We start from the raw sequence: 57671 nt of genomic DNA on the forward strand, positions 1-57671 counted from the left end.
CTGGCGCCGGTTACAAGGATTGTCTTATTCATTCGGTGCAGTTGGCTTCAAGGTTTTTCGAGCATGAGACCTGCCCGACTCAAAGGCTCCAGCATAACTGAAGTTGTGCCGGGAGTGCGGGCAAGCTCTTGAAACCGCTGTTTTACATCAATTGCCGCCAACCGATTTACCTGCCGCTTCAGGCTCGCAAGGCAACTTGTTCAACCAGTCGGCCAGCAGGTGTGTGGACAGCGGAATGAACCAGTAGACCATCAGCGGCGTGAGAATCAGGGTGCTGATCATGATGCGCGGGGCCAGTTCAAGATGACCGAGCAGCGGCCCCAGCAGGAAATTGAAGATCAACGAGACAGGAAAGAACGCCAGCCAGATGGCCACCGCCTGTTTCCAGCGGGGTGGACGTTGATTGGCGGCTCCAAACCAGCCATCGATGCCGCTGACCCGGCGCTCCTGTGGCTGGGCAAAAAGTCCGCTGCCGCGCACCAACCATGAGCGTCGAGAGGCCGAATGCTCCCAGGCGTGCATGGTTTCAGAATCGGCGAAGCGAAAAATGATCTGGAATTCATCGTCTCCCGGCGGAGGCGCCAGGACACCGGAGCCCAGATATCCGGGAAAATCGGTAGCAAGTTGTTCGCCTTCGTGCAGCCAGGTCATGAGTTCCTGGTAACGCCCATGGGCAACGCGGCGTGCAACCATCAAGGTGACGGGTGGGGTAGACATTGTGTATCTCCGATAGACGAGTGAGATTCCCGGATAGGGAAGTCACATGACACGGCTCCGGGGTGGTGGGGCTGTGTCAGCTTCGATTTGAAACAAGCAAGGATTGTTCCTGAAAACGCGGCGAGAAGCTATCGGTGCAGTGGGAGGTATTAACGGTGCATGGTGGGGTGCAGGCGTTGATGCTGTTTGTGCAGGTAGCGCAGCAAGCGTTCGGAGTCTTCCTTGTTGTCCTGATTCAATCGATAAGCGCCAAAGCCATTGGTGGTCATACGAACCAGAGTTCCCATCAGGGGAATCGGGGCGTCGCCAGACGGGCTGAACCAGGCGCTGAACTGCCTGGGCGGCTTTTTCGGTTTGCGGTATTCGAGTAGGACACCCTTGGACGAAATCTCATGAACCCAGAGTGAGGTCAGTGCGCCTTTTTCGGTCTCCAGGGCAATGGGCTCAGGCAGGGTCAGGCGCCAGGGTCGAACCTGCGGGCCTTCTTCAAAAATGGTCGGCGTGCCCAGCTCCAGATGCAGGGCATGGAATTCATCCTCGACCAGATGCAGAGGGAAATTCATCTGCTGATCTTCGAACTGGGCGTGGAGCGTCACTTGTTCATGGGCTGCCAGGCGAGTCAGCAGGTTCTGTATCTGCACGCCACCATTCACAATCAGACTGCGCGTGCTGTCACGCACGTTGAGCCTGGGGTTGTGCTGCATGCTCTGGATGAAATCCAGTTCAGCCTGGGTGAGGATGGAGTCGGGTTGCATGGCGAACTCGAACGGAACAGTGGACGATAAGGAAAAAGACCGTAAATTCCTTTTTCTGTTCTGACCATTCGTCAGTCTTTTCAAAATCTTTTCCCGAAAATTTTGCAGGAGGTCTGGGGATAGACTACCGCTGCAAAATGCAAAGTCAGTCGCAGGACCGATAAGGCATAATGTCCGACTCTTTTACTCTGCCACAGGATTTGTCATGAGAGTCGCTATCATTTCCGGCTCGGTCTATGGATCGGCCGAAGAGGTTGCCCGTCATGCAGGCGCGATTCTGCGCAATGCGGGCCACGAACCCTTGTATAACTCGCGCATCACACTGGCCGAGTTGCAGGCTTTCGAGCCTCAGGCCCTGCTGGCCGTGACCTCGACCACAGGAATGGGCGAACTGCCTGACAACATCCTGCCTCTTTATTCACAACTGCGCGATGTCCTGCCGGCCTTTCTGAGAGGTTTGCCTGCCGGTGTGATTGCCCTGGGCGATGCCAGTTATGGCGATACTTTCTGTGGTGGCGGTGAGCAGATCCGCGAGTTGTTCGCCGAACTGGGTGCCGTCGAAGTACAGGAAATGCTGCGTCTGGATGCGAGCGAAAGCGTCACGCCGGAAAGCGATGCCGAGCCTTGGCTGGCGGAATTCATCAAGCATCTGGGTTAAAGGATGAGGCACTGCAATATTCATGTATTCCAGTGCCTTTTCTTTTTGAGCTGTAAGGCATTTGTATTCAATAAGTAGGACGCGGCTGGATTTTTATCCCGCTATTCATTGATTCCCACCAGCTCCGATATTCAAAGAGTGTCCACTCAATGAATAAGGAGTTTCAAATGCCAAGGCCTGTCGTTGGTAACTTGCCCCAACTGGTTGTAAAAACACCTCCCATTCAAAACACCGCCAAGAGCCAAAAGCACGAAATCAGCAAGATCCTGAACGAGGTCACCGGCACGAATCTTGGTGCTATCAGTCTGCTGACGATGGAAAAGAGAAAGATGAAGCCGCTGTTCAAGGGCTTCAATCCCGAGCAGATCACGCCCAGGGAACTGAGCAAAGCGGGCATGCGGCTGTTTAACGGTGGCCTCATCGATAATCACACGGCAGAACTCTTGAGCCGGGCAGGAGACGAGTTCGACAAGAAGGGCGAAGTTGTAAACCCGGACAAGGAAATCAATGCGCTGGAGTTCTTCGCCGAGCGAATTGCCGAGATGAAAAGCAAGGCCTTGATGGGCGATCCTTATTCACAGATTCTGCTGCCCGATTACGTCAAGGCTATCCATGTCCTCCAGAACCTCTACACCTTCGCAAGTACCGGAGAGAGCATGGAAATGCGGAAACTCCGGGAGGCAGAGAAAGACAGCAGACCGCCCTTGATTCGTGAGTGACACATCAGGCTCCGATCAATGAAACGCGCTGCTGGGTGGTAACTGATTCAGCCTTTCCACTACTTTGAGGCGTTGCACAGGATCGTTACTCAGCAGCAGTGCATGCTCCAGATCGAAGCGTTCGGCCTGCGGACATTCCAGTGCCTGATACAGGCCGGCGCGGGCCAGATGATCGTGGCTGGTGGCCTGGCCCAGTTCGACGATCCGGTCGGCATCCTTGAGCGATGCCATGAAGTCGTCATTGACCAGATGCAGATGCCGCAGGTTGCGTGACATACGCTGCAACATACCCAGCGGCGTGGCCTGTGCCATGTGTTCGACCCGCAATTGCATGTCCGGCCCGAACTGACGCGTCAGCAGTTCGCGGCAATCCTTGGGGTATAGCCGGCGTCCACTGCAAGGGTCCAGCAGATGATCGGCGCCCGGTACGCGCAGCAGGAAATGTCCGGGGAAATTGATGCCTTCAAGGGTGATGCCCAGGCGTCTGGCCAGCTCCATGGCGATCAATGCAATGCCCAGCGGCTGACCCTGGCGACGTTGCAGGATCCTGTGCAGCAAGGCCGATTCCGGTTTGGGAGGGTTCCAGTCGTCCTGTTGGAAACCCAGGCTGTTGAGTTGACGCAGCAATGGCTGAGCCAGCTCATTGGCAGGCAAGACCGGCAGCGCAGCATTGAGTTGGCGCTGCAACTGATCGACCTCTTCTGCCACCAGATGAGGCTGAAACTGCGATTCATGTTCGGCCGAAATCCATAACGCGGCCTCGAACACCGAGGGCGGTGTACGCTGCAGGCACGCCAGGCAGTTCTGTCGTGGAGTCATTGGCCACTCCGTGTGGGCTCGTTCGTCTGAAACACTCACAACCATGCTTCTTTTAAACCTGGCCGCAGGTTTCGTCCAGCGTCGCTTGCATATGCCTGAATGGTCGGTCGCTTTCCTGGCCAGCGCCTATACTCGCTTTACAAACAAGAACCGGGGAGCACCATTAAAATGTTTGCTCTCATGCAGCGGTCGCGTACCGAAGCACTTCATCTGGTCAGTGACCCGCAAACAGGTCTCAAGGCCGTCATCGCGATTCATAACAGCCGTATGGGGCCGGCTCTGGGAGGTTGTCGTTATCTGACCTATCCAGATGAAGAGAGCGCCATTGAAGATGCTATTCAATTGGCAAGGAGCATGAGCTACAAGGCGGTTCTTGCCGGTTTGCCGCTGGGTGGTGGCAAGGCGGTGATCATGCGGCCTTCGCAAATTTACAGCCGCGCAGCCATCTTTGAATCCTTTGGCCGTTTCATTGAAACCCTGGACGGTCGTTACATCACGGCTGTGGACAGCGGCACTTCCAGCGAAGACATGGATTGCGTGGCCATGCACACCCGGCATGTCACCAGCACCAGCGAATCGGGAGATCCGTCACCTTATACCGCCATGGGCGTTTTCGCCGGTATCCGGGCCACAGCCATGGCGCGTCTGGGCAGCGACAATCTCGAAGGCCTGCGCGTGGCGATCCAGGGCCTGGGCCACGTGGGCTACGCGCTGGCTGAAATGCTGCATGCGGCAGGTGCCGATCTGCTGGTCAGTGATATGGACAGCGGCAAGGTGCAACTGGCGATGGAACAGTTCGGTGCCCATCCCATTGCGTGCGAAGCCTTGATGAGCACACCTTGCGACATCCTGGCGCCCTGCGCCCTGGGCAACGCCCTCAATTGCCAGAGTGTGCCGCAACTGCGCTGCGCGGCAGTGGCCGGTGCTGCCAACAACCAATTGAGCAGCCTGCAGGTCGCCGAGCAACTGGAAGCTCGCGGCATTCTTTATGCGCCGGACTATGTCATCAACTCCGGCGGCCTCATTTATGTGGCCCTTAAACATAAAGGAGAAAATCAGAACGCTATCACCGCGCATCTTTTACGAATCGGACTACGATTGACGGAGGTGTATGCCCATTCACAGGCCGAAAAACGCTCACCCGCGTGTATCGCCGATGCGTTGGCAGAACGCCTGCTGAATGTCGAATGATGGCCCACCATCCCGGAGCCGTTCGACCTGATCTTCGCCGCCAAAAGCAGCGATTCATGATCACCACGCATACCCCGCGTGACTGGAGTAGCGAATGTCTAACAAGATCAAGCTTGCGTATACCCGTTACCTGGCCCCCGACGGTCGCTTGACCGGAGAGCTTCCTCCTTGGGCCGATGACTTCAATCTGCTGACACGCCTTTATCGGCAAATGGTCCTCACCCGGCTGTTCGACCAGAAAGCCGTCGCCCTGCAGCGCACCGGCCGTATCGGCACCTATGCGCCGACCCTTGGCCAGGAAGCCATCGGTGTCGCCATCGGCAGCCTGATGCATCCCGAAGACGTACTGGTTCCCTATTACCGCGACACCGCCGTGCAATTGATGCGGGGCGTGCGCATGGAAGAAATCCTTCTTTACTGGGGCGGAGACGAGCGAGGCAGTGCCTATGCCGAACCTGCCGTGGCCCAGGACTTTCCCCTGTGCGTGCCGATTGCGACCCAGGCCCTGCATGCCTGCGGTGTGGCCAGTGCGTTCAAGATCAGGGGCGAGCATCGCGTGGCCGTCACCACCTGTGGCGATGGCGCGACCAGCAAGGGCGACTTTCTCGAAGCCCTCAATGTGGCGGGCGCCTGGCAATTGCCGGTGGTCTTCGTCGTCAACAACAACCAATGGGCGATTTCCGTTCCCCGGCGCATCCAGTGCGGCGCGCCGACCCTGGCTCAGAAAGCCATCGGAGCGGGCTTCCATGGCGAACAGGTCGACGGAAACGACATCGTCGCTGTCTACGACCGCATGCAGATTGCCCTCGAACGGGCACGCAAAGGCAAAGGGCCGGTGTTGCTCGAATGCCTGAGTTACCGACTGGGCGACCACACCACCGCCGACGACGCGACCCGCTATCGCTCCGGCGAAGAGGTCAAGCAGGCCTGGCTGGAAGAGCCGGTCAAACGCCTGCAGTCCTACATGGTCAGCCAGGGCGTGTGGGATGAAGGACGCGAGCAGACCCTGATCAGCGAGTGTCAGGGCCTGGTGCAAATCGCGGTGGACGTGTTTGAAAGCACCGGCACCCAGTCTCCCGAGTCCGTCATGCAACACGTCTACGCCAAATGGCCGGACGCGCTGGCGGAACAGCATGAGTGGTTCATGGAACGTGCTGCACGGCGTGTCGGAGGTGATCATCATGGCCAATGAAAAAGTCAGCCTGCTGGAAGCCGTGAACCTGGCGATGCACCGGGCCATGGCCGAAGACGAAAACGTCGTGGTGCTGGGTGAAGACGTCGGCGTCAATGGCGGTGTATTCCGCGCTACTCAAGGTTTGCGTGACAGCTTCGGCTTCAAGCGAGTGATCGATTCGCCCCTGGCGGAAACCATGCTCGGCGGCCTGGTGGTCGGCATGGCGGCGCAGGGTTTGAAACCGGTGGTTGAAATCCAGTTCATGGGTTTCATCTATGCCGCCATGGAACACCTGGTTTCCCACGCCAGCCGCATCCGCAATCGCACCCGCGGGCGTCTTTCCTGCCCGATGGTGCTGCGTACGCCCATGGGCGCGGGGATTCGTGCTCCCGAACATCACAGCGAAAGCACCGAGGCCATGTTCGCGCATGTGCCAGGCCTGCGAGTCGTCATTCCGTCGTCACCTGCCCGCGCCTACGGATTGTTGCTGGCGGCCATCGACGATCCCGATCCGGTAATCTTCCTGGAGCCGACCCGGCTCTATCGCATGAACCCGCAACCCCTTGTCGATGACGGCAAGCGCCTGCCGCTGGACAGCTGTTTCACCTTGCGTGAAGGCAGCGACATCACCCTGATCAGTTGGGGCGCCAGCGTTCATGAAACCTTGCAGGCGGCCAGTGCGCTGGCCGAGCGAGGCGTCTCGGCAGAAGTCATCGATGTGGCCTGCGTCAAACCTCTGGACCTCGACACCCTTGAAGCCTCGGTGCGCAAGACCGGTCGCTGCGTGATCATCCACGAAGCGCCGCGTTCATGTGCCGTCGGTTCTGAAATCGCCGCCAGCCTTTATGAGCGGGCCTTCATGGATCTGCAGGCACCCATCCAGCGTGTCACTGCCCCGGATATTCCACCGCCGTTGTACCGGCTGGAACAGCTCTATATCCCGGCAGTGGAAGACATTCTGCATGCCTGCGACACCGTGCTCGATTTCGCCTGACGCCCAAGGAGGCTTGCGATGAAATATTTCAAACTGCCCGATCTGGGCGAAGGTCTGCAAGAAGCGGAAGTGGTCCAGTGGCACATCAAGGAAGGTGACACCGTGCGTGCCGATCAACTGGTGGTTTCGGTGGAAACCGCCAAGGCCATCGTCGATATTCCCGCGCCTTATGACGGCGTGGTCGCCAAACTGTTTGGCGGTGATGGCGATGTCCTGCATGTGGGTGAACCCCTGATGGCCTTTGAAGGCGAGGGCGATGCCGGCACTGTCGTCGGGCGTCTTGAAGGCGGCGGCAGCCAGGACGATCAGTTCTGTGTCGGCGCTGCGCCTTCGACCCGTGAACACCTGTCTGTAAAAGCCACGCCTGCCGTTCGCCAACTGGCCCGGCAACTGGGTATCGAACTCAATGCTCTGACGGGCTCAGGCAATAACGGCCTGATCACCCGCGCCGATGTCGAGCGTGCAGCACAGGTCGAACGCGATCGTTTTGGTGGTCAGCGTCTGCGCGGTGTGCGGCGCAGTATGGCGCTGAACATGGCCAAGTCCCATGCCGAAGTGGTGCCGGTGACGATCTTTGGTGACGCTGACCTGCATCGCTGGGCGCAGGCCCGTGACCCATTGATCCGCCTGGGCAAGGCCATGGCCGAAGCCTGCAAGGTGGAGCCGGTGCTCAATAGCTGGTTCGACGGCAAATCCCTGTCGATCAAACAGCATGAAACCCTCAACCTGGGCATCGCCGTCGACACACCCGATGGCTTGTTCGTACCGGTGCTTCGCGATGTCGGCAACCGCAGTGCGGCTGACCTGAAAGAGGGCATGAGTCGCTTGCGCGCCGATGTGAAAGCCCGCTCAATCCCGCCACAGGAAATGATGGGCGCAACCATCACCCTGTCCAACTTCGGCACCCTGTTCGGGCGCTACGCCAACCCGATCGTCGTACCGCCGCAAGTGGCAATCATTGGTGCAGGAGGGATTCGTGAAGAGCCGGTGGCCATGAACGGGGAGGTTGTAATCCACCCGATCCTGCCGCTGTCACTGACCTTCGATCATCGGGCCGTGACGGGAGGTGAAGCCGCACGGTTCTTTAAAGCGCTGGTGGATGAACTGGAGAAACCGGAATGATGGAGGTGTAGTTTTTCGCGAATGAATTGGCTCCCACTAAAAACCTGTGGAAGCGAATTCATTCGCGAACCCCCGATTTCACTCGGTTTCAGCTTCGGTTTCGCTCAGCAATTCATTCAGCGCATCCGGCTGGCTCTTGAAGGCGCGGGCGAAGATATCGCGGTTTTTCGCCATGTAGATCCCGGCCTCTTCAACCTGGGCTTCCGTCAGCGACGGCACGGCCTTGTTCAACACTGTTGCCAGCAACTCGGCGAGTTCAAGCATCTTGTCATGACGATCAGCTTCGGCTTTATCCATGAACAAGCGCTCCAGATCTCGGCTGCTGCGGTATACCACTTCGACGGCCATTAACCACCTCACATGCCTTTGCGATAAATTTAGCGATTACTGTATTTTTGTACAGTATTTAGCATAAGCCAATCCGCTTCCCTTGAATAGTGGTCTTAAAACACATTTTTGTTGGCCCGGTGTGCCTTGCGACAACCCGTCGCGCTCTCAACGATAGCCTATGGCCCTGTTCATGCTTTAAAAAGCATCGGCGCAGAGTGTCATCTGCATGCAGCATCATCCGGTTGGTAAAAATTCAGGTTCAGAGGTAGAGCGTCATGGGAAACAAATGGGCAGAAAAGATGCGGCAAAAAGTGCATTCGCAGGCCGAATCGCTGGGGAATCTCTGTGTGGAGAGCTTCCACTTCCTGGCACTGTTCGCCATCGGCGCCATCACTGCCTGGGCATCGGTCGTCGCCTTTCTGGGGATGGTCGAAAAAGGCAACATCACGGTCGATGACATCCTGCTGCTGTTCATCTACCTCGAGCTGGGTGCGATGACGGGGATTTACTTCAAGACCAACCACATGCCCGTCCGCTTCCTGATCTATGTCGCCATCACGGCACTGACCCGGTTGCTGATCTCGGACGTCTCCCACCACAACCCGCCAAGTATCGGCATCATCTACCTGTGCGGCGGTATTCTGCTGCTGGCGATCTCGATTCTGGTGGTGCGTTATGCGTCGTACAAATACCCGTCGGCGAAGATTCCGGATCCGTTCAGTAATGTGAAAGGGGCAGTGACGGAGGAGAAGGGCGAGGTTTGATTTAAACGGCATTTGGTAGGAGCGAATTCATTCGCGAGAGGCCCGTACATTCGAAGAAGATTTATCGCCTTCAATGACGTCATCGCGGATGAATTCCCACAAATGACAGGTACTCCTACGTACTAATGTCGATCAGTTAAGGCACAAACAACACTTGTGGGAGGCAGCTTGCTGGCGAAAAAGGCCTGAAACTGGCAGATATTTGCGTCGAACGCTGAAGTCGCCAGCAAGCTGCCTCCCACAAAGTGATTCATTGACCTTAACTGATCGGCATTACTACTGCGTAGAGGTTTACCGCACCTCCACCCGCTCCAACGACCGATCCAGCTCACTCCTGGCCATCCCGATCAGATGAACAACAGAAAAAGCCAAATCACGTTTCGGGCCATTGAGGCTGTCGCCGGATTCGTAGGCGGTGGCCGCTGCGCATCGCAGCAGTTCGGAGATGTGCAGCAGGGATTCTTCGAGCGATGGGGCAGGTGGATCGGGTGTTAAATTTTTCATAACCAGTTTCCTTATGGGGCCACCGTACAATCGCTGCTAAACGATTGAGGGTGGCGACTTTGACGCGGGTTAGCAGACCGGGAAACTAGCCAAAACCGGCGCACCCGAAGGTGCCCCACGCAAAGCCGCCATAAGGGCATGTTTTGCGTGGCTAGTCATCGTCGGGCTGCTAAACCCGATCACTGATGAGCAGTGACCGGCACAGCCTAGAGAGCCAAAAAGGGCCACGCAAGGGGATAGGATTTTCTAGGAAACTTCGCGCAGATGATAGAGACAGGTCCGTAAGAAACGGCCTGCAAACGAGGCATTTCGTTAGCTTAAGTTACATCGCACCCCTCATCTTGCGTAGACAGGGACTACCTGTCGCTCTCAGAAGTTGGTCGCGGGCAAGCGCTCATTAACCCTAATATTTGAAGCGAATTCATTCGCGAGAGGCCCGTACATTCGAAGAAAACCTATCGTCTTCAATGACGTATCGCGGATGAATCCGCTCCCACAAGTGGCAGGCCTAGCGTGCTTCCACACGCTCCAGCGAGCGATCAAGCTCGGTTTGGGCCATGCCGATCAGGTGTACAACCGAGAAGGCCAGGTCGCGTTTCGGTCCGTTGAGGCAGTCGCCGGATTCGTAGGCGGTGGCCGCTGCGCATCGCAGCAGTTCGGAGATATGTTGCAGGGATTCTTCGAGAGAAGGTATGGAGGGGTCAGGTGTTATTTTTTTCATAACCAGTTTCCTCATGGTGCCACCGTACAATCGCTGCGAAACGATTGAAGGTGGCGACTTTGACGCGGGTTAGCAAACCGGCAAACCAGTCAAAACCGGTGCACCCGAAGGCACCCCACGCAGTCGCCATCAGGGCATGTTTGCGTGGCTGGTCATCCTCGGGCTACTGAACTAGATCACTGATAAGCTGTGATCCAGCTTAGTTCAGAGAGCCAAAAAGGGCACACAAGGGGATATGACTTTCCATGAAGCCACACGCAGATGAAAAGAGAGGTCCGCAATAAATGCCCTGCATTCAGGGCATTTTCGTCAGGTTAAGTAATACCGACGCTCGCTTCAGAGGCCCGCCGTCTGCTCATGTCGGTCTGGCCGCCAGTGACCTCCTGTAAGAATCGGCAACTGGCTGAGTGTGACGCCATCGGTCATGGCGGTGAGGATTTTCAGTGCGCTGTCGCCACGCTCGATAGCGATGCCGAATTGCACGCTTTCTATGAGGCGACGCAGGCGCTCGGGGTCGTTGCGCTGGGCGGCGCTGATCAGGCGCTTGGCGACGATGCCCTTTTCGTTCGACAGTGTCAGCATGATGCTGCCATCCAGTCCCTGGATGCTCAGATTCACCCGGTAATCGGGATGAAAGGTATCGGTGATCATCTGAAAAGGATTATCCATATCTTCTACCTGTCTATGTGAACTGCATAAATTGACCGGGTATTAGTCCCTTTAGTTCTCAGTTGCTGACCATCGGCAAGATTTTCTGGTGCTTGCTGATGGCAGGTTTTGCTGTCATCTTTCGCGTTAATGATAATTTTTCGTGTTTGAGAAGCATTGACGCATGCGCGACTTTTCCGCAGCTGATGACGACCTTGTCCGTGATCGTCGGCAGCAAATGACCGAGCTCTACAGCGACCACCATCTGTGGCTGCAAAACTGGCTGCGAAAAAAGATTGGGTGCTCGCAACGTGCTGCGGATCTGGCCCAGGATGCTTTCGTGCGTATCCTGATGCTGGCTGAACCGCTCAATCTCAAGGAGCCTCGGGCGTTTCTCGCCACCACTGCGACGCGCTTGCTGATTGATGGTGCACGGCGTCGCAAGATCGAGCGCGCCTACCTGGAGGCGCTGGCTCTGCATGCCGATGAAGTTTGCACGCCGGATCCCGAAGCCATCCATGTCGCGTTGCAGATGCTGGAGCGAATCGCACAGATGCTTGACGGCTTGCCTCCCAGGCCGCGTCAGGCATTTTTGCTTCACCGCCTTGAGGGGATGACTTACAGCGAAATAGCCATTCAATTGGGTGTGTCCTCCAGCATGGTCAAACAATACATGGCCAGCGTGATGGTGCATTGCTACAAGACACTGCATGGTTCGGGCCAGCTCTCATGAGCGATGCACAAGAACCCTGCGAGCGGATGATCAGCGAAGCGGCTTCCTGGCTTGCATTGATGAATGACGATGCGGTGAGCGCAACTGATCGCGAGGCCTTTGACAGGTGGCGCGAGGCGGACCCGCGACACGCTCTGGCGCTGTCACGCATGCAGTCCTTGTGGGGCAGTTTTGATGAATTACCGGGCAAGCCGGCTCGGGTTGCATTGCGTCAGACATTCCCGCATTCGGGGGTAAAACCCTCTTATCGAGGGTTGCAGGTTCTCTCGCTGTTGGGCGTTTTGATCGGCGGCTGGATGAGCGTCGAGAACCTGCCGATCTGGATGGCCGATCAGCACACGGCCATCGGTGAGCGTCGCGAATTTCTGCTTTCCGATGGTAGCGAAGTTCAGCTCAACAGCAATTCGGCGCTGGATATAAAATTCGACGGACGGCAACGCGAGGTGGAATTGTTGCGCGGCGAATTGTGGGTTCAGGTTGCAAAGGATGCACAGCGCCCATTTGTGGTGCGCACCGATCAGGGCACCATCACTGCATTGGGGACGCGCTTTGTGGTGCGCCGTGGTCCGCAAGGGACAACGGTCAGCGTGCTGGAGTCAGCCATTGCGGCCAGGGCCGATAGCGCGGATGTGGTGAAAGTCTCCACCGGCCAGCAGGCCTTGCTCAAGGACGGCAGGGTACAGGCGCCGCGCTCCATAGGCAGTGGCGACCCGTCAGCGTGGACCCGTGGCGTGCTGAAGGTTGATGATCGGCCTCTGGGCGAAGTGCTGCAAACACTGGCCGAATATCGACATGGCTTGTTGCGTTTCGATGCCAGGGCTCTGGATGGGATACGGGTTTCTGGGCTGTTCCGCCTTGATGATACCGATGCTGCGCTTGCAGCCCTGAGCGATAACCTGCCCATCCGCATCGAGCGCTTTACTGACCTGCTGATCGTGGTCAAACCGCTGCCCTGAAAACAGAAAGGGCGGCTCTTTTCAGGGCCGCCCTCGGTTACGCGATCAATGTGTCAGAGAGTGGAAATCAGCCCAGTCGAGCGACTTCCTTTTCCAGTTCTTTCTCAAGAAATTCTTCCTCCAGCAGGGCGTCCGGACTGACCGAATCTTCATCCTGATCCTGGGGCAGTGGTGCGCCGCCACGTTTGCTGCGCAGTTTGCCCAACAGGTGCTCAAGGGCGTGATCGAGTTTTGCGGCTGCACCATCAACGGCCTGATCGATGGTATCGGCCTTCTGGGTAACGGAAATCGGTTGGTGGCCTTTTGGACGGGCCTCTATCTGGCAGCGGATGTCATGTGGACCTGGCTTTTCGCCGTTTTCATCGCTGATGTGAACTTCGACTCGGGTTATATATTCGTCGTAGCGTTCGAGCGTGCTTTCAATGGTGGTACGAACCCACTCCTCCAGTCGGATACTGCTTTCGATGTGATTATCGCTATTGACCTGGATTTGCATAGTTAATCCTTATTAGGGCTTGCTCGTGTGAGGCTCATTGATCGATTTCTTGCGGAGCTCGATTTCGTTTGCGCTCAAGCACAGTGTTGGCGCCAATGAGCCAACAATTCAACCCCCAAATGGAAGAAATATTTCGCAGCAAAAATATTGTCATATTCAGGTTTGAATGAAAGCATTTCTCATCCACCTGGTTTCATCTGTGCATGCTGTCGCGGCCAAGGCCCCTCCCACTTTCAATCGTGGGAGGGGCCTTGGCCGCGACAATTCTTAAAACGCGACGGACGTCTGCAGGTACACGGTGCGCGGTTCACCCACGTACTTGCCGCGGTTGTTGTCATCGAACGAGCGGGTGAAGTATTCGCGGTTGAAGATGTTCTTCACGCCTACCGCCACGTTCAGGTCAGACATTTTCGGGCCGAAGTCATAGGCGGCGCGGGTGCTGAACAGCATGTAGCCGGGAATCCTGCCGGTGCTGCCGCTGGCGTTTTCTGCCTCGGTATTGGCGTTGTCGGCGAACTGATCGCTCTGGAACGAACTGTCCAGATTCAGCTTCCATGGGCCTTCGGTGTACCTCACGCCCAGGGTGCCTTTGTGTCTGGACGAGAAGGGCACGCGATTGCCTTTGTTCGGGCCGTCTTCGCGGATGGTTGCGTCCACATACGCATAGCTGGCGTAGACCTCATAGGCATCCAGCGCCGGGCTCAGGTCGCTCAAGGCGTAGTTGATGCTGCTCTCGATACCCTGATGACGGGTTTCGCCGCGAGCGATGATGCGGTTGTCGGTCTGGTTGGTGTCGTACTGGTTGTCGAAGTTGATCAGGAAGGCGCCGATCTCTGCGCGCAGTACGCCGTTGTCATAGCGGGTGCCCAGTTCCCAGGTGCGCGCCTTTTCCGGTTGGACTTCGCCGCCGTTGACGCGATTGGGCATCTGGCTGTACTGCACGCTGCCGAACGAGCCTTCGGTGTTGGCGTACAGGTTCCAGGTGTCCGTGAGGTGATAGAGCACGTTCAAGGCCGGCAGGGCCGTGTTGTAGTCGCCCTGGTATTTGACGTTGGTCTGGTTGTTGGATTGCGCCGTGTCGATCATCTCGTAGCGAATGCCCGGCGTGATGGTCCACTTGCCGATATCGATGCGGTCATCGATGTAGAACGCTTTGGCATCGGTGTAGCCACGGGTATCGCGGTCTTGCGTGCTCGACGTGCTGGGCATGATTTGCGAAGCGGTGGTTTCGTTGTAGCGCACTTCGTGGCCGGATTCGTTGATGTAGCGATAGCCGATGCCCACTTCATGCCAGCTCTCGCCCAGTGCGAAACCTTGGGAGAAGCGGGTTTCAAAACCGCGTACCCAGTATTCGCGCGGTGACAGGGTGACGATATTGCCCTGTTCCAGATAACCGCTGCGCAGGGTCTTGGTGAAGAAGGTGTTGGCGGTGAAAACCCGGGCGTCCTGCTCGTAGCGATAGCCGAAGTTGGCCAGGGTGCGACGGCCCCAGAACTTGTCTTTCAGGCGCGTCGATTGATACGGATCGGCATCGTAATCCGCAACACTCAGGCCGCCGGGCATCTCGGCTTCGCCTTCGTAATACTGCGCCATGGCGTTGAGGCTATTGGCATCGTCGATCTGGTATTTGCCCTTGAGAATCAGGTCGTCGATCTGGGTATCACTGTGTTCGCGCCAGTCGCTGCCGCGCACGCCGGAATACAGAATCGCGCCGCCCAGGCCATTTTCCGCCGTGCCGCCCAGCAGCAGGTTGCCGGTTTTCTTGAAGCCATCTTGGGTGGAAGACGGGCTGATCTCGGTCTGCACGGAGCCCTTCATGGTGGGCTCGTCCGGGATGGCGCGGGTCACGAAGTTGACGATCCCGCCGACGTTCTGCGGGCCGTAACGCACGGCACCGCCGCCACGCACCACGTCCACGGCATCCATGTTGCCCAGGCTGATCGGCGCAAGAGACAACTGAGGCTGGCCATAAGGTGCGAATGGCACCGGAATGCCATCCATCAGGACCGTGGAGCGCGAAGCCAGGCGCGGGTTGAGGCCGCGAATGCCGAAGTTCAGCGCCATGTCGTGGCTGCCGGTGCCGTTGTTTTCCGGTGCGTTGACGCCCGGGATACGGTTGAGCACTTCGCGGGCATTGGTGGAGCCGTTACGCTCGAACTCTTCACGACGAATCACGTCACGGGCACCGGGATGTTCGAAGACGTTGGTCTGCTGAGCTTCACCCAGCCAGTCACCGACAATGGTCGATGCGCCGAGCTCCACAGGGCCGCTACCTGCCGCACTCACCGGTTGCAGGGAGAAGCCTTGATTGCCGTCGGCCACAGCCTGCAGCCCTGTGCCTTCCAGCAAGGCGGCCAAGCCTTGCTCTGGCGTGTATTGACCTTCCAGCCCGCGGCTTTTCAGGCCGCTGGTGACTTGCGAGCCATAGGAAATCATCACGCCCGCTTCCCGGCCAAACTGGTTCAGCGCGGTTTCGAGTTCGCTTGGGGCAATGTGATAGGCCTTGGCATCGGCAGCATGCGCCAGCGAAAGACCGCCCAACGACAGGCTCGCGCCGAAAATGATATGCCGCAGGGTGCGAACCAGAGGTGACAATTGGGGCGATCGGGTCGACATGCAGGAGTCCTTTGATCTGGAGGATTAAGAGGTGCTTTCCCTGTCTGTCACGCGAGCGCTTGAAAACGGCTCACCGGATTTGAAAAAAGTTTTGTGATAACTCACTTTGTGGGAGGCAGCTTGCTGGCGACTTCACGTACAGACGCAGAATATCTGTCGGCTTCGAGCCTTTTTCGCCAGCAAGCTGCCTCCCACAAGTGTTGTTCACACCCGAGCCTGAACACTCACCCAATACCGGGTAAAGCGCTGCACCCGGACGGGCAGGGTGACTTCCAGCATGTCGAGGATGCGTTCGCTGTCGGCCAGCGGGTAACTGCCGGAAATCAGCAGGTTGGCGACCTTGGCATCGCAGTTGAGTCGCCCGCGACGGTAGCGGCCCAGTTCGGCCAGGAAATCCGTCAGCTTCATGTGCGAGGCGACCAGCATGCCTTCGGCCCAGGCTCCGGTGCTGGCGTCTGTCGGGCGTACCGGGTCCCAGGCGTCGCGGCTGAAGGTCACTTGCTGTCTGGCCTGCAACCGCAATGACGGACCGACATGGGCGTCGGGGCTGATTTCGAGTGAGCCGTCCAGCACGGCCAGTTGCGTGCGGCCGTCCAGTTGCCGCAGGTTGAAACGACTGGCCGCGGTCGAGGCGTGTACGGTGCCTTGGGCGGTCAGCAGGTTCAGTGGGCGTGAGTCGGCAACTGCCGTCATCAGGATTTCGCCTTGCAGCAACTTGATAAACCGCTGCCCGGCATCGAAGCGCACATCCAGGGCGCTGGCGGTATTGAGTTGCACCTGTGTGCCGTCGCTCAGTGTTTCCTTGCGTTGTTCGCCCACGCCGCTGCGCAGGTCGGCCAGCAAGGGTTGCAAGGCGATCTGATCACGTAATCCCCAGCCTGCCGCTGAACCCGCGCCCAGCAGAAGCAAAAGCTTCAGGGCCTGGCGGCGACCGCTGGAGGACGGAGCATTGAGCGCCGCATGGGCCAGGGGCGAAGACAATCCGCTCAAGCGTTGGTTGACCCGCTGGATGTGCGCCCAGGCACGCTGGTGTTCGCTATTGCCATTGAGCCACTGCTGCCAGGCATGCTGGCGACGGGAATCCAGACCGCCTTCCTGCATTTCGATCATCCAGCTCACTGCCTGCCTGGCCACGGCGGGGGAAATGTCTGACTTGTTCAGGGATTCGGCATTCAGGTTCATAGGGCGAAGTAGCAGCGCAGCGCGGCCTTGTTCAGATGACGCTTGACCGTCGCGATGGAGATGCCCAGTTGCGAGGCGATTTCGCCATGGCTCAGGCCATCGACCTGAGAAAGCAGGAAGGCACGTTTGACCGCAGTCGGCAGGCCGTCCAGCAACTGGTCCAGTTCCACCAGAGTTTGCAGGATGATCGCCCGGTCTTCCTCGGAAGGTGCCACGCATTCCGGCAGCTCGGCCAGGGCCTGGTAATAGGCGCGCTCCAGATCCTGGCGTCTGTAGTGATTACACAGCACCCGCTTGGCGATGGTGGTCAGAAAGGCCCGAGGCTCAATGATCTGGGCCGTATCGCGGGCCAGTATCACTTTGACGAAGGTGTCCTGAGCCAGATCCGCCGCACTGTGCGGGCAGCCGATCCTGCGCCGCAGCCAGGTCGTTAGCCAGGAATGGTGATCCTGGTACAGACCTTCGACGGTATGACTGAGAGCGGGCTGGGCGGTGTGCATCACGTAGAAAAATCCACGGGGACTCATTGAGGGCGTCGATTCTGTCAGACTCTTTTGCATATGAGAATATTTATCATTAATATTGCGCTTTATTCTTGTGCCTGGGTGCGAACTTTCTGCCCGGCGGTCTGGTGACAGGGTCCTTGTCATGCCAGCTCACGCTTTTTCATTGCCTTTCAAGATCGGGTAAAGGTTCTCGGATGCACGGTTCAGCCCTCAATAGCCCAGCGGTCAATAAACGTCCTGCGAAAAATACCGGTGTCTCGGTTTCCTACCGGCTGGCGGTGGCTTCCCGCGCGCTGGCGGCGATCTTTGCAGGTTATCTGCTGGCTTCCGTGACCAGCATCTGTGTCGCCCAGTGGTTGCCGGTCCCTCGGGCCGAAGCCGTTATCACGGGCATGATGCTTTCGTTTCTGGTGTATCTGGTGGCCGTGCTCTGGTGCTTTGCCTGCCGCACGGCCGTGCAGGCGTGGGTGGGCGTGTTATTGCCCAGCGCAATCCTGGGCGTTGCCTATGCCTGTGGCCGGTGGTTGTCATGAAGGAGGGTTTTCGTCAGGCCATGGCCTGGCTGCACACGTGGGTCGGGCTGGTGTTCGGCTGGCTGCTGTTCGCGATTTTCCTGACCGGGACGCTTTCCTACTTCAAGGATGAGATCACCCAATGGATGCAGCCCGAGATTGCTGCCCGTCCTGTGAATACCGAGGCCAATATCCGGCTGGCGCAAAGCTACCTGCAACAACACGCGGCGGGTGCCACGCGCTGGTTCATCAATATGCCGGACGAGCGCTCGCCGGGCCTGATGGTGGGCTGGCTGCCGGAAGGCAAGCCCGGTCAGCGCAACAACTTTGTCCGCAAGGTTCTGGACACTCAGACCGGCGCTCCGGTGCAGGCGCGGGAAACACGGGGCGGCGACTTCTTCTATCGCTTCCATTACCAGTTGCAGATGCCGCACCCCTGGGGCCGCTGGCTGGCGACCATTGCGGCGATGGTGATGTTCGTGACGCTGGTGACCGGCATCATCGTGCACAAGAAGATATTCAAGGAGTTCTTCACCTTCCGGCCACGCAAGGGCCAGCGTTCCTGGCTGGATGGCCATAACGCCCTGGGCGTGCTGGTGCTGCCGTTTCATCTGATGATTACCTACAGCAGTCTGGTGATCTTCATGTCGATGGTCATGCCCGCCAGTATCCTGACCAGCTACGGCACTGTGCAGGCCTTCTACAACGAAGTATTCCCCGGTTCGAACATGCCAGGGCCTGACGGCAAACCTGCCGAGTTGCTGCCCCTTGCTCCGCTTCTGGCCTCGGCCAGCGAGCGCTGGAATGGCGATCAGGTGGGGCGCGTGGTGGTCAACAATCCTGGCGACAGCAATGCTTCGGTGCTGCTGACCCGTGACGACAAAGGCAGCATCACGCCGGATCGCGGTGGCGCGCTGACCTTCAATGGCGTGAGCGGTGCCCTGCAGAACGAAACCCCTTCGCGGCCCGTGCCTATGCTGATTTCCAGCGGCATGTATGGCCTGCATGTCGGTCACTTTGCCGGGCCGACCCTGCGCTGGCTGTACTTCATTTTCGGCGTGGCCGGGACCGCGATGATCGGCACCGGGCTGGTCATGTGGCTGGGCAAGCGCCGCCTCAAGCATGCCAAGACCGGCGTGCTGCCTTTCGAGTTGCGTCTGGTCGAGGTGCTGAACATCGCCAGCATGTCGGGCCTGATGCTCGCGGTGGCGGCGTTCTTCTGGGCCAATCGGGTTCTGCCGGTCGGGTTGGCCGGGCGCGCAGGCTGGGAAGTGAATGTGTTCTTCATCATCTGGGGCCTGTCGGTGCTGCATGCCGTGCTGCGCAGCGGCCACAGCGCCTGGCGCGAGCAGTTGGGACTGGGTGCGCTGTTATTCATCGGCTTGCCGGTGCTCGATCTGCTGACCGATGGCCATTACCTGATCGCCGCGTTGCAACAGGGAAGCTGGGTGCTGCCGGCCTTTGACCTGACGGCGCTGGGTACCGGCCTGTTCCTCGGCTGGGCGGCACTGAAGTTCAGGGCTGAGCGTGCCGATAAACCGGTGCGCAAGGGCGCTGGCGCTTCGGCCATTGCAGTCAGCCGTCAGGAGGCCAGTTGATGCTGCTGGCGGCGTTGTTCTGTTACATCGGTTTCACGGCCTTGTGCCTGTCCATGTCCCGGCATTACGGCGAGTTGCTGAGCGGTCCATTGACCTCACGGCGCAGTCGGTTGCTCACGCTCGCGGGCTGGTTGTTTCTGGCGGTTTCCTCAGTCGTTGCAGTCAATGATGCCGGTTGGGGTATAGGCTTGGCGCAGTGGTTTGCGGTATTGATGGGCAGTGCGGTGCTGCTGGTTTTTCTGATGCCTTTCAAACCTCGCTGGATATTGAAGCTGGCCGGTTTCGGACTGGTACTTTGCCCCTTTGCTGTTTTTGACCTGTTGCCCGTTTAAGTGATCGTGATGATGCCCCCTGAACCAGACCTGCCCGATACAGGCCCTGACGCCGAGCCCTTGGCGGCGAAGGGTGGTCGTGCGCATTTTCTGCAGGTGTTTTTGTCCCAGCGTCCCCAGATGGAAGCGCTGGTCAGCCGCCGTGTGGGCTGTCGGGCAACGGCTGCGGATCTGGTGCAGGACCTGTTCGTGCGTTTCTGGCGGCGTCCTCTGGTGCAGGTCGAAGAGCTGAGCACTTATCTGCTGCGCTGTGCGGGCAATATCGCCATCGACCATTTGCGCAGCGAAGGTGTGCGCAGCCGCATCAGCGAAAGCCTTGAAACCGGGCATGACGAAAGCAGTAACGATCCACGCGCCGCGCTGGAGGCGAACAACGATTTGCGCCACGTCGAGGCGGCCTTGCGCGGCTTGCCCGAGCGGACTCGACAGATTTTCCTGCTCAACCGCATTCACGGTCGCAAGTACGCAGAGATCGCCAAAGCCATGGCGCTTTCCCAAAGCGCTGTGGAAAAACATATGATGCGCGCTTTGCAAGCCTGCAAGGCGAGCCTGGAACAGGACTCGGCAGGCACCGCCCGAACGAAGCCTGGAGACGCTCGTCGATGAAAGCGCCGCCCGCCGTGCAGAATGCCACGACCCCGGAAGAAGCCGCACTGGCCTGGTTGAGCGTCCTGCATGACCAACCCGATTACGCCGACCAACTGGCGTTCAGCCAATGGCTGCAAGCCGACCCGGCCCATGTGCAAGCCTATGGCAAGGCCCAGGTGTTGTGGGAGTTGAGCGAAGCGCCGGCGGCCCGGCTTGCCAGTGAAGACGCCGTTGCGCTGTACGCCTTGTTGCGGGCGATGGATGCGCCGCCGCCACGTCGTAACCTGCAACGCTGGTCGGTGGGTCTGGCGATGGCCGCTTGCCTGATGTTGATGATTGCCATGGGCGCAGGCTGGCAGCCGCAGCGCTGGGCCGATGATTTCGGCGCGGATTACGTGTCGGCTCCCGGCCAGGTCCGCACCGTGACGCTGGCCGATAATTCCCAGGTCACGCTGGATGCCGACAGTGCCATTGCCGTGAATTTCAGCCGTGGCGAACGTCATGTGCAGCTACGACGCGGCGCTGCCTTTTTCAAAGTGACCCACACCGGCGAACCGTTCGTGGTCGATGCCCATACCGGCGAAACCCGCGTGCTGGGCACCCAGTTCGAAGTCCGGCTGGAACCGGAGGGCGCGCAGGTGACGGTGTTGTCCGGGCGTGTCGGAGTCAAGGCGGCAGGTGGGCTTGAGCAACGGATTCTGGAAGCGGGTCAGCAAGTGGCCTACGACCAGACGACCACCTCGGTCCCCAAGGGCATCGACAGTGAAAACCTGCTGGCGTGGCGACAAGGCTGGCTGAATTACTACCGGACACCTCTGGCCGAGGTCATCGACGACCTGAGCCGTTATTACCCTGGCCGCATTGTGCTGCTCAACGATCAACTGGCCGCCAAACGCATCAGCGGCAGCTTCCCCAGCAAGGACCCCCAGGCTGTCCTGAGCGCCTTGCAGTCGGTGGTGGGGTTCGAGACTTACAGCATGCTGGACCGGGTCATTGTTCTGCGCTGAGTCGATGGCAGACAGGCGATCCTCCATGGCGCGGATTTCATGGCGGCGAGGCGCAAGGCAATGAGCGGCTGGCTGGGTAGAACGCTGTTCGTGGTGGTAGGCGTCTGTGTTCAAAGCGCAGTCTGTGCCGCGCAACAGACTTTCGATTTCTCTATCCCGGCCAGGCCCTTGCCGCAGGCCTTGAGCGAGTTCAGTCGCGTCACCGGCCTGAGCGTGATCTACACCCAGGATGCGCCTTACCGCATCGACGCCCCGACACTCAACGGACGCTTCAGCGCCGAACAGGCATTGAGCACGTTGTTGCGAGATTCCGGCCTGGCCTGGCGCCGTGCCAGCGAGCAGGCGTTTACTCTGGAAACCCTGAAGCCCGAAGCCGGCACCCTCAGTCTGGCAGCCACTCACATCGATTCCCGGCTTGCGGAGCGCGGCCCGTATCAACCACCTTCGAGTACCTCGGTGTTGCGCTCGTCTGCCTCTGTGCTGGAAACACCTCAGAGCATCAACATCGTCCCGCCGCAGGTGCTGCGTGATCAGGCGCCGCGTAACCTGGATGATGCCTTGAGCACCATCAGCGGCGTCACTCAAGGCAACACACTGGGCAGCACTCAGGACACGCTGATGAAGCGCGGTTTTGGTGACAACCGCGACGGCTCGATCATGCGCAACAGCATGCCGGTGGTGCAGGGCCGCAACCTGAACGCCACTGCTGAACGTGTCGAAATTCTCAAGGGGCCGGCGAGCCTGCTCTACGGAATCCAGGACCCCGGCGGCGTCATCAACGTGGTCAGCAAGCAGCCTCAATTACAGGCGGCCAATAGCCTGACAGCTCGTGGCTCCAGCTATGGCTCGGGCAAAAACGGCAGTGGCGTGACGCTGGACAGTACCGGTCCCGTGGGTGATTCGGCACTGGCCTGGCGGATGATTGTCGATCATCAGGACGAAGATTACTGGCGCAATTTCGGCACCCATCGCGAGTCGCTGATCGCGCCGTCACTGGCCTGGTACGGCGAAGACACCCAATGGGTGGCGGCTTATGAACACCGGGAATTTCTCTATCCCTTCGATCGCGGCACTGCCATCGATCCGGTGACCAATCACCCTCTGGACATTCCGGCCACACGCCGCCTCGATGAGCCGTTCAACAACATGGAAGGGCGCTCGGATCTTTATCGTTTCGAGGCCGATCATGATTTCAATGAGCGCTGGAAAGGGCATCTGGGTTACAGCTACAACCGCGAAACCTACGATGCCAGTCAGGTGCGGGTCACGGCAGTGAATGCAGCCAATGGCACTCTGACTCGCTCCATGGACGGCACCTCCGGCGCACTGGCCACCGACCGCTATACCGTCCTGACTCTTGCGGGCGATGTGCAGTGGGCGGGCCTGCGCCATGAACTGCTCATGGGCATGGATGACGAGTACCGCAAGGTCTATCGCTCGGACCTGATCCGCCAGCGCAGCCTGACCACTTTCAGTTACCTGAACCCGGCTTACGGGCAGGAAGTGGAGGGCACGACGGTCAGTGAACCGGACAGTGCCCAGAGCGATATTCTGCGCAGCAATTCGCTGTTCCTTCAGGACTCGATTCACCTGAACGAGCAATGGATTGTAGTGGCTGGCGCACGCTTCATGACCTTCGATCAGGTGGCGGGCAGAGGCCGACCTTTCAGCGTCAACACCGACACCAACGGCAGCCAGTGGATACCTCGCGCCGGTCTGGTCTATCGCTACACCGATCAGTTGTCGTTTTATGGCAGCTACAGCGAATCCTTCAAACCCAACTCCAGCATCGCGCCGCTGACCGGTGGCTACGTGCTGGATTCCGGGACCTTGCCTGAGCAGGCCAAAGCCTGGGAGCTGGGTGCCAAATGGGATGTGCCGGGTGCCTTCAGCGCAACCGTGGCGCTTTACGACATCCATAAGCGCAATGTGTTGGTGGCCAACTACGACGCGGCAACCGCCAGCACCGTCTACAGCTCGGCGGGTGAAGTTCGCTCGCGAGGGCTGGAACTGGACCTGAGCGGTCAGTTGAGTGAACGCTGGAGCCTGATCGGCGGGTATGCCTTTACCGATGCCCGCGTGCAGGAAGACCCGTTGCTCAAGGGTAAACACCTGCAGAATGTCGCCCGCCACAGCGGCTCGTTGTCGGCGGTTTATGACCTGGGCAGCGTGCTGGGCGGCGACCGCTTGCGGCTGGGTGCCGGTGCGCATTATGTTGGGGAAAGGGCAGGTAACCCGCTCAACGACTTCAACCTGCCGGCCTACACCGTCGCCGATGCCTTCGCGACTTACGACACCCGGCTGGACGGGCAGAAAGTCCGGTTCCAGCTCAACGTCAAAAACCTCTTCGACCGCACTTACTACACCTCAAGCGTGAACCGCTATTTCGTCTCGATGGGGGATTCGCGGCAGGTGCAGATATCTACGACGCTGGAGTTTTAAGCTCTTTTTGTGGCTGTTTTTTCGCGAATGAATTCGCTTGTATGGTAGAGCTTGAAGGGGTGGTGGGACGAACAATTCGCATCTGACTGCAGCCACAGTACAGACCGTGGGAGACCTCGCCTCACCCCTTCCACCAAAAGCGCCGATAAAGAATGCTTCGTTCAAGCGACGATAGAAACAAGCCTGCGCCTCTGGGTGAACCCCCTCAAGCCGTAAAACCTTAGCGTGGAGAAGTGCCCATGGCAATGCGCGTTTCGCAGTCAATCGTGGGCGTGGATGTTGCCAAGATTGAACTCGTTACCTATCAGGCAGACCTGGATCTGCTCACCTCGATAGCCAATGAAAAGCCCGCCATAAAGCGCTGGCTCAAAACGTTGCCGAGGCCCACCGCCATTGCTGTTGAGGCGACCAATATTTATCACGTCGATCTGGTCGAGCTGGCTTACGAGTCTGGTTTTGACGTCTACATCATCGACGGTTTTCAACTGAGCAATTACCGTAAAGGCATTGGTGGTCGTAGCAAAACGGACGCTTCCGATGCTCGGCTTCTGGCCCGTTTTCTGAAAAACGAAGGCGAAGATCTACGCCCCTGGACCCCGCCTCCAGCCGTCTATGGCAAGCTGCAAAGCCTTCTGCGCCGCAGGGCTTCGCTGGTTCAGGCCAAAACCAGCCTGACCCAGAGCTGGGCCAATGACGCCAGTTTGAAAGCCGCCTTCGCAGCTTTCCTCAAGTCCATCGAGCGGCTGGACCTGTTGATCCAGAAGAAGCTCAAGGAGGTCTTGCGCGAAGCCGGCCTGCTGGAGCAAGTCGCCCGATGCCAAGCTGTCGAAGGCATCGGTTTTCTGACCGCGACCGCTCTGGTCATGGCTTACAGCCGAGGCGACTTCACGAGTAGCGATTCATACATCGCCTTTTTGGGCATGGACCTGAGGGTGACTGACTCAGGCCAAAAAAATGGCCGCCGATCCCTGACCAAGCGAGGTTGCTCGGAGATCCGCCGATTGCTGCACAACGCCGCCATGTCCGCGAGCCGATCAAGTGCCTGGAAAGAGTTTTACGACCATCATCGCAGCCATGGAAAGCGACCACACAAGTGCTCGTCATGCTCGCTCGTAAACTCGCTCGGGTGGCATTCGCCCTGATGAAGAATCAGAGCGAATATCAAACCAAAGGGTGGGTTATGGCTTGATCACAACCATAGAATCTCCCACACATACACTCATACACACCCCAGTGGGAGCGAATTCATTCGCGAAAGCCGGTAAAAGCCTGCCGATATTCCCCAGGTGTTGCCCCGATGGCCTGACGAAAACGATTGCTGAAATGACTGGCGCTGGCAAAACCGCAGGCCAGGGCCACGTCGCTCAGTGGCTGGGCGGTATGGCGCAGGAGGTGACAGGCATGGGACAAGCGGCGGGCCAGCAGGTATTGATGTGGCGGCAGGCCAAAGCTTTCGCGGAACATGCGGGCGAAATGGTATTCGGAGAGCGCACAGAGCCCGGCCAGTTGCCCGAGGCTGAGCGGGTCGGCCAGATGCATCTCTATGAAGTCCACCAACTGACGACGCAGGTGCGGGGCCAGTCCGCCTTTGAGACGCAACCCCTCACGCAACCCCACCTGACCGAGCAGTGCATGGCTGAGCATTTCATGGGCCAGGCTGCTGGTGATCAGTCGCTCGGCAGGCTCTGCCCAGTTCATCTGTATCAGCCTCTGAAAACGTCCTGCCTGTACGGCATCCTCGGCAAAGGTGTTTTCCTGTAACTGCATCTCCCGGGGTTCGCGATCCAGCAACGTCACACAGCCCAGCGCGAACTGTTCCTGGGTGATATACAAATGCGCCAGACGGATTTCGCCATTGATGACCCAGGCCGACTCATGGCCGGCTGGTAACGTGCAGAGTTTGCCGGGCGAGCCTTTCTGATCGGGTTTGTCACGGCGGAAAGTGCCGGTGCCGTCGGCGATATAGCACGACAGCGTGTGGTGCGTCGGTGCTTGATATTCCTGTGAGTCATGCCGGTTGTGCCATAACGCAGCCATCAAACCATCGCCCAGGGGCGCGCACTGCTCCAGGCGGGCATGGGGTGAGTTGTTCAAGGCCTGAAAGACCTGGATGGATTCAATGGGCGGCATGGCGATTCCTCTAAGCCTGCATCCTACCCGCGAGAAAAGCGGCTGCCATCACCTTGACGATCAAATGCGCAAGATTATGCAAGCGAGGCTCAGGGCGCGGCAGCAGACTCAAGGCTCATTGAGGAGCTGTGCCATGAACATCTCGCTGTATCTGCTGACTGTCTTGATCTGGGGAACGACCTGGATTGCCCTGAAACTGCAACTTGGCGATGTCGCGATCCCGGTGTCGATTCTCTATCGCTTCGCACTGGCGGCCCTGATCCTGTTCGCGCTGCTCCTGCTCAGCGGGAAGCTGCAACCGGTCAACCGTCGCGGGCAGTTGATCTGTCTGGCACAGGGCTTGTGCCTGTTCTGTGTCAACTTCATGTGTTTCTACACGGCCAGCCAGTGGAACCCCAGCGGCCTGATCGCCGTGGTGTTCTCGACCGCGACCTTATGGAATGCGCTGAATGCGCGGATCTTCTTCAAGCAGAAAGTGGCACGCAACGTACTGGCTGGCGGTGCAATGGGTTTGACGGGGCTTGCGTGCCTGTTCTGGCCTGAGTTGTCGAACCACGATGCCAGTCGCGAAACCTTCATCGGTCTTGGCCTGGCACTGCTGGGAACCCTGTGCTTTTCGGCGGGCAACATGCTGTCGAGCCTGCAACAGAAAGCCGGGCTGCGGCCCTTGACCACCAACGCCTGGGGGATGCTCTACGGGGCGACGATACTGGGCGTGTATTGCCTGTTCATCGGTGCGCCGCTGGCCTTTGAGTGGAACGCGCGCTACATCGGCTCGCTGCTGTATCTGGTCATACCCGGTTCGGTCATCGGTTTCACGGCCTACCTGACACTGGTCGGGCGTATGGGGCCAGAGCGTGCGGCGTATTGCACGGTGCTGTTCCCGGTGGTGGCGTTGAATATCTCGGCGTGGGTCGAAGGCTACCAATGGACCTTGCCCGCGTTGTTCGGGCTGGTGTTGGTGATGCTGGGGAATGTGCTGGTGTTCAGAAAGCCGAAGGCCTCTTCCACAGTCAAACCAGCTTCTGTGGGAGGGGCCTTGGCCGCGACGGTTTTTGTCACCCCTTCCAGACCTGCGGATTGACCAGATCCTGCGGACGCTCACCCTGCAGGGCGCTGCGCAGGTTGTTGTACGCACGATCGGCCATGGCCTGACGGGTTTCGTGGGTCGCCGAGCCGATGTGCGGCAGGGTCACGGCATTGCTCAGGCTGAACAGCGGCGATTCGCTCAGAGGTTCTTTTTCGTACACATCCAGACCGGCACCGCGAAGGGTGCCGTTCTGCAGGGCTTCGATCAGCGCCGGCTCATCAACGATCGGGCCGCGGGCGATGTTGATGAGGATTGCACCTGGCTTCATCAGAGACAGTTCGCGACGACCGATCAGGTGGCGGGTCTTTTCGCTCAACGGCACCACCAGACAGACGAAATCCGCCTCGGCCAACAATTGATCCAGCGTGCGGAATTGCGCGCCCAGTTCCTGCTCGACCTGGCTCTTGCGGCTGTTGCCGCTGTACAGGATAGGCATGTTGAAACCCAGGCGACCGCGACGGGCAATGGCCGCGCCGATATTGCCCATGCCGACGATACCCAGCGTCTTGCCATGCACATCGGTGCCGAAGTGAGGCGCTTCGATGCTGCGCTTCCAGTTGCCGGCCTTGGTCCAGGCATCCAGCTCCGCGACGCGGCGGGCGCTGCTCATGATCAACGAAAAGCCCAGGTCCGCCGTGCTTTCGGTCAGCACGTCCGGGGTGTTGGTGAGCAGGATGCCGCGCTCGCTCAGGTAGCCGACATCGTAGTTGTCGTAGCCCACCGAAATACTCGATACCACTTCCAGCTTCGTCGCCCCTTCAAGCTGCTCGCGCCCCAGCTTGCGGCCTGCGCCGATCATGCCGTGGGACTCTGGCAATGCTTCGTTGAACTGGGTATTGAGGTCGCCCAGTTTCGGGTCGGGCACGATCACATTGAAGTCTTGCGACAGGCGTTCGGCCATTTCAGGGGAGACACGGCTAAAGGCGAGTACGGTTTTTTTCATTGTGGGAGTCACTCTTGAGCGGTTGAATGAGTAGCACGCTATCATTCTTGCCCGTCCTTGGGCACCCGTCAGGCCAGTGATTTCATCGAATGAATGTGCAGATCGGCTTCGTCGGCGGCGAGAATTTCAGGCAGCGAACCGCGCAGGTATTCGACCCAGGTCTTGATCTTCGCATCCAGATACTGACGCGACGGATAGATGGCGTAGAGGTTCAGCTCCTGGGAGCGGTAGTCGGGCAGGACCCGCATCAAGGTGCCGTTGCGCAGCCCGTCGATGGCCGAATAGATCGGCAGGATGCCGATGCCCATGCCACTGGAAATCGCGGTCTGCATGGCATCGGCGGAATTGACCAGCAATGGCGAACTGTTGATGGTGACCGTTTCCTGGCCCTGGGGGCCGTCGAATGCCCATTTCTCCAGCGGGAACACCGGGCTGACCAGGCGCAGGCAAGCGTGGTTCAGCAAGTCGGCTGGGGTGTAGGCCATGCCGAAGTTCTTGATGTAGGCCGGCGAGGCGCAAACGATGCTGTAAGTGATGCCCAGGCGCTGGGACACGAAACCCGAATCCGGCAGTTCGCTGGCCAGCACGATGGACACGTCGTAGCCATCTTCAAGCAGGTCCGGCACGCGGCTGGTCAGGGTCAGGTCGAAGGACACATCCGGATGGCTCTGGCGATAGCGGGCGATGGCATCAATCACGTAATGCTGGCCGACACCGGGCATCGAATGCATCTTGAGCTGGCCGGTAGGCCGGGCATGGGCGTCGCTGGCCTCGGCTTCCGCTTCTTCCACGGACGCCAGAATCTGTTCGCAGCGCAGCAGGTAGCGTTTGCCGGCTTCGGTCAGGGCGATGCGCCGGGTCGTGCGGTTGAGCAGGCGTGTCTGCAGATGCGCTTCAAGGTTCGAGACGGCCCGCGAAACGTTGGCGGTGGTGGTGTCCAGTTGTGCTGCGGCCGCCGTAAAGCTGCCCGCTTGCGCCACACAACAGAAGGCGCGCATGTTTTGCAGAGTATCCATGGGCAGTTCTCGGAAGACATGGCAAATTGTGACATGAAGTTACTAGCACATGGCAAGGGATTATCCTCGTTTCTGTAATAAAGAATCACACTTTAGCCAGCTTATCGCCGTCACGGCTGCCCCCTAGAATCGCGCCACTCAATAGCGCTTCATTTCCAGTCGGGAACTCGCAGCTGTGCCGCGTCGCATCATTTGGGGCTTCAGGCTCCTCAGTGTCTGGGCTGTATCGTCAATCATCAGCGGCTGTATCGGAACCGACGGAATCACTTCACAAGGCAGCGTTTTGCCCCTCGAAAGTCTGGCCACCGATCAGGCGATTCAGAACGCCGAGCGCGACGCCCACTGGCCCGAAGCCCGGTGGTGGAATGCCTATGGCGACCCGCAACTCAATCGCTGGATCGAGCTGGCCACCTTCGGCAGCCCGAGTCTGGCGATGGCTGCCGCTCGCGTGCGTCAGGCGAAGGCGCTGGCCGCAATTGCCCAATCCTCTGAAAGCCTGCATGTCGACAGCAACGCCAGTCTGGCTCGTCACGACTGGCCGACCGATCAATTCTATGGCCCAGGCGAACTGGCCAATACTCGCACCTGGGACAACAATGCGTCTTTGGGCCTGAGCTACGGGCTGGATCTTTGGGGCCGCGAGAGCAACGCCAGCGAACAGGCGCTTGACTTGGCGCACATGAGCGTGGCTGAGCAACGCCAGGCGCAACTCGAACTGCAGGAAAACATCGTCCGGGCCTATATCCAGCTGGCTCTGGACTACGCCCGGCTGGATATCGTCGAAGCCACGCTGGCCCAGCAGAAGCAGATTCTCGATCTGGCCCAGCGTCGCTTGAAAGGCGGCATCGGTACCCATTTCGAGGTCAGCCAGGCCGAGACGCCGCTGCCGGAAACCCATCGGCAAATCGATGAGCTGGAAGAGGCCATTGCGCTGGAGCGTAATCAACTGGCCGTGCTGGCGGGCAAGGGGCCGGGCGCGGGCGCTGCATTGCAACATCCGAACCTGTCGCTACATGCCGCACTCAAACTGCCTTCGGCATTGCCTGCCCAACTGCTGGGGCAGCGTCCGGATGTGGTGGCCAGCCGCTGGCGTGTCGAGGCTCAGGCCCGTGGAGTCGATGTGGCTCATGCGGGTTTCTATCCCAATGTCGATCTGGTCGGCAGCCTCGGCTACATGGCCACGGGCGGCTCAATGCTGGGTTTCCTGACCGGCAGCAAGCTCAGCTACAACGCCGGCCCGGCCATCAGCCTGCCGATCTTCGATGGCGGCCGCCTGCGTGCGGAATTGGGCCACGCCGTTGCCGGTTATGACCTGGCCGTGGCCCATTACAACCAGACACTGGTGCTGGCCCTCAAAGACATCTCCGATCAGTTGATCCGTCGCGCTTCTGTGGACAAGCAGCAAGTATTCGCTGCCCAGTCTGTCGCAGCGGCACAGAAGACGTATGACATCGCGTTGATCGCCTATCAGCGTGGCTTGACCGACTACCTCAATGTGCTCAACGCCCAGACGCTGCTGTTTCGTCAGCAACAGATCCAGCAACAGGTCGAAGCCGCTCGCCTGAGCGTGTACGCCGGGTTGGTGGTATCGCTGGGCGGCGGCCTCCCCAATGAATAAACCCTCACCCAGTGGGAGCGGATCGGGCGGCGCTCCGCTTATTCGCGAAGAGGTCGTGCCAGACAATGAGCCTTCGCGAATCAATTCGCTCCTACGGGAGGTGGTGCGAGAGTTTAATAGTTGGGCGCGCAGCGACGGTGTCACCTGGATCTACATCTTCAAGGTGCTGATCGCCGCATTCCTCACGTACTGGCTGGCCTTGCGTCTGGAACTGCCGCAACCGCGCACGGCCATGATCACTGTGTTCATTGTCATGCAGCCTCAGAGCGGGCATGTGTTTGCCAAGAGCTTTTATCGCCTGCTCGGCACGCTGGCGGGGTCGGCCATGATGGTGCTGCTGATGGCCTTGTTCGCGCAGAATTCGGTGCCGTTTCTCGGTTGTCTGGCGTTGTGGGTCGGGATCTGTTCGGCAGGCGCGGCCCGTTATCGCAACTTTCGGGCATACGGTTTTGTGTTGGCGGGCTATACGGCGGCAATGGTCGGCCTGCCTGCGCTGGCTCACCCGGAAGGTTCATTCATGGCGGCGGTCTGGCGGGTGCTGGAAATCGCCTTGGGCATTGTCTGCTCCACCGCTGTGACGGCGGCGATTCTGCCGCAGAGTTCCGGCGCTGCGATGCGCAACGCGCTGTATCAGCGTTTTGGTGTGTTCGCTCGTTTTGTCGCGGACGGTCTGCGCGGCGTCAGCGAGCGGGCGGCCTTTGAAACCGGCAACGTGCGGTTTGTCGCTGAAGCCATCGGCCTGGAAGGGCTGCGCAGCGTGACGGTATTCGAGGACCCGCACATGCGGCGTCGCAACGGGCGACTCAATCGCCTTAACAGCGAGTTCATGGCCATCACCACCCGCTTCAATGCCCTGCATCAATTGCTTGAGCGCCTGCGAGCCGATCCGCTGAATGGCGTCATGCCCCGTGTCGATCCCGGCCTCGATGTGCTTGCCCGATTGCTCGATACCTTTGCCGACCGGTCCCTGACCATTGGTGATGCCGCGGTGCTGGTGCAACAACTGGAAACCTTCAAGGCCGAACTGCCCGACCTGGTGCGCAGCCTGCGTGCCGAGCTTGAACAGAGCGGGCCGGATGAAGCCGGGCTGCTGGATTTTCATACGGCTTTCGAGCTGCTGTATCGCCTGGTCAACGATCTGCATGACTACGCCCAGACCCATGCCTCCCTGGCCGATCACAACCATGTGCGCGAGCAGTGGGAAGAGTCGTTCGTGCCGCGCACCAGTTGGATGACCGCGCTGGCAGCCGGTGTGCGTGCGAGCACCGTCGTGGCGTTGCTGAGTGCGTACTGGGTGCTCACGGCCTGGCCCAGCGGCGCGCTCATGACCCTGGCGTCTGCTGCGACCGTTGCCTTGTCATCCACCACCAACAACCCGCGGCGTATGTCGTTCCAGATGGCATGCGGCACCTTGCTGGGCGCGATACTGGGGTTTATCGAAACCTTCTTCATCTTCCCGCACATCGATGGCTTTCCATTGCTGTGCATGGTTCTGGCTCCGGTATTGGTGGTCGGCACCTTTCTGGCTTCACGCCCTCAATGGGCCGGTTACGGGCTGGGCCTGCTGATCTTTTTCAGCATCGGCTCGGTGCCGGACAACCTCACGCTCTACAACCCCTACACCTTTATCAACGACTACATCGCCATGGTCATCGGCATGCTGTTCTGTGCCGCCGCAGGCGCGATCATCCTGCCGCCCAACAGCCGCTGGATGTGGGAGCGCCTGGAAGATGCCTTGCGTCGCCAAGTGGTATTCGCCATCAGCGCGCCTTTGCCGCGCCTGGGTTCCAGCTTTGAAAGCCAGACCCGGGACCTGATGCATCAGGCCTATGGCCTGGCGATCGGCAGGCCCGAAGTGCAGCGTGAACTGCTGCACTGGATGTTCACGGTGCTGGAAATCGGCCACGCGATTATCGAGCTGCGCCGGGAGCAAGCCGTCCTGCCGATCCATCCCAGCTACGCCGAGTATCAGTCCTGGCGTATTGCGATCCGGGTAATGGGGCGAGCGTTGATACGCCTGTTCATCCAGCCCGATGCCAGCAATCTGCAGCGCTGCCTGATGGCAGTCGATCACGCCATCAGCCAGGTGCAACTGACCGACGAACCCTTTGCCTCGCACTTCGACACCTCGGTGCTGCGTCGGGTCAAAAGCTACCTGCATTTCATCCGCACCTCGCTGCTGGACGCGCAGTCGCCACTGGCCGTGCATGGCCGTCCACAAGGAGTCGCCCATGCCTCGTGAAATCGCCTTTCACGGCCTGTACATGCCGACCATCACCCTGATGTTCCTGATTGCGCTGGTGCTGGCCTGGGCGCTGGACCGACTGCTGGCCGGGTTCGACCTGTACCGACATTTCTGGCACCCGGCGCTGCTGCGCCTGAGCCTGTTCACCTGCATTTTCGGCGCCCTGGCGCTGCCCTTTTATCGTTGATGCCCGGTTCGAGAACCTCTGGATGAAAAAGCTCTTCAGTCTGATCGCCACCTTGCTGGTCCTGGCACTGGCCATCTTCATCGGCCGCACCTTGTGGGTTCACTACATGGAAACCCCCTGGACCCGCGATGGCCGGGTGCGGGCCGATATCATCAACGTCGCTGCCGAAGTGTCTGGCACCGTAATCGATGTACCGGTACGTGATAACCAGCAGGTGAAAAAGGGCGACCTGCTGATGCAGATCGACCCCGAGCATTACCGGATTGCAGTCAAGGAGGCACAAGCCTTACTGGCCTCGCGCAAGGCCACCTGGGAGATGCGCAAACTCAACGCCAAACGCCGCGCCGACATGGACAACCTGGTGGTCTCCACCGAAAGCCGCGACGACGCCAGCAACATCGCCACCTCGGCCCTGGCCGATTACCAGTTGGCCCAGGCGCGCCTGGCGGCGGCCGAACTCAACCTGTCCCGCACCCGCGTGCTGGCCTCCGTGGACGGTTACGTCACCAACCTCAACGTCCATCGCGGCGACTACGCCCGTGCGGGCGAAGCGAAAATGGCCGTGGTCGACATGAACTCGTTCTGGGTCTACGGCTTCTTCGAAGAAACCAAATTGCCCCATGTCCACGTGAATGACCCGGCTGAGATGCAATTGATGAGCGGCGAAGTGCTCAAAGGCCATGTCGAAAGCATCGCCCGCGGCATCTACGACCGCGACAACCCCCAAAGCCGCGAACTCATCGCCGACGTCAACCCGACCTTCAACTGGGTCCGCCTGGCCCAGCGCGTGCCGGTGCGAATTCACCTGGACCAGGTGCCTGATGGCCTGCTGCTGGCGGCGGGGATGACGTGTACGGTGGTTGTTGCGCCTGGGTTGTAGGAGCGAATTTATTCGCGAAGAGGCCGGTGCATCCAGCCCATGATCTGTGTCATACAGCCTTTCGCGAATGAATTCGCTCCTACAGTTTTGGCGTTATTGCTTAGGCATTCTGTGATTCTTCTGCCTTTGCCTCGCTCAGGTTGGCCTTGAAATACGTCATGAAGTCCTGCCCCTGAGCAAAGGCTTTTTCGAGGTCGGCGCTTTGCTGTTTGAGGGCCGGGCTTTGTGTGGCCCATTGTTCGGGGGGCAGTGGTTTTGACCAGTCGGCAATCGAGTCGGGCATGGATTTCATGCTGTAGCGTTGGTCCCATGCTGCGACCCAGTACGGGAAACGCCACCATGTGACGACATGGCTCAAGTACCACCAGCCGACGCCCAGTATGGAGCGTTCCTTGTGCTGGTATTCCTCGCGCATGTCTTCGCGCTCCTTGTCGAAGGTATGAGAGCCTTCGTGGGTGGCCTGGCCGGGGCAGAAGTCCGGGCCTTTTTCCATGTAGGTGCGAATGGCTTCCCATTTGGCCAGCCCATGCAGAGGCGTTGGGACGCCCTGTCTCAGAAAGTGGACCTTGTCACCCACTGGATCGTCGATGGCCATGCCGAAGGTATAAGTGCTCATGACGCCTACCCCGGTAAAACCGGTGCTGACCGACACCCAGGCTACGGTGTCTTCCCAGGGTTGAATGACTGGTTTATCGGAGCCGTCCGGGAAGTAACAGACTTCCCGGCGTTGACGGTTGAAGCGTATCGGGCGGGTGCGGGCTTTAGCGCGTGTGGTGCTGACAACGGCGTATATACCAATGAGTGCTGCTGCACCTCCTGTCCAAAGTGAACACCATAATCCGAATACAAAGAAATCACTGAAGTAATACCAGAACGTCCTCCCAAACGGATTAAAAAATGTTCCGAAACCTGCTAAAACAGGAGCCACAATAAGGCATACGATAATCATAAACATAGGCATCATTACACACAGTCGAGCCTGATAAGACTTGCCTTGATTGCTACTGCCTACGTCCAGATAGACGTCGTTGACCTCAAGAAAACTTCCTCCAAGATCTATTGGGGGTTGTCCGGTAGGTACGGGAAGTGGGGACAGAAACACACTTTCGCCGGTAGCAAAACGACGTATTTCACCCGCCTTAGGGCGGTTGTGCTTCAGGTCTATTTCGTCATGCTGTGTTTGGGATGAAGACATAGGAATCAACCAAAATATGCAGGCATTGTAGGAGCGAATTTATTCGCGAAGAGGCCGGTGCATCCAGCCCATCATCTGTGTCATACAGCCTTTCGCGAATGAATTCGCTCCTACAGTTTTTGCGTTAGTGCTCAGGCATTCTGTGATTCTTCTGCCTTTGCCTCGCTCAGGTTGGCCTTGAAATACGTCATGAAGTCCTGCCCCTGAGCAAAGGCTTTTTCGATGTCAGCACTTTGTTCTTTGAGTGCCGGGCTTGGTGTGGCCTGTTGTTCAGGGGGCAGAGGTTTTGACCACTCGGCAATCGAGTCGGGCATGGATTTCATGCTGTAGCGTTGGTCCCATGCTGCGACCCAGTACGGGAAACGCCACCATGTGACGACATGGCTCAAGTACCACCAGCCGACGCCCAGTATGGAGCGTTCCTTGTGCTGGTATTCCTCGCGCATGTCTTCGCGCTCCTTGTCGAAGGTATGAGAGCCTTCGTGGGTGGCCTTGCCGGGGCAGAAATCCGGGCCTTTTTCCATGTAGACGCGAATGGCTTCCCACTTGGCCAGCCCATGAGTCGGTGTCATGACTACTTGCCTGAGAAAATGCACCTTGTCATTTTTCGGATCGTCGATAGCCATGCCAAAGGTGTAACTGCTCATCACGCCCACCCCGGTAAAACCGGTGCTAACCGACACCCAGGCGACGGTGTCTTCCCAGGGCTGAATGACCGGTTCATTGGAACCGTCCGGGAAGAAACAGACTTCCCGGCGTTGACGGTTGAAGCGTATCGGGCGGGTGCGGGCTTTGGCGCGTGTTGTGCTGACAACGGCGTATATACCAATGAGTGCTACCGCACCTCCTCCCAAGAGTGAAATCCATAGTCCGAGGGCAAAGAAGTCACTGAAGTAATACCAAAACGTTCTGCCAAAGGGGTTGTTAAGTGTTAACAATCCCACTGAGGTGGGAAGTATGAGGACACTCATGATGATCACAAGCATGGGCATCATTACACACAATCGAGCCTGATAAGACTTGCCTTGATTGCTACTTCCCACGTCCAGATAGACATCGTTGACCTCAAGAAAGCTTCCCCCAAGATCCATTGGGGGTTGTCCGGTAGGCACGGGAAGTGGTGACATAAACACACTTTCGCCGGTAGCAAAACGACGTATTTCACCCGCCTTGGGGCGGTTGTGTTTTATGTCCAGTTCGTCGCTCTGCTTAGGATCGGAAGACATAGATATCTCATCAATGCAGGCCTGCCGCTTTGCACGCCTCGACAAAGGTTGCGCCATTTTTGTCCATAGCGGTTTTGACAGTCTGATTGGCTTTCACCAGTGCAGGGCTTGGTTTTAACCATTGTTCCGGTGGTAGCGGTTGGGACCAGGTTTGGACTTGTTCCGGCAGGACAGGTCGCCCGGCTCTGTGGCTCCATTCGGCCAACATGTAAGGCATTTTCCAGAAGCTCAGCACACGCCAGATATACCAGCGACGCAATGGCCATGGTGTGCGTTTGGGGTAGCCATAGCGCTCGCGTTCCTTGTCCGAAAGGTTGGCGCCGTCATCATCCATGCTGCACATCCAGCGAGCGTCTTCGCGTTCGATTTCAAAGGTGTGCAGCCCTTCGTAAGGTTTGAGGCGATCCTCGCTGGGGGCTAGCCCCAGTGCCGCATGCATCGGGTTGGGCGCATCTACTAACTGGCCGTCTTCCATGTAGTTGCGAATTGAAGTCCACATCCCCAAGGCATGAGCATCGCTTGGTTGCGGCAGCAGAATAAACTGCACTTTGTCCTGCTCGTCGTCTTCCAGTCCCATCCCAAACGTGTACTGGCGTGTGGCACCGTAACTGGTGACACCTTGGGTATTGGCAACCCAGGCCACCACGCCTTCCCATGGAACGATCAGAACGCGATGGGTTTTGTCATCCACGTAACAGACTTCGCGGCGTTGACGGTTGAAGCGAACGGGATATTGTTTTCGCGAAAATATAACGTTGGAGAACATACCGTAGAGGTAGGCGCCGATTGGAAGAAGGGCGAGAAGAGAGACGCTAGTCGTTACCTTCAGGAACTTTAATAGAATATGCCAAGGATCACTAAAGTTTTCTGGGTAAGAAATAGTCCCGAGAAGAACGACAAGGCTTGGTATTGCAAATGCAAAGAGTAAAACTAACCAAATTACGGCTGCTAATATTTTTCCTTGCTCAACCATCCCCCAGTTATTACCTCCCAGTTCAAGAAAGGTATCGTTCATCTCCGAAAAATTTCGGCGTGATGATTGTGGTTGGCCTGTGTATATGGGTAAAGGCGACAGGAACAGGATTTCGCTCAATCCCGTCGAGCGAATTTCTCCGGCCTGGGGGCGTTGGGTGCGGATGTCGGGTGCAGGCTCTGTCACTGCATTTTTATTTGGGCGTTTGAACAGTTTTCTAAGCATCGGTAGTCGCCAAATCGTCTTTTTTGAAAAGCCTGAACGGCGATTTGGCCGTTCCGACTGGCAAGGTATCCACAGGATCAAGCTTAAAGGTACCCTTGGCCTTAATGAGCTGTGTATAAGCACGGTGGATGCGAAGATCGCGCAATACGAAACATGTTTGGTGCATCATGTCTCGCTCGGCTTCCAACTGATATGCGATGTTGAAGGCCAGTGCGAAATCCGAGGTTTGCAAAGAGTCACTTATCGGTAAGTGAAGTGTTAATGCTTCTTTACCTTTACTGGCAATAATGAAACGGATGGCCCATGCAGAAGAGCATTCTTTCCAACGAAGTGGAAATGGGCCTGGGCTATAAGCTTTTGAAATGGGTGTGTCTCGACTCTGTTGGTACGCCAATAGCTGCAGTTTACGGCTGTCCATTTCCTGTGTGCTGATACCGGGCAGTATCAGCTTCAGGTATGTTTGCTTCTCATCGCGTATCATTTCACAAGTCGGTTTTTGCACGACTTTCGCAAGCTCACTCCACTCATCTTGTACGCTGCGATTTTTGGTTTTTTTACCCCAAATACTGCTTTCCATCCATTTCTGCATGTCGTCTAGGTTGAAATAATTATAAAGCCCTTCACCCACCAGTTGCAGGGCTGTGCCGATCAAGCCTATCAGGTTCGCGCGGGCACTGATGGCAAGAAGTTTTGGGCTGGCACTGGCCCAAGCTAGGGCACGCATCTCAGCTGGTTTCTTCATTATGTTCATTGCTATGGCGCCGGTATGCTTGGCTGCCCATGTGTTGGTGCCAATCAGAATTGCATCGCCTGTGATTTGTAGGGAGGTTGCCCCCAATCCCCTGTAGTCACCTTCAGCTAAGGCCTTACCCCACTGCAGAGAGTGTTTGCCGAGGTCGAGTGATGCGGCCATGCCACCAAATGTGAATGCAGCAAATCCTGAAATACCACTCCAGCGTCCTAAGCGGCTCATAGTATTTAGCTTGCCTGCAACGCTTTCCATTTGAGTAATATGGGCTTGCAAGATCGTTACGGAAAGACCTTGAATTGTTGCAAACCCAGCAGTCAGCACACCTAATACTGACTCTGTAAAGGATACGATATCCGCTGAAGAAATATTGTCTTTTTTGAGAATGGTATTTAAAGCTTCAATAAATTTTACGCCTTGTATAATAAATAGCGCAAATGCAATTCCATCTCCTTTTGACTTCAAGACCCCTGCCAATGGCTTATTAAAAGTTCCTGTTGCTCTGAAGTCTCGAACAGCCTTGCTCATTTCTGTACGCAATTGTGGGTCTAGGCCATCAATAATCGTACCGATCTTCGCCGGGCTGTTGCCTCCTACAGTCAGTGCATCACTAAGTTTTTCTTCTAAGGGAATTAATGCATTTTTAATTTGATCAATGCGTTGGTTGTGAGCCGCTTCGCTACCCGGTAATGCAGAGCCCGTAGATTGTTTCAGCAACTCCCGGTTGCGTAGTTTGTAGCTTTCTTTAAGTTGGTTGCGCAAGCTTATCGCTTGATCTCGAGCTTGGTTGAAGGATGCAATTTCAGGAGCTGATGCTGCACGCAGGGTCAGACCTTTTTTGGAAAATTCTTTTAGAAGTTGCAGGCGTGCTGGGGAGCCAATATTACGGATGTAAGTATTGGGGTCAATGTTTTGCGCGTGAGCGAAAGCATTGTGGGCCTTGTCAAGCTGATCAGCAAGTTTCAACTGGCGGGCTGGGTTGTAGGCCTCATCCAACATGCTTTGCAGACCTACAAATTGAGTGCTAAGCCTAGCGTAGTTAGGCAGCCTCTCGGTCATCAGACTGTTGAATTGATTGCTTAGTATGTTGACGTTGTTAATGTTTTCTTTAGCGGATATTGCATTAATAGTGAAGCTGCTTAAGTCCGCCAGTTTTTTTGCAATGTCGACTTGTGCAGCCAAAGTCAAGGTGTCTAGTCCTGGAACTACAGTAAGCAGGTTGGCTTCCAGGTACGCGGCTAATTTTTCTACCGCTTTTTGATCAGCACACATGGCTGCTACACAGACAAATTCAGTTTCCAGGCGATGCTGTATTTGAGGATCAAGCTTGAAATCGTAGTACCAGGCAGCACGATGAAAGAGGCCGCTTGTAAACATATTCACACGGTCTTCACGTATATTGCGAAGACGAGCATGCCAATGGCTCAGCAGAATCTGCTGCTGTACAACAAAAGCTTCCATCTCTGTTCGGTTGACGAGGTCGTCAATACCTCGCTGGCCCAGTTCTTTACCATGCAATGCTTCCCAGCTCTGAAGACTGAGTGTGTTGATAGTGTTCTGGTGCTTTTGATAAAGTTCTGAGCCCATGGAGTCTTTCATATCCATGAAGGCTCGGGCATACGGATTGACTTTAGCTGCTTTTCGCCAATGCTCTTCAGGACCAAAAATACCTGGATTTTTGTGGTCGCGACGAACCTTCAGAAATTCGTAAATTTTAGATTGTTGCTGTTCGTTGGTATCCTCTTTCAGTGCCTTGACCTGCGGATCCGTTTTACTTAAAGCTTCCAGTCTCGGTCCGTTTACGTCATACAAAGAGTGTATATAGGAGCCCGTAAGATACTGCCCCTGACACTTATCGTCAGCACTCCACTTTTCAATCCAGTCAGCTACCTTCAACTGGGCGCTGGCCAGGTCGCGCATGACGCCAATGTCATCACGCAGTACCAGAAACAGGTAATCGTCCTTATAAGCTCCCAGCACCTTGCTTGTCAGGGTTTCAATCGCCGTAACCTGGAACAGTGGCTTATGTTCCCAGTTATACGCTTTGCCTTCTTCAGGGTCGGCGCCTTCGGGGAGCGCTTTGGATCGGGATTGATCCTCTTTCACTTCTGCCAGCCATGTCTGTACCTGTTGCTTACTCAACAGGTTCGCACCACCTTTCTCGGGGCAGGCACTTGCCAGATCGATGGATTGCATCAAGCGTTTTCGCTCGTCCTTTGACTTGAGAACTTGCGAGCACTTGAAGGCAGTCCACTGGATCTCGGAATAGCTGGCGTACAAAGTATGCTTGCGTGTGAATACCAGATTCGGCTCGCCGACAGAGCTGCTTCTTGTGTCACCAGCAACCTCCTGACTGTTCCAGAGGAGTTTGGTGATCTGCCCTTTTTCTATCCTGTATTCGTGCAAGTAACCTGTGGTGCCGTTGATGATGTAGAGGTAGCCATCACGCAGTAAACGTACCCCCAGAGGCTGGCTCTTCGTTTGCAGCGGCATCGACAGCTCGGATGACGGGTCAAGGTATTCGACCAGACCGTAACGCAGCGGTAGCAACTGGATCTTTTGGTTCATCAGAGGGCATTGCCCCATGGGAACGCGAGTATCTTTGGCGCTCATCGCCATGGCGGCAGTGTTGGCGCTGGTTTTTGGCGGTTGTTGAGCTGTCACAGTAGGCTTCCTTGTCGATTTGCGGCACGGTTTTCAGCCAGTGCGGCAGCACGCTCCAAACGCTTTAATGGCTCTTGCGATGTAGATTCCATTAGCAGTTGAACAATATCAGGGTGCTCAGTTACTGGTTGTCCGGCCAGATATCCGAATACGTTCGCATAGAGGGTGATTTCCTGCTCAGAGGAAAAGCCTTGCCCGTAAGCGTCATCCGCGACTTTCTGGGCATATCTACGACGTTCGGACTCTGCAAAAGTTGCCATGAACTCCGGGAAATAGGTCTGTAAGTGCTCATTCAAGCCTGAGACAAAATTACGAAACTCGACTTCTCCCAACGCCGTCAATTCCTGATCGGTCAAACGATAGGTTTCAGGCTCGGAGTTTACTGAGGCAGTACGCTTGTGTTGTTGCCAGACACCTTCTATTCCGTCAGGAAGGCAGACATGCTCGACCGGACCAAACCAGCGAGCACTTGGGATTTGCTCCGCCAGCCCGAACAACTGATGCATGACTGCAGGATCAGCGATGCGCGGCATGACTTCAATGCCACTTGTATGTTCTACGCTGAGCAGATGGCGCCAGTGCCCCCACAGGGTATGAACATCCGCATCACTGAACAGCAAATAGCCCCACTCAAGGTGTGCGTGCTCTCGGAAATACGCCAGGAGTGGATCGTTGGCACCTTTCAACTTGATCAGGTAGGGCGATATATCCGAGAGGTCCTGCCAGCGAGTGCTCTGGTAGAGGCAGCAAGCCAGGTTGTCCCATTGGAAAAGCCGTTGGGCCAGATTGGGGACGCTGACACCATCCAGCAGTAAGTAGGCAGGTTTTTTCCAGGGTAAATCGTTCGGTAGTTGCGGTAACTCGATCATTTACTCTCACGCCTCCTGTGCGGCCAGCTTGGCTTGTTCACATACCGCACAAATCGGCTTCTTCTGCATCAGCGCCTGACGCTGTGCCGGGATCAGCAGTTTCCCGGCCTTGTCCGCATCCGCCTGCTTCAACGGCCCCGGCAACAACGGTGCTGCGCCAGTCCCGCTGCCAGGGCTGCCACCCGCATTGACGTTGACCATCGGCCCGCTCAGGGTTACGCCGCTGGCGTCGATCTTGATGAAGGTGCCGCCGGTCTTGAGGGTCAGTTCGCTGCCGGCTTCGATCACGAGTTTCATGCCGCTGCTCAGGTGTATTTCCTGCCCGGCCTCAATGAACTGCCCCGTTCCGATCTTGACGTGCTGGTTGGTCGCGACGGTCAGGTGGTCGTCGGCCCGCGCTTCAACCTTGCGGTCGGCATAGACCGTGTGGTGTTCCTCGGCCTTGAACTCGCTGTAGCTGTTCTGCTCCACGGTGTCGTGGCGTTCGTTGCCGACGCGGATCTTCTGGTCGTGCTCGATGTTCTCGTCCCAGTCGCGCTGGGCGTGGAGGTAGATCTGCTCCTGACCTTTCTTGTCCTCGATGCGCAGTTCGTTGTAACCGCCACCGCCCGGTGAGCTCAGGGTCTTGAAGGTGCTGCGGGTCTTGTTGGCCGGCAGTTCGTAGGGGACGACGTTTTCCTTGTGGTACAGGCAGCCGCTGATCAGCGGCTGGTCGGGATCGCCTTCCAGGAAGGTGACCAGCACTTCCATGCCGATGCGCGGGATGGCGATGCCGCCGTACTGGGCGCCGGCCCAGGCGGAGGACACGCGCAGCCAGCAACTGGTCTTGTCGTCGGCCTGGCCTTCACGGTCCCAGTGGAACTGGACCTTGACCCGGCCGTACTGGTCGCAATGGATCTCTTCACCCTTGGGCCCGGTGACCACGGCGCTCTGGCTGCCAAGGATGCGCGGTTTGGGGTGCAGCAGCGGCGGGCGGTTCGGCACGTCCCAGGGCGTGGCCTTGAAGCGGTTGCGATAGCCCTGGTGGAAGTCGTCCTTGAGGGCTGTGGTGTCGCTGGTCACCGACTCTTCCAGCACTTGCGGCTGTTTGCCCTCGTGGACGATTTCGGTCAGCAGCCACAGGTCGTTCCATTTGGCCTTGGGGTGTTGGGTCAGGGCCAGGAAATGGCCGCTGACCAGCAACGGTTGATCACTTTTGCCTTCGGCCAGCTGGTAGTCGCTGCGATGACGCTCAAGGGCGCGCTTGGCCAGGTGCTTGCCGCGCTCGCGGTCCACGAAACGACCCGGGTAGTCGTAATCCTCGAGGTCGGGCAGGGCGTCGCCCCGGTTTTCGCTTTCCAGCGTCAGGCGGGGTTTCTCGAAGTCGTAATCGCGACGGGTGGTACGGCTGGTGCGGGTTTCCAGGCGCAGGTCGAAGCGCTTGATGACCGGGTCGTTGGCGACCAGGCCGGAATCTTGCTGATAGGCCACGGGGGCGAGTTTCGGGAACACCGTCTGGTCATCGCCGAACACCAGCTTGTGGGCCGTGCTGCTGTGCTGGAAGTGGTAGTGAATCCCTTCTTCCTCGCACAGGCGCTGGATGAAGTGCAGGTCCGATTCATCGTACTGAACGCAGTAGACGCGCTCGGGATAAACCGACCCGACCTTGAATTCGTAGGCGTTGCTCTGGATGCCATGCTCTTCGAGGACCTGGCCGATGATTTTCGGCACGCTGAGGTTCTGGAAGATGCGCTGGTTGATGCGGTGGGCCAGGTAGGACAGTTGCGGGCGAATGGTCACCGAGTAACGGGTCAGTCGCTTGCCGGAATCACCCTGGGCGGCACGATGGATCTGGCCGTGAATGCCGCTGCCGTCCGGCGAAAGCTGCAGGAAGGCGGGCTTGTGCAACAGGGTTTCAAGGTCCAGGGACGGCTGCTCGCTGACCAGTTCCACGTCGAACACGAACGGCTGGCTGATGGCTTCCCGTCCGTTGAGGGCCAGGACTTGCAGGTCGCTGTTTAAACCTTCGATGGTCAGGCTGAAGTGGGTCTGATTGGCCGGCGCGAACATCCCTTGTTCCTCGATTCTGAAAGGGCGTAAACAACATCGACCAGCAGAAGCTGGCCGATGCTTGAAACCTCAGCCGTATCAGGCCACAGGCGAACGCCAGTCATCGGAGCCCGAAGTGCCGGACACTTCGTGGGTCCAGGTGATTTTGCGGTAGGTCATTTCGATGTCTTCCAGGTGCGTGAAATGCGCGTTCGCAGGGTCCTGGCAGTTGTGCATGTAGTCCTTGGAGCTGACGAGGATCGCGTCTTCCAGAACGGTGGTGTAGTAGTGCTCTTGAGTGCCTTGAGCCGAGGTGCGGAACCATTTGATTTCGACTTTGCTCAGGCGCTCGCCGGAAGTCAGGGCCGCTTGCAGCAGAGGCGAGGACTTGTCGAACACTTTGGTGATTTTCACCGGCTTGTGAACGCGCTGGCCGGTTGGCTGGCCGGACTGTGGGTCACGCGGGATGATCACGTCGTGATGGAAGGCTTGCACCATCACTTCGTCTTCGTGGCCTTCCTGGAAGGTGTTGCCCACGGAGTCGGCGGTGAAGGCGCCGGCAGTGATCAGGCCTTGTTTTTCGCCGGTGATGGACATGTACGCGGGTGTAGCCATGGATGCTCTCCTTGCTGAAACTGTGAGGGTCCCGGGAGGCGAATTTGCCTGGTGGGTGGCAAATACTGATCAAGCTTTGTGCCAGTCCGAAAAATAGCTATATAAATCAATGGTATGTGTGATTTATTCGCGGCGTCTTGAGCTTTTCGGGAGGAAAACCCGTTGAAAGTGCGCAAGAAGTTGCGCACCACTGCGCAACTTCTTGCGCACTCGTCTACAGGCTTCTAAACACAAGCCTTGTAGAGAACTGTCCACAGGTTACTCACAAAAAATTGCGCAACTTCTTGCGCATAATAGCGATGTGATGTCATTCGGGTAGGAAGCGCCTCAAGAGTGGTTTTTTGGAGAGCTTCATGAGGCGAGGAGCGGTTCACAGGCCACAATCCGTCGCAGTCAAGGCTCAAGGTCTGCGAGTCAACGGGGGGAAGTGGGAGGCAGCTTGCTGGCGACTTCAGCGTACAGACGCAGAATATCTGTCGGTTTTCAGGCCTTTTTCGCCAGCAAGCTGCCTCCCACAAGTTTTGCTCATGCCTTGACTGATCGGTTATCAAACCACCTTGAAGCGGTTGACCAACCCTTGTTGAAGCTCGGCCAGACGTGCCAGTTCGCGGCTGGTATGAGCCGTTTGTTCGGCGCCTGCGCTGACTTGAACGACGAGTGTGTTGATGTCGTTGACGTTGCGGTGGATTTCTTCGGCCACCAGGCTCTGTTCTTCGGCAGCCGAGGCGACCTGAATGTTGCGGTCGCTGATGCTCGCGATGCCGTTGGCGATTTCCTCCAGCAAGTCGCCTGCACGTACCACGTTGCTTGCGCCTTCCTGAGCCTTGTTCAGGGTTTCCTTCATGGATTGTGCTGCGCTGTCGGAGCCGGCTTGCAGGTTTGCGATCATGCTCTGGATGCTGACGGTGGAGTCCTGGGTTTTCTTGGCCAGTTGGCGTACCTCGTCTGCCACGACGGCGAAGCCACGGCCCTGTTCACCAGCCCGTGCGGCTTCGATGGCAGCGTTGAGTGCCAGCAGGTTGGTCTGCTCGGCGACACCACGGATCACGTCCAGCACGGAGGAAATGGAATCGCTCTCGCCCTTGAGGTTATCGATGATCTGCGAGGTCTGTTCTGCCTGCACCGAAAGGTCCTTGATCAGGCGAATGGTGTTGTCGATCTCGGTCTTGCCTTGGACGGTGCTGGTGTTGACGCGCTGTGACATCTCGGCGGCGTCGGTGGTGCTGCGAGCGACATCCTTTACCGTGGCACTCATCTCGCTGATGGCCGTGGCGACCTGATCGGTGCCCAGACGTTGCTGGGCTACGTTCTGGCTGGTCTGGACCGCAACCGCCGAGGACTCATCGGCTCCCAGGGCGACTTTAGTGGTCGCACTGCCGATCTCCCGGATCACTTCGCTGATCTGCTGCGCCATGTTGTCGAGGTTGCGCGAGATTTCACCGAACTCATCCGTGCCGGTGTATCGGGTTCTGACAGTCAGATCCCTTGTCGACAGGGCGATCAGGGTACGGTTGACATCGCTGACCGCAAATTTGATGTTGCGGATGATCAACTGTGACAGGCAAAGCACTGCGATCAGCATCACAATCACGGTCGCGATGGCGATGTACAGGCTGCTCTGTGCACTTGCGCGGGCATGGGTTGCCAGGTCCAGTACGGCCTGACTCAGTTCTTCCTCGACAGCACCCATCTGATCGATACGGTTGGTCGACAGGTTGAACCAGTCTTCAGGCTTGATATTGAGCGGGTCACCCAGTGGCGTGTCGAAGGCCAGACGCTGCAGACGGGCCACTTCGAGCGAACCGGGTTGCTGAAGGACGTTGTCCATCTTGGTTTTGAAGATCTGCGGTGCCCAGCGCTGGAAAGCTTCGAAGTAACCGCTGAACTCACCCAGGTTGCGGCTGAAGCGCGACAACAGGCTCGCATCGAAACGATTCTGGTTGAAGGCCAGACCGAGCAGCACGCGCTCGCGACCGGCACGCTCTTTCATCGCCACGAACTGGTTGAGCGAGCTCAGCGCCCGAAGGATTGCGGGCTCATCGACACTGGCTTCCAGCGAATAGGTGAAGTCGACCAGGTTTTTGATGATATCTGTGAAGCGCGCACCCGACTCAGTGCTGTTGAGTCCCATCGCATCTACCTTCTGACGCAAGGGGCCCAGCTCGTCTATGGTCTGCAATACCTTGTCCAGGCCGCTCTGGCGAGGCAGAGCCTTTATCACTGCGGCTGCCTTGTCGGTGTCTGCACGGAAACTCTTGAGCTTGTCCTGCATGGACTTGCCGCCGCTGCCCAGGAATACCCCGCTTGCACCTCGTTCGCGCTGGAGGGTCGTGACCAGGTTGCTCAGTTTTTGTGCAGTGCTGCTGGCCGAAACGGTGCGGCTCATGGCATCCAGAGACTGGATCTTGTCGGCAATGTAGATACCGGAGAAGGCCAGAAGCCCAAGAAGGGGAAACATCAGAATGAGCAGTAACTTCATACTCAAAGGAGCATTTTTAAGCATTGCAGACCTCTTTTCTTGCAGACTGACCGTAAACGGATGTGTGTTGCTATCGCTCCTTGCTGTAAGGAGTTGCATAGATGATCGAATATCAGCCTGCCATAGCGGTCTTGCCTCCGTTTGTTTGAGTGTATCGGCAGCTCAACGGTAAGCTTTATGTGGTGCGCTCGATTTTGGGGCGCAAGCAAGCGTATTGAATGGCTCTTGGCTGCTTTTTGGTGCGAATTTTAGATGGCTGCCTGGATGACCAAAGCCCCTCATATGAGGGGCTATCGAGTTTCAGCGCGGCAGAAAGGGGCGGGAGGTGATTACAAGGTCGTGTTGAGGCCGAAGCGTTTTTTCAATCCGCCTTCCAGCAGCCCCTTGGGCAACAGCCATGACATCAGCGGCAAGACCCGCGAGCCATTGCCCAGACGCAGCAGGCGTGGCGGGTTTGCCTGCTGGATGGCCTTGAGCAGTTCCCGGGCGAAGTCGGTGGCGGGAGTCGGGTTGTCCTGGGAGGCTTTGGCTCTGGAGCGAATGCCTTCGCGTATGGGCCACCAGGGGGATTGTTCGCTGATCAGTTGTTCTGCTTCATGGGTGGCGTTTTTTGCGAAGCTCGAGGCGATGGCGCCGGGCTGTACTTCCATGACCTGAATCGAGAACGGTGCCAGTTCCAGGCGCAATGCATCGCTCAATGCATGCACAGCCGCCTTGGAGGCGCAGTAGGCTCCGGCAAAGGGAGTGACCAGCACGCCCGAGACGCTGCCGATATTCACCACCAGCCCTTTGCTGCGCCGCAAGGCCGGAAACAAGGCCCGGGTGACGCCCACCACGGAAAACACATTGGTCTCGAACTGACGCTGCATGGCCTCTACGCCACCATCGAGCAGCGGCCCCATCGCGCCATAGCCTGCGTTGTTGATCAGCACGTCCACGCCGACGCCTTGCCGTTCAAGTTCACTGGCCAGGTGTTCCAGGGCGGTGCTGTCATTGACGTCCAGTTGGATGGCGCTGAAACCGGCAGCATTGAGGCCTGCGACGTCTTCAGCCTTGCGTGCCGTGGCCCAGACGTCATAACCCGCGTTTTTGAATGCGTCCGCCAGAGCCCGGCCAATGCCGCTCGAGCAGCCGGTGATAAGTGCTGTAGGCATGTGGTTTTCCTTAATCCGAGAAGCTGCCTTGAAGGTGTTCGGGACGAAACTCCAGGCTTTGTGGGCGATAGCCCGGCCGCAAGGGAGGTAACGGCAGGCAATCCTGCCACTGACTGCCTGGCTGCAATGCACCGGGACCGCTGTAATGCGGTGCAGTGTAGGCGTCTTCAGCCAGGTTCACGGTGTCGCCGGGCGCATAGGCCGCTACACGCCAGCGCAGTTCGCGCAGGGGAACCTTGTTGGTATTGTCGATGAGCACCAGCAAGGGCTTGCCTGCCGGGCATTGTTGCGGCGCGTAATCCAGGCGTAAGCCCAGGCGTTCCAGTTGACGTGCTTCGCGGTTGTCCTGCCATATCACGACGGCGGCCACGATTCCAAGGCCGACAGCAGCCACCAGCGACACAGGCAAGGCTTTTGCCGGATAGCGCAGCAGCAGGATGAGCCAGGTCAGGATAAGCACAATACCGATCAGCATGATGCGCATCTCGTCAGCATGGAAGCTGGCATCCTACCGAAAGGCAGGTGGGCTTTACCAATGGCAGAGATAAATGACGAGATATTCCGTCTGACTCTTCATGCCGAAGCTCTAGACAATGCTGTACTCAATGGACTCTTTGCCTGCCACCCAGATATCAGGCGTTATGCTGAGAAAAACCTGAATCCTTGCCTTGTCACCTGGTTTGAACGCCTTGCGGATTTCGCTTTGTTTCACGACATCGATCGAATCTTTGCCTTGTTCAAGTTGCAGGCGAGTCGAGATGATGCTGCCACTGTTATCAGGAGTGGAAAATGTCATCAAGACTTCATGGAATGCCCCGTCCTCGAAACCCGGTAATACAAGCGTGAATCCTTTGTTGGCAAGGAGGGCGCTCAGTTCCGCGCGCTCGTTTGCTTCACGTATGTAGGGCTGTGTTACAGATTCGGAGACGGTCCCGTCACTCAGCGGTATCTTGAACTCTGTGATTTCAGATGGATTATCGGGGGTGTTGATCTCTACCGTTACGCCAGTAACGTCTATGCCTTCGCTGCTCATTTTGATTGCCCTGAAAGATATAACTGTATGGGTTGGTTATATCTATTGGTAATGACTTGCTGTCTTATTGCTACTCTTGTGCCAAGAGGCTTTGTCAAGTGTAGGAACTTTCAGTCAAGCATATTTAACGAGGCTTATGGCAGGGGGTGACGGACGGGGGGAGATGTAAGCTGTGAGCTACAAGCTACAAGCCTGCAATTGGTTTGAGTCTTATAGCTTGCCGCTTTCTTACCTGACTTTAGACGATTTTGTAATCGGGGGACTCTTTAAGCACCCAGATATCACCGTAGACCCTGAGGAAAACCCGGATCTTTGCTGTCTCTCCGGGCTTGAATCTTCCGACGATCTGTTCTTCTGTCACAGTATCAATCGAGGCTTGTCCCGATATGAATGGGATCAGGCTTGCGTTGGTTATGGAGCTATAGTCCAGGGTGGAGAACGTGATGAAAAGTTCATCGAAAGTCTCATCCTTGAAGGCAGGAAGTACCAGAGTGAACCCTCTGTTGGCAATACCTGCATCCAGCTCCAAGGTCTCGCCTGCTTCGCGTATATGAGGCATAGGTACAGCCTCGGATGGCTTGGCGTTACTCAGATTTATTTGCAGAGATATGGTTTCTGTTTTGCTTGCGGTAGTATTCATTTTAATATCATTTTTAATTGATTTTATAAAAAGTTTATGGTGTGTTTGTTTTTAATTGATATCTATGTGGCGGGTTTCCTTATATTTCTAAATCTTCGAGCAAGGTTAAGAGTCTCTGGGTAGGTATGTCTATTTTTGTTTGTGACAGAAAACGACAGTTGAGCTTATATGTGATTAATAGTTTCAGGGTGTTGGTGTTTGTTTTGCGAGAAGTTGCAGGTTGCAAGCTGCAAACTGCTGAGGCTTATAGTTTTAAGCTTGTAACTGCCGCCACCTATCCGAGTCTTTGCACCGGCCAGCAGGTGTTGAGCTAGCCTTCAAGCAGGTGCTCGCAGAGGTTCATGCCATGGATTGGCAGTTCGCCAACTTACATCGATACACGCCGACACTCGCGATTGTTGATCCGCGTCGCTTGGTCGTGCGCTCTGTCGCCTGGTACCGCAAGCAAGCCAGTGACGCGCCTGTCGTGCGTATCCATCGCTCGATCTTTGATCCTGCCGGTCGGCCGATTGGCAGTCACGATCCCAGGCTCTGGGAAGGTGACGCGCCGGCCAACCTTGTCAATATTCACTCCCTCAGCGCTCAGGTGCTGGCCTGCGAAAGCGTCGATGCCGGTTGGCGGGTTTCATTGCCGGGCGAACATCGTGAATCGGTGCAAACCTGGGACGGGCGAGGCACTGTTCGGCGCCTGGAGCATGATGGTCTGCTCAGACCAACAGGTGTTTTTGAAAATGACCAATGTATCGAGCGCCTGACCTATGGGGAGGTTGATTCGGCTCCCCGCAACCAGTGCGGCCAGTTGATTCGCCACGACGACCCGGTAGGCACGTGTTTGAATACCGAGTGTGCTCTGACCGGCGCAGTGATCGAGCAGACGCAGCACTTCCTCAAGGACCTCACTCAACTCGACTGGCCCGAATCAGAGGCCGAACGCGACGCCCTTCTGGAGACCGGCAGCGGCTCGACCACGAGCTGGGCCTATAACCCGCTCGGCGAGGTCATCGGACAAACCGATTCGCAGGGTAATGTTCAGCGCTTTGCCCAAACGGTGGCAGGTGAGTTGCAATCCTGCCATTTGCAACTCAATGGGCAGCCGGAGCAGATGCTGGTCAGCGATATTCGCTACGACGCCCAAGGCCGCGTCGAGTCGGAAACGGCAGGGAATGGCGTCATCACCACTGCGCGGTATGGCGGTGAAGATGGTCGGTTGCGTGAGCTGAAAGCGGCCCGCAACGCTGGCGAATCATTGCAGGATTTGATTTACGACTACGATCCGGTGGGCAATGTGATCAGTATCGAAGACCGCGCCCAGCCCATTCGTTACTTCGCCAATCAGCGCATCGAGCCGGTTTCGACGTATCAATACGACACGCTGTATCAACTGACAGAAGCCACGGGACGAGAGCTGGCGCCGGCCAATCACGGTCCCGTCTTTGCAGATTTCCAGAGCCCGCCAGACCCCACACAACTGGCCAATTACACACAGACCTATGACTACGATGCAGGCGGCAACCTGCAGCAATTAACTCATGTCGGGTCGCAAAATCATTCCAGAGCACTGGTGACCGCCAGGCATAGCAATCGAAGCTTGCCCGTGGTCAACAACCAGCCGCCTAGCGAAGAAGAGATTGCCGCAGCGTTTGACGCCAACGGTAATCTGCTGGCACTGCAAGCCGGGCAAGCCCTGAGTTGGGATTTGCGTAATCAGTTGCAGGAAGTAAGGCCGGTGGTGCGTGAGTCCGGCCTCGACGACAGCGAGCGTTACATCTACGACGCCAGTGGTCAGCGCCTGCGCAAAGTGCGTACGACCCAGGCCAAAGCCGTCACCCATCTGGCTGAAGTGCGCTACTTGCCTGGGCTGGAAATCCGCACCGATACCGCCACCGGAGAAACCTTGCAGGTCATCACGGCACAGGCCGGGCGCAACGGCGTGCGTGTTCTGCACTGGCAGGCCGGAAAGCCAGCCGAACTGAACAACGATCAATACCGCTACAGCCTGAACGATCATCTGGGTTCAAGCACCCTGGAACTGGATGCTCAGGCACAAATCATTAGCCAGGAAAGTTATTACCCGTTTGGCGGCACGTCATGGTGGGCAGGTCGCACTGCGATTGAAGCCAACTATAAGACTGTGCGTTATTCAGGCAAGGAGCGGGATGCAACCGGGTTGTATTACTACGGTCAACGGTATTACGCACCGTGGTTACAGCGCTGGAACAATCCGGACCCGGCGGGAGCCGTGGATGGGTTGAACCTGTTCTGTTTTGTCCGGAATAACCCGTGCAGCGGTTTTGATCATGACGGCAGGGGATATAAAGGTATTAACGATGAGATTGAGAAAGGAACAGAGCAAGATCGAGCGATTATATACCGGGGTTTGAAGGAGATGAAAAAAGCGGGCGAGAAGGGGTTGGTAGCGGATATTGATCTTGCTATCGAGAAAAGCTTGTTCCTGATGAAGCGTGAAGTGAATCGTTTGAAGAAGAATGATGTGTCCTCCCTTTTTAAATTCATTGGTATGCCACTTCCTGAGAATTTGAGTGATTCAAAAGGCTATATAGGGCATGTGATTAGCGGTTACGAAAAACTCATCAAAGCTATGTCTCGCTATCAGAAAGGTGGGGACTTGCGTGAGCAGTTTGTTTTTGTGAAAGACGTCGAGAATGAGCAGCGCTTAGCGCATGTGGGCAAGGATGATCCACACAAACGTATATTTTTTACAGGAAACTTTCGGGTGCAAAATCCCGTGTCAAAAATCGGAGTTCTCATCCATGAGATATCGCATCTTGAGTTGCAGACCAATGATGATTTTTATTACGAAAAAGCCTGGTCGTTTGTATCTATGAAGCCCGATACCGCGACCAACGCTTTGGGCAATACAATTAAGAATGCCATTGAGAAAAATGTTCGCTTACGAGAAGAGTACAAACCCAAGGGGCCTGGCGCTCCATCATTCAGAGCATGGTTGACCACTGTCGCGGATTTCTGGAGTGTTTATACCATGTCGCAAATAACGCCTGAAGAAAGTGCGAAGTTTCACAGCTTATCCAAAGACCGCTTCGTTCAGGTCCGGAGTAGAAGCAGTGACCGTCCTCCGCGTAGAGAGGTGTTGTGGCAGTGAGCCAAAAAACCCTCAACAACACCCTGCGGATGGGGATACGCAGGATGTTGCCGAGGGCCTGTTGCTCTGTCAGCGGCAAGTTGCAAGCTACAAGCCTCAAGCTACTTGAAGCTTCCAGCTTCCAGCTTGAAGCTTGCCGCTATCTTTTACCGTTCAATCGTCTGGGTTTTCACGCCTGCTTCCAGCCGATTGAGCGTCGAAGCAAAAACGTTCCAACTAATCGGTGTCAACAAATGCCAAGCAACGTTACCTGAATCTCGAGTGGGGATAAACAAACGGATTACTCTATGGGTAGTCAGTCCGAGGACTTTCGGTCATCGATCCGCGTCGTCTGGTTGTGTGCAGTGGCTTGTTATCGCCTGCACGTCAATGAGGTGCTTGCCAGACTCGCCGCTAAGTTTGTCAAGCAGTGAAAATACCCTAAATAGAGGACTGTAACGATCAGGGACGAGTTGTCAGGCATAGCCCATGCCTTTGATATTGCCAGTATGCTTTGACTGGCCATGAAAATACTGGCAAGTATGGAAGTAGAACTACTGAGGCTTGTAGTTCCTGGCTTGCTGCTATCTCCCTCCTACTGCTAAGCCATATCGAAGTGGATGAAGGCGATTCGGCAGTACCGGTGCCAGGGCATTTTTACTTGGAACACAATAATTATTACCCTATAAAGTTGCTGTGGAATACTTCTGCTCATGCCGTGAAATACAGAGTCTACAGGTGGTTCACTCTGATGGCAGAAGTCACCGGTACTGAATATCAGCCAAATGTCCAAGGCTATCATCGTTTTCATTTAAAAGCGGTTGATGCTGTGGGCAGGGAATCCAAAAGAACCGGACATGTATTCTTTTATCCGCCCAGTTAGGGCGGAGGCTGAAAGTTGGGAACTACACGTAATTTGAGGCTTCCAGCTTGCAGCTACTCAAACCGGTTATCCGAGGCTTTTGGCTGCCTACAGGTGCTGAACTAAGCTTCAAACAGTGATTCGTAGAAGCCTAAGCCATGGACGGACAGCCTGCCAACTTACATCGATACACGCCGACACTCGCGATTGTTGATCCGCGTCGCTTGGTCGTGCGCTCTGTCGCCTGGTACTGCAAGCAAGCCAGTGACGCGCCTGTCGTGCGTATCCATCGCTCGATCTTTGATCCTGCCGGTCGGCCGATTGGCAGTCACGATCCCAGGCTCTGGGAAGGTGACGCGCCGGCCAACCTTGTCAATATTCACTCCCTCAGCGCTCAGGTGCTGGCCTGCGAAAGCGTCGATGCCGGTTGGCGGGTTTCATTGCCGGGCGAACATCGTGAATCGGTGCAAACCTGGGACGGGCGAGGCACTGTTCGGCGCCTGGAGCATGATGGTCTGCTCAGACCAACAGGTGTTTTTGAAAATGACCAATGTATCGAGCGCCTGACCTATGGGGAGGTTGATTCGGCTCCCCGCAACCAGTGCGGCCAGTTGATTCGCCACGACGACCCGGTAGGCACGTGTTTGAATACCGAGTGTGCTCTGACCGGCGCAGTGATCGAGCAGACGCAGCACTTCCTCAAGGACCTCACTCAACTCGACTGGCCCGAATCAGAGGCCGAACGCGACGCCCTTCTGGAGACCGGCAGCGGCTCGACCACGAGCTGGGCCTATAACCCGCTCGGCGAGGTCATCGGACAAACCGATTCGCAGGGTAATGTTCAGCGCTTTGCCCAAACGGTGGCAGGTGAGTTGCAATCCTGCCATTTGCAACTCAATGGGCAGCCGGAGCAGATGCTGGTCAGCGATATTCGCTACGACGCCCAAGGCCGCGTCGAGTCGGAAACGGCAGGGAATGGCGTCATCACCACTGCGCGGTATGGCGGTGAAGATGGTCGGTTGCGTGAGCTGAAAGCGGCCCGCAACGCTGGCGAATCATTGCAGGATTTGATTTACGACTACGATCCGGTGGGCAATGTCATCCGCATCGAAGACCGCGCCCAACCTATCCGGTATTTCGCCAATCAGCGCATCGAGCCGGTATCGGTGTATCAATACGACACGTTGTATCAACTGACAGAAGCCACGGGACGAGAGTTGGCGACGGCCAATCACGGGCCAGTCTTCGCAGATTTCCAGAGCCCGCCAGACCCCACACAACTGGCCAATTACACACAGACCTATGACTACGATGCAGGCGGCAACCTGCAGCAATTAACTCATGTCGGGTCGCAAAATCATTCCAGAGCACTGGTGACCGCCAGGCATAGCAATCGAAGCTTGCCCGTGATCAACAACCAACCGCCCAGCGAAGAAGAGATTGCCGCAGCGTTTGACGCCAACGGTAATCTGCTGGCACTGCAAGCCGGGCAAGCCCTGAGTTGGGATTTGCGTAATCAGTTGCAGGAAGTAAGGCCGGTGGTGCGAGAGTCCGGCCTCGACGACAGCGAGCGCTACATTTACGACGCCAGTGGTCAGCGCCTGCGCAAAGTGCGTAAGACCCAGGCTAAAACCGTCACCCATATCGCAGACGTGCGCTACCTGCCGGGTCTGGAAATCCGCACCGATACCGCCACCGGAGAAACCTTGCAGGTCATCACGGCACAGGCCGGGCGCAACAATGTCCGGGTGCTGCACTGGCAGGGCGGAAAGCCCGCCGAACTGGACAATGACCAATACCGCTACAGCCTGAACGATCATCTGGGTTCAAGCACCCTGGAACTGGACAAGGATGCTCAGATCATCAGCCAGGAAAGTTATTACCCCTTTGGCGGCACCTCATGGTGGGCAGGCCGCACTGCGATTGAAGCCAACTACAAGACTGTGCGTTATTCCGGCAAGGAGCGGGATGCAACCGGGTTGTATTACTACGGTCAACGGTATTACGCGCCGTGGTTGCAACGCTGGATCAATCCTGACCCGGCGGGAGCCGTGGATGGGTTGAACCTGTTCCGCTTCGTTCGTAATTCACCTTTGCGCTACGTTGATAGTGAAGGCGCTAATCCGAACGATGTCATTGTTGCGCGGGGATTTTCTACGTTTACACCCCAGCAGCAAGCCAAGCTGAAGGATGCTGTTGATGTGGCTGTCGAGCTATTGCGGCTCACCATTGCTGAGCTGGGAAAAGATGAACCTGCCCACGGTGTTTCAAAAGCCTTTGCTGCAGCTTATGGTCGGGATCTATCTCCGGAATTAAAAGCGCTGACTGTAACGGGGACACGGAAGGAATTAAGCGTACAGAAAAATTTTTTGTCATCCCTTCTTGGTCCGGCAAGGTCCCGAAAGCTTGAACTTTTCGACACGGATACTGATGTGTTGGCCACAACGTATATGACTGATGAAATGTTCAGGAGGTTTTCCAGGATGCGAATATCCAGAAAGCACCTTGAATCACAACACGTGCTGATGGTTGCCCATACATTGATTCATGAAGCGTCTCACGCGGTTAGTGGCACAGTGGATGTTTTTTACAATGAAGACTTTTCTCTTAAAACTCAAGCCAGTCCGACAAAGGTGAAAACATGGTCAAAGAAAATCAGAAAAATTTTGAAGTACACCGTGCTGGATGGACCGGATGAAGGTGAGCTTGACATACGCGATTATCAAGAAACCATGAAGACTCTCGATGAAAATGCAGACACAGGGGAGCGTCGAGCAGAAGCATTTGGTGATCCCCGCATTCGGACTTCGTTATTACGAATGAATGCCGACACTTATGCTGGACTTGTCATGGCTTCAAGACTTCCGGCAAGACTGATGGCCAAGCGATTGCGAACTGAGAGGAGTCGAGAGGCCATGCGTCAGAGAATGGCATGACCGGCATCGATTTGAACCAATAAAAAACCCCCGGCAAACGTCTGCGGATGGGGATACGCAGATGAATGCCGAGGGCTTGTTGCTCTGTCAGCGACAAGTTGCAAGCTACCAGCCTCAAGCTACTTGAAGCTTCCAGCTTGAAGCTTGCCGCTATCTTTTACCGTGCAATCGTCTGGGTTTTCACGCCCGCTTCCAGCGCGCCGGAACGACCATACACATCTTCGTAACGCTCGATGTCGTCTTCGCCCAGGTAGCTGCCCGATTGGACTTCGATGATTTCCAACGGGATCTTGCCCGGGTTTTTCAGGCGATGGACCGAAGCGATCGGGATGTAGGTGGACTGGTTTTCAGTCAGCAGGAATACGTTCTCGTCGCAGGTAACCTGAGCCGTACCGGATACCACGATCCAGTGTTCGGCGCGGTGGTGGTGCATCTGCAGGGAGAGGCTGGCGCCCGGTTTGACCGAGATGCGCTTGACCTGGAAACGGCCGCCCATGTCCACCGAGTCGTAGGAACCCCACGGACGATAGACTTCCAGATGGTTCTGGGTTTCGCTGCGGCCCTGCTCGTTGAGGGTGTTGACCATCTGCTTCACGCCCTGGACCTTGTCCTTGTGGGCAATCATCATGGCGTCCTTGGTTTCGACGACCACGATGTTTTCCAGGCCGATCACCGATACCAGTTTGCCGTTGCCGTGGATCATGCAGTTGCGGCTGTCCTGGATGACTACG

The 57671-nt window shown here is 57.1% G+C and carries 50 protein-coding genes and 2 pseudogenes (2 of these 52 cut by a window edge); 23 read left to right on the top strand and 29 right to left on the bottom strand.

The features are described from left to right. The 3 genes from folM to KQP88_RS04560 form a co-directional block, all read right to left on the bottom strand. Positions 1 to 32, bottom strand: partial view of a dihydromonapterin reductase gene (gene folM, locus KQP88_RS04550; protein WP_216704951.1) — the start only. It extends 667 nt beyond the left edge of the window; the window shows 32 of its 699 coding nt (coding positions 1-32); the start codon lies at positions 30 to 32; its stop codon lies beyond the left edge, outside the window. Between the two features lie 115 nt (positions 33 to 147). Next, positions 148 to 717 (bottom strand): antibiotic biosynthesis monooxygenase, encoded by a 570-nt coding sequence (locus KQP88_RS04555; RefSeq protein ID WP_198726779.1) that lies wholly within the window; start codon positions 715 to 717, stop codon positions 148 to 150. A gap of 149 nt (positions 718 to 866) precedes the next feature. After that, on the bottom strand, positions 867 to 1472 hold the full coding sequence (locus KQP88_RS04560; protein WP_216704952.1) for a hypothetical protein: 606 nt from the start codon (positions 1470 to 1472) through the stop codon (positions 867 to 869). Positions 1473 to 1677: 205 nt separating this feature from the next. Between KQP88_RS04560 and KQP88_RS04565 the strand changes: the two genes are divergently transcribed. Then, positions 1678 to 2130 (top strand): flavodoxin, encoded by a 453-nt coding sequence (locus KQP88_RS04565; RefSeq protein WP_200995502.1) that lies wholly within the window; start codon positions 1678 to 1680, stop codon positions 2128 to 2130. Positions 2131 to 2297: 167 nt separating this feature from the next. Continuing rightward, positions 2298 to 2849, top strand: coding sequence for a hypothetical protein (locus KQP88_RS04570; RefSeq protein WP_216705888.1), 552 nt, complete (start codon positions 2298 to 2300; stop codon positions 2847 to 2849). 15 nt (positions 2850 to 2864) lie between these two features. Here KQP88_RS04570 and KQP88_RS04575 read toward each other — a convergent pair whose 3' ends face one another. Beyond that, positions 2865 to 3668 (bottom strand): SirB1 family protein, encoded by an 804-nt coding sequence (locus tag KQP88_RS04575; protein WP_200995504.1) that lies wholly within the window; start codon positions 3666 to 3668, stop codon positions 2865 to 2867. A 168-nt stretch (positions 3669 to 3836) separates the two neighbouring features. On the opposite strand from KQP88_RS04575, the gene KQP88_RS04580 reads away from it, so the two are divergent. From KQP88_RS04580 to KQP88_RS04595, 4 genes are all read left to right on the top strand, one after another. After that, a complete protein-coding gene (locus tag KQP88_RS04580) occupies positions 3837 to 4859 on the top strand; it encodes a Leu/Phe/Val dehydrogenase (RefSeq protein ID WP_216704953.1) in 1023 nt (340 codons plus the stop codon). A gap of 94 nt (positions 4860 to 4953) precedes the next feature. Then, complete coding sequence (gene pdhA / locus KQP88_RS04585; protein WP_216704954.1) at positions 4954 to 6051, top strand: pyruvate dehydrogenase (acetyl-transferring) E1 component subunit alpha; 1098 nt, start codon at positions 4954 to 4956, stop codon at positions 6049 to 6051. Next, a complete protein-coding gene (locus KQP88_RS04590; protein ID WP_117182403.1) occupies positions 6041 to 7027 on the top strand; it encodes an alpha-ketoacid dehydrogenase subunit beta in 987 nt (328 codons plus the stop codon). The genes pdhA and KQP88_RS04590 overlap by 11 nt, the downstream gene beginning before the upstream one ends. An 18-nt stretch (positions 7028 to 7045) precedes the next feature. After that, positions 7046 to 8149 carry a dihydrolipoamide acetyltransferase family protein gene (locus tag KQP88_RS04595; RefSeq protein ID WP_216704955.1) on the top strand — a complete coding sequence of 368 codons (1104 nt, stop codon included), beginning with the start codon at positions 7046 to 7048 and terminating at the stop codon, positions 8147 to 8149. 78 nt (positions 8150 to 8227) lie between these two features. Here KQP88_RS04595 and KQP88_RS04600 read toward each other — a convergent pair whose 3' ends face one another. After that, complete coding sequence (locus tag KQP88_RS04600; protein WP_025258668.1) at positions 8228 to 8497, bottom strand: YebG family protein; 270 nt, start codon at positions 8495 to 8497, stop codon at positions 8228 to 8230. A 257-nt stretch (positions 8498 to 8754) separates the two neighbouring features. Here KQP88_RS04600 and KQP88_RS04605 point away from each other — a divergent pair, with 257 nt between their 5' ends. Continuing rightward, positions 8755 to 9243, top strand: coding sequence for a phosphate-starvation-inducible protein PsiE (locus tag KQP88_RS04605; RefSeq protein ID WP_025258669.1), 489 nt, complete (start codon positions 8755 to 8757; stop codon positions 9241 to 9243). Positions 9244 to 9534: 291 nt separating this feature from the next. On the opposite strand, the gene KQP88_RS04610 is transcribed toward KQP88_RS04605, so the two are convergent. The 3 genes from KQP88_RS04610 to KQP88_RS04620 all read right to left on the bottom strand — a co-directional run bounded on the left by KQP88_RS04610 (position 9535) and on the right by KQP88_RS04620 (position 11137). Beyond that, a complete protein-coding gene (locus KQP88_RS04610) occupies positions 9535 to 9747 on the bottom strand; it encodes a DUF6124 family protein (RefSeq protein WP_200986437.1) in 213 nt (70 codons plus the stop codon). A 508-nt stretch (positions 9748 to 10255) separates the two neighbouring features. Next, positions 10256 to 10468 carry a DUF6124 family protein gene (locus KQP88_RS04615; RefSeq protein ID WP_200986436.1) on the bottom strand — a complete coding sequence of 71 codons (213 nt, stop codon included), beginning with the start codon at positions 10466 to 10468 and terminating at the stop codon, positions 10256 to 10258. A 336-nt stretch (positions 10469 to 10804) separates the two neighbouring features. Then, entirely contained in the window at positions 10805 to 11137 is a 333-nt protein-coding gene (locus KQP88_RS04620) for a DUF3509 domain-containing protein (protein WP_200995512.1), read from the bottom strand. 163 nt (positions 11138 to 11300) lie between these two features. Between KQP88_RS04620 and KQP88_RS04625 the strand changes: the two genes are divergently transcribed. Both KQP88_RS04625 and KQP88_RS04630 read left to right on the top strand, forming a co-directional pair. After that, positions 11301 to 11849 (top strand): sigma-70 family RNA polymerase sigma factor, encoded by a 549-nt coding sequence (locus tag KQP88_RS04625; RefSeq protein WP_216704956.1) that lies wholly within the window; start codon positions 11301 to 11303, stop codon positions 11847 to 11849. Further along, complete coding sequence (locus KQP88_RS04630; protein ID WP_216704957.1) at positions 11846 to 12805, top strand: FecR family protein; 960 nt, start codon at positions 11846 to 11848, stop codon at positions 12803 to 12805. Before KQP88_RS04625 ends, KQP88_RS04630 begins: the two co-directional genes overlap by 4 nt. 67 nt (positions 12806 to 12872) lie before the next feature. Here the strand turns inward: KQP88_RS04630 and KQP88_RS04635 are convergent, their stop codons facing one another. From KQP88_RS04635 to KQP88_RS04650, 4 genes are all read right to left on the bottom strand, one after another. Further along, positions 12873 to 13301, bottom strand: a complete 429-nt coding sequence (locus KQP88_RS04635) for an HPF/RaiA family ribosome-associated protein (protein WP_216704958.1) — start codon at positions 13299 to 13301, stop codon at positions 12873 to 12875. 267 nt (positions 13302 to 13568) lie between these two features. Then, a complete protein-coding gene (gene fecA / locus KQP88_RS04640; RefSeq protein ID WP_216704959.1) occupies positions 13569 to 15917 on the bottom strand; it encodes a TonB-dependent Fe(3+) dicitrate receptor FecA in 2349 nt (782 codons plus the stop codon). Positions 15918 to 16121: 204 nt separating this feature from the next. Continuing rightward, entirely contained in the window at positions 16122 to 17099 is a 978-nt protein-coding gene (locus KQP88_RS04645; RefSeq protein WP_216704960.1) for a FecR domain-containing protein, read from the bottom strand. Then, positions 17096 to 17599, bottom strand: coding sequence for a sigma-70 family RNA polymerase sigma factor (locus tag KQP88_RS04650; protein ID WP_216705889.1), 504 nt, complete (start codon positions 17597 to 17599; stop codon positions 17096 to 17098). Before KQP88_RS04650 ends, KQP88_RS04645 begins: the two co-directional genes overlap by 4 nt. A 200-nt stretch (positions 17600 to 17799) precedes the next feature. Between KQP88_RS04650 and KQP88_RS04655 the strand changes: the two genes are divergently transcribed. The 7 genes and pseudogenes from KQP88_RS04655 (at position 17800) to KQP88_RS04685 (ending at position 25273) form a co-directional block, all read left to right on the top strand. Beyond that, complete coding sequence (locus KQP88_RS04655) at positions 17800 to 18138, top strand: DUF3649 domain-containing protein (protein WP_200995517.1); 339 nt, start codon at positions 17800 to 17802, stop codon at positions 18136 to 18138. Between the two features lie 20 nt (positions 18139 to 18158). After that, a complete protein-coding gene (locus KQP88_RS04660) occupies positions 18159 to 19715 on the top strand; it encodes a PepSY-associated TM helix domain-containing protein (protein WP_216705890.1) in 1557 nt (518 codons plus the stop codon). Beyond that, the gene (locus tag KQP88_RS04665) at positions 19715 to 20047 is read left to right on the top strand and encodes a DUF3325 domain-containing protein (RefSeq protein ID WP_216704961.1); all 333 of its coding nucleotides are present in this window, start codon (positions 19715 to 19717) and stop codon (positions 20045 to 20047) included. Before KQP88_RS04660 ends, KQP88_RS04665 begins: the two co-directional genes overlap by 1 nt. A gap of 9 nt (positions 20048 to 20056) precedes the next feature. Then, positions 20057 to 20653 (top strand): RNA polymerase sigma factor, encoded by a 597-nt coding sequence (locus KQP88_RS04670; protein ID WP_216704962.1) that lies wholly within the window; start codon positions 20057 to 20059, stop codon positions 20651 to 20653. Then, positions 20650 to 21642: a FecR family protein gene (locus tag KQP88_RS04675; RefSeq protein WP_216704963.1), complete on the top strand. Its 993-nt coding sequence runs from the start codon at positions 20650 to 20652 to the stop codon at positions 21640 to 21642. Before KQP88_RS04670 ends, KQP88_RS04675 begins: the two co-directional genes overlap by 4 nt. Positions 21643 to 21702: 60 nt before the next feature. Continuing rightward, positions 21703 to 24084, top strand: a complete 2382-nt coding sequence (locus KQP88_RS04680) for a TonB-dependent siderophore receptor (protein ID WP_407681814.1) — start codon at positions 21703 to 21705, stop codon at positions 24082 to 24084. A gap of 239 nt (positions 24085 to 24323) precedes the next feature. Next, positions 24324 to 25273, top strand: a pseudogene (locus KQP88_RS04685) (IS110 family transposase). Between the two features lie 56 nt (positions 25274 to 25329). Here the strand turns inward: KQP88_RS04685 and KQP88_RS04690 are convergent. Beyond that, a complete protein-coding gene (locus KQP88_RS04690) occupies positions 25330 to 26214 on the bottom strand; it encodes a helix-turn-helix domain-containing protein (RefSeq protein ID WP_216704965.1) in 885 nt (294 codons plus the stop codon). A gap of 133 nt (positions 26215 to 26347) precedes the next feature. Between KQP88_RS04690 and KQP88_RS04695 the strand changes: the two genes are divergently transcribed. Continuing rightward, positions 26348 to 27298: a DMT family transporter gene (locus tag KQP88_RS04695; protein WP_216704966.1), complete on the top strand. Its 951-nt coding sequence runs from the start codon at positions 26348 to 26350 to the stop codon at positions 27296 to 27298. Here the strand turns inward: KQP88_RS04695 and KQP88_RS04700 are convergent. Beyond that, a complete protein-coding gene (locus tag KQP88_RS04700) occupies positions 27273 to 28247 on the bottom strand; it encodes a 2-hydroxyacid dehydrogenase (RefSeq protein WP_216704967.1) in 975 nt (324 codons plus the stop codon). The two genes, KQP88_RS04695 and KQP88_RS04700, sit on opposite strands and share 26 nt — an antisense overlap. Before the next feature lie 68 nt (positions 28248 to 28315). Next, positions 28316 to 29263, bottom strand: a complete 948-nt coding sequence (locus KQP88_RS04705; protein WP_025258693.1) for a LysR family transcriptional regulator — start codon at positions 29261 to 29263, stop codon at positions 28316 to 28318. A gap of 175 nt (positions 29264 to 29438) precedes the next feature. Between KQP88_RS04705 and KQP88_RS04710 the strand changes: the two genes are divergently transcribed. From KQP88_RS04710 to KQP88_RS04725, 4 genes are all read left to right on the top strand, one after another. Continuing rightward, entirely contained in the window at positions 29439 to 30881 is a 1443-nt protein-coding gene (locus KQP88_RS04710) for an efflux transporter outer membrane subunit (protein WP_216704968.1), read from the top strand. Positions 30882 to 30984: 103 nt separating this feature from the next. Next, a complete protein-coding gene (locus KQP88_RS04715) occupies positions 30985 to 33123 on the top strand; it encodes an FUSC family protein (protein ID WP_253950549.1) in 2139 nt (712 codons plus the stop codon). Further along, positions 33113 to 33313 (top strand): DUF1656 domain-containing protein, encoded by a 201-nt coding sequence (locus KQP88_RS04720; RefSeq protein WP_025258695.1) that lies wholly within the window; start codon positions 33113 to 33115, stop codon positions 33311 to 33313. The genes KQP88_RS04715 and KQP88_RS04720 overlap by 11 nt, the downstream gene beginning before the upstream one ends. 22 nt (positions 33314 to 33335) lie before the next feature. Next, positions 33336 to 34193 carry an efflux RND transporter periplasmic adaptor subunit gene (locus tag KQP88_RS04725; RefSeq protein ID WP_216704970.1) on the top strand — a complete coding sequence of 286 codons (858 nt, stop codon included), beginning with the start codon at positions 33336 to 33338 and terminating at the stop codon, positions 34191 to 34193. A gap of 100 nt (positions 34194 to 34293) precedes the next feature. Here KQP88_RS04725 and KQP88_RS04730 read toward each other — a convergent pair whose 3' ends face one another. The 13 genes and pseudogenes from KQP88_RS04730 to KQP88_RS04785 form a co-directional block, all read right to left on the bottom strand. Then, positions 34294 to 35388 carry a DUF6708 domain-containing protein gene (locus tag KQP88_RS04730; protein WP_322973080.1) on the bottom strand — a complete coding sequence of 365 codons (1095 nt, stop codon included), beginning with the start codon at positions 35386 to 35388 and terminating at the stop codon, positions 34294 to 34296. Positions 35389 to 35519: 131 nt separating this feature from the next. After that, the gene (locus KQP88_RS04735) at positions 35520 to 36614 is read right to left on the bottom strand and encodes a DUF6708 domain-containing protein (protein ID WP_322973081.1); all 1095 of its coding nucleotides are present in this window, start codon (positions 36612 to 36614) and stop codon (positions 35520 to 35522) included. 10 nt (positions 36615 to 36624) lie between these two features. Then, positions 36625 to 37812: a DUF6708 domain-containing protein gene (locus KQP88_RS04740; RefSeq protein ID WP_253950550.1), complete on the bottom strand. Its 1188-nt coding sequence runs from the start codon at positions 37810 to 37812 to the stop codon at positions 36625 to 36627. Further along, positions 37805 to 41224: a toxin VasX gene (locus KQP88_RS04745; protein WP_216704971.1), complete on the bottom strand. Its 3420-nt coding sequence runs from the start codon at positions 41222 to 41224 to the stop codon at positions 37805 to 37807. Before KQP88_RS04745 ends, KQP88_RS04740 begins: the two co-directional genes overlap by 8 nt. Then, positions 41221 to 42093 (bottom strand): DUF4123 domain-containing protein, encoded by an 873-nt coding sequence (locus tag KQP88_RS04750; protein ID WP_216704972.1) that lies wholly within the window; start codon positions 42091 to 42093, stop codon positions 41221 to 41223. The genes KQP88_RS04745 and KQP88_RS04750 overlap by 4 nt, the downstream gene beginning before the upstream one ends. Positions 42094 to 42099: 6 nt before the next feature. Then, the gene (gene tssI / locus KQP88_RS04755; protein WP_216704973.1) at positions 42100 to 44142 is read right to left on the bottom strand and encodes a type VI secretion system Vgr family protein; all 2043 of its coding nucleotides are present in this window, start codon (positions 44140 to 44142) and stop codon (positions 42100 to 42102) included. A gap of 78 nt (positions 44143 to 44220) precedes the next feature. Continuing rightward, positions 44221 to 44736 carry an Hcp family type VI secretion system effector gene (locus tag KQP88_RS04760; protein ID WP_025258081.1) on the bottom strand — a complete coding sequence of 172 codons (516 nt, stop codon included), beginning with the start codon at positions 44734 to 44736 and terminating at the stop codon, positions 44221 to 44223. Positions 44737 to 45283: 547 nt separating this feature from the next. Next, a complete protein-coding gene (locus KQP88_RS25510; protein ID WP_407681825.1) occupies positions 45284 to 46150 on the bottom strand; it encodes a methyl-accepting chemotaxis protein in 867 nt (288 codons plus the stop codon). Further along, positions 46145 to 47314 (bottom strand): annotated as a pseudogene (locus KQP88_RS25515) (nitrate- and nitrite sensing domain-containing protein); the annotation flags it as partial. The pseudogene KQP88_RS25515 and the gene KQP88_RS25510, both read right to left, overlap by 6 nt. A gap of 230 nt (positions 47315 to 47544) precedes the next feature. Continuing rightward, entirely contained in the window at positions 47545 to 48369 is an 825-nt protein-coding gene (locus KQP88_RS04770; RefSeq protein ID WP_216704974.1) for an SDR family oxidoreductase, read from the bottom strand. Between the two features lie 10 nt (positions 48370 to 48379). Beyond that, a complete protein-coding gene (locus KQP88_RS04775; RefSeq protein WP_200995186.1) occupies positions 48380 to 48844 on the bottom strand; it encodes a multidrug transporter in 465 nt (154 codons plus the stop codon). A 111-nt stretch (positions 48845 to 48955) separates the two neighbouring features. After that, positions 48956 to 49402, bottom strand: coding sequence for a hypothetical protein (locus tag KQP88_RS04780; protein ID WP_216704975.1), 447 nt, complete (start codon positions 49400 to 49402; stop codon positions 48956 to 48958). 238 nt (positions 49403 to 49640) lie between these two features. Further along, on the bottom strand, positions 49641 to 50042 hold the full coding sequence (locus KQP88_RS04785) for a hypothetical protein (protein ID WP_216704976.1): 402 nt from the start codon (positions 50040 to 50042) through the stop codon (positions 49641 to 49643). A gap of 346 nt (positions 50043 to 50388) precedes the next feature. Here KQP88_RS04785 and KQP88_RS04790 point away from each other — a divergent pair, with 346 nt between their 5' ends. Beyond that, positions 50389 to 53163 (top strand): RHS repeat-associated core domain-containing protein, encoded by a 2775-nt coding sequence (locus KQP88_RS04790; protein ID WP_216704977.1) that lies wholly within the window; start codon positions 50389 to 50391, stop codon positions 53161 to 53163. A 999-nt stretch (positions 53164 to 54162) separates the two neighbouring features. Further along, positions 54163 to 56940, top strand: a complete 2778-nt coding sequence (locus KQP88_RS04795) for an RHS repeat domain-containing protein (protein ID WP_216704978.1) — start codon at positions 54163 to 54165, stop codon at positions 56938 to 56940. Positions 56941 to 57097: 157 nt separating this feature from the next. Here KQP88_RS04795 and KQP88_RS04800 read toward each other — a convergent pair whose 3' ends face one another. After that, positions 57098 to 57671: the end of a mannose-1-phosphate guanylyltransferase/mannose-6-phosphate isomerase gene (locus KQP88_RS04800; RefSeq protein WP_216704979.1), read on the bottom strand. Its footprint extends 878 nt past the window's final position; the window shows 574 of its 1452 coding nt (coding positions 879-1452); the start codon falls outside the window, past its right edge; it ends in the stop codon at positions 57098 to 57100.

The organism is Pseudomonas lijiangensis (assembly GCF_018968705.1).
Classification (GTDB): domain Bacteria; phylum Pseudomonadota; class Gammaproteobacteria; order Pseudomonadales; family Pseudomonadaceae; genus Aquipseudomonas; species Aquipseudomonas lijiangensis.

Excerpts from the sequence above, each read along its gene's own strand:
- KQP88_RS04680 (WP_407681814.1), top strand. The coding sequence starts at position 21,703 with ATGAGCGGCTGGCTGGGTAGAACGCTGTTCGTGGTGGTAGGCGTCTGT.
- KQP88_RS04590 (WP_117182403.1), top strand. The coding sequence starts at position 6,041 with ATGGCCAATGAAAAAGTCAGCCTGCTGGAAGCCGTGAACCTGGCGATG.
- KQP88_RS04665 (WP_216704961.1), top strand. The coding sequence starts at position 19,715 with ATGCTGCTGGCGGCGTTGTTCTGTTACATCGGTTTCACGGCCTTGTGC.
- KQP88_RS04635 (WP_216704958.1), bottom strand. The coding sequence starts at position 13,301 with ATGCAAATCCAGGTCAATAGCGATAATCACATCGAAAGCAGTATCCGA.
- KQP88_RS04670 (WP_216704962.1), top strand. The coding sequence starts at position 20,057 with ATGATGCCCCCTGAACCAGACCTGCCCGATACAGGCCCTGACGCCGAG.
- KQP88_RS04600 (WP_025258668.1), bottom strand. The coding sequence starts at position 8,497 with ATGGCCGTCGAAGTGGTATACCGCAGCAGCCGAGATCTGGAGCGCTTG.
- KQP88_RS04785 (WP_216704976.1), bottom strand. The coding sequence starts at position 50,042 with ATGAATACTACCGCAAGCAAAACAGAAACCATATCTCTGCAAATAAAT.
- KQP88_RS04660 (WP_216705890.1), top strand. The coding sequence starts at position 18,159 with ATGGCCTGGCTGCACACGTGGGTCGGGCTGGTGTTCGGCTGGCTGCTG.
- KQP88_RS04630 (WP_216704957.1), top strand. The coding sequence starts at position 11,846 with ATGAGCGATGCACAAGAACCCTGCGAGCGGATGATCAGCGAAGCGGCT.
- KQP88_RS04650 (WP_216705889.1), bottom strand. The coding sequence starts at position 17,599 with ATGCACACCGCCCAGCCCGCTCTCAGTCATACCGTCGAAGGTCTGTAC.
- KQP88_RS04675 (WP_216704963.1), top strand. The coding sequence starts at position 20,650 with ATGAAAGCGCCGCCCGCCGTGCAGAATGCCACGACCCCGGAAGAAGCC.
- KQP88_RS04690 (WP_216704965.1), bottom strand. The coding sequence starts at position 26,214 with ATGCCGCCCATTGAATCCATCCAGGTCTTTCAGGCCTTGAACAACTCA.
- KQP88_RS04730 (WP_322973080.1), bottom strand. The coding sequence starts at position 35,388 with ATGTCTTCATCCCAAACACAGCATGACGAAATAGACCTGAAGCACAAC.
- KQP88_RS04705 (WP_025258693.1), bottom strand. The coding sequence starts at position 29,263 with ATGGATACTCTGCAAAACATGCGCGCCTTCTGTTGTGTGGCGCAAGCG.
- KQP88_RS04605 (WP_025258669.1), top strand. The coding sequence starts at position 8,755 with ATGGGAAACAAATGGGCAGAAAAGATGCGGCAAAAAGTGCATTCGCAG.
- KQP88_RS04555 (WP_198726779.1), bottom strand. The coding sequence starts at position 717 with ATGTCTACCCCACCCGTCACCTTGATGGTTGCACGCCGCGTTGCCCAT.
- KQP88_RS04565 (WP_200995502.1), top strand. The coding sequence starts at position 1,678 with ATGAGAGTCGCTATCATTTCCGGCTCGGTCTATGGATCGGCCGAAGAG.
- KQP88_RS04775 (WP_200995186.1), bottom strand. The coding sequence starts at position 48,844 with ATGCTGATCGGTATTGTGCTTATCCTGACCTGGCTCATCCTGCTGCTG.
- KQP88_RS04655 (WP_200995517.1), top strand. The coding sequence starts at position 17,800 with ATGCACGGTTCAGCCCTCAATAGCCCAGCGGTCAATAAACGTCCTGCG.
- KQP88_RS04795 (WP_216704978.1), top strand. The coding sequence starts at position 54,163 with ATGGACGGACAGCCTGCCAACTTACATCGATACACGCCGACACTCGCG.
- KQP88_RS04560 (WP_216704952.1), bottom strand. The coding sequence starts at position 1,472 with ATGCAACCCGACTCCATCCTCACCCAGGCTGAACTGGATTTCATCCAG.
- KQP88_RS04790 (WP_216704977.1), top strand. The coding sequence starts at position 50,389 with ATGGATTGGCAGTTCGCCAACTTACATCGATACACGCCGACACTCGCG.
- KQP88_RS04725 (WP_216704970.1), top strand. The coding sequence starts at position 33,336 with ATGAAAAAGCTCTTCAGTCTGATCGCCACCTTGCTGGTCCTGGCACTG.
- KQP88_RS04740 (WP_253950550.1), bottom strand. The coding sequence starts at position 37,812 with ATGCTTAGAAAACTGTTCAAACGCCCAAATAAAAATGCAGTGACAGAG.
- KQP88_RS04735 (WP_322973081.1), bottom strand. The coding sequence starts at position 36,614 with ATGTCTTCCGATCCTAAGCAGAGCGACGAACTGGACATAAAACACAAC.
- KQP88_RS04780 (WP_216704975.1), bottom strand. The coding sequence starts at position 49,402 with ATGAGCAGCGAAGGCATAGACGTTACTGGCGTAACGGTAGAGATCAAC.
- KQP88_RS04580 (WP_216704953.1), top strand. The coding sequence starts at position 3,837 with ATGTTTGCTCTCATGCAGCGGTCGCGTACCGAAGCACTTCATCTGGTC.
- KQP88_RS04615 (WP_200986436.1), bottom strand. The coding sequence starts at position 10,468 with ATGAAAAAAATAACACCTGACCCCTCCATACCTTCTCTCGAAGAATCC.
- KQP88_RS04760 (WP_025258081.1), bottom strand. The coding sequence starts at position 44,736 with ATGGCTACACCCGCGTACATGTCCATCACCGGCGAAAAACAAGGCCTG.
- KQP88_RS04610 (WP_200986437.1), bottom strand. The coding sequence starts at position 9,747 with ATGAAAAATTTAACACCCGATCCACCTGCCCCATCGCTCGAAGAATCC.
- KQP88_RS04695 (WP_216704966.1), top strand. The coding sequence starts at position 26,348 with ATGAACATCTCGCTGTATCTGCTGACTGTCTTGATCTGGGGAACGACC.
- tssI (WP_216704973.1), bottom strand. The coding sequence starts at position 44,142 with ATGTTCGCGCCGGCCAATCAGACCCACTTCAGCCTGACCATCGAAGGT.
- fecA (WP_216704959.1), bottom strand. The coding sequence starts at position 15,917 with ATGTCGACCCGATCGCCCCAATTGTCACCTCTGGTTCGCACCCTGCGG.
- KQP88_RS04595 (WP_216704955.1), top strand. The coding sequence starts at position 7,046 with ATGAAATATTTCAAACTGCCCGATCTGGGCGAAGGTCTGCAAGAAGCG.
- KQP88_RS04720 (WP_025258695.1), top strand. The coding sequence starts at position 33,113 with ATGCCTCGTGAAATCGCCTTTCACGGCCTGTACATGCCGACCATCACC.
- pdhA (WP_216704954.1), top strand. The coding sequence starts at position 4,954 with ATGTCTAACAAGATCAAGCTTGCGTATACCCGTTACCTGGCCCCCGAC.
- KQP88_RS04575 (WP_200995504.1), bottom strand. The coding sequence starts at position 3,668 with ATGACTCCACGACAGAACTGCCTGGCGTGCCTGCAGCGTACACCGCCC.
- KQP88_RS04750 (WP_216704972.1), bottom strand. The coding sequence starts at position 42,093 with ATGATCGAGTTACCGCAACTACCGAACGATTTACCCTGGAAAAAACCT.
- KQP88_RS25510 (WP_407681825.1), bottom strand. The coding sequence starts at position 46,150 with ATGGCGCAGCAGATCAGCGAAGTGATCCGGGAGATCGGCAGTGCGACC.
- KQP88_RS04570 (WP_216705888.1), top strand. The coding sequence starts at position 2,298 with ATGCCAAGGCCTGTCGTTGGTAACTTGCCCCAACTGGTTGTAAAAACA.
- KQP88_RS04700 (WP_216704967.1), bottom strand. The coding sequence starts at position 28,247 with ATGAAAAAAACCGTACTCGCCTTTAGCCGTGTCTCCCCTGAAATGGCC.
- KQP88_RS04645 (WP_216704960.1), bottom strand. The coding sequence starts at position 17,099 with ATGAACCTGAATGCCGAATCCCTGAACAAGTCAGACATTTCCCCCGCC.
- KQP88_RS04625 (WP_216704956.1), top strand. The coding sequence starts at position 11,301 with ATGCGCGACTTTTCCGCAGCTGATGACGACCTTGTCCGTGATCGTCGG.
- KQP88_RS04620 (WP_200995512.1), bottom strand. The coding sequence starts at position 11,137 with ATGGATAATCCTTTTCAGATGATCACCGATACCTTTCATCCCGATTAC.
- KQP88_RS04770 (WP_216704974.1), bottom strand. The coding sequence starts at position 48,369 with ATGCCTACAGCACTTATCACCGGCTGCTCGAGCGGCATTGGCCGGGCT.